The following is a 51258-nucleotide window of genomic DNA, read 5'->3' on the forward strand; positions in this document are numbered from 1 at the left end:
TACTCCGGGGGGAGGCCTCCGGCCGGGGGGCTGGCCCCCCTTTGCGCCATCGCCTTCACCGGCCCATCCGCCGCATCAGGATGTCGCCGATCTCGCCCTGCGGGCGCGCGCGGGTCATCGCCAGCAGCATGCCGACCGCGATGCCACCGGCGATCAGGCTCGACCCGCCGTAGCTGACGAAGGGCAGCGTCATGCCCTTGGCCGGCAGCAGGCGCACGGCCACGCCCATGTTGATCATCGCCTGAATGCCGAACGCACAGGCCAGACCCGTGCCGGCAAGACGGATGAAGGGATCGCGTTCCTTCAGCAGCCGCAGCAGGCTGCGCACCACGATCACGGTATAGAGCGCGATGATCGCCAGCACGCAGACCAGCCCGTATTCCTCGGCGGCGACCGCGATGATGAAATCGGTGTGCGCGTCGGGCAGCGACCATTTCACCTGCCCCTCGCCCACGCCCACGCCAAAGAAGCCACCCTCGCGGATCGCGTTCGTCGCATAGCCCAGCTGCGTGCGCGGATCGAGGTCGGGGCTGAGGAACCCATCGATGCGCCGCGCGAAGTGTTCGGACGCCTCGTAGGCGAACAGCCCCGTGGCAAAGACCGCGCCCGCCAGTCCCAGCAGCAGCACCATCGGCGCACCGGCCACGAAATACATCACACCCCATGCGAACAGCACGAGACAGGCCTGACCGAAGTCGGGCTGAAGTGCCAGGAAGCCCACTATCACAAGCGTCAGCACGAACGAATACATCCGCCCCGGCGGTCCGCCCACACTCAGGCCTGCGGCCATCAGCCATGCGGTGAAGACGACGAAACCGGGTTTCAGGAACTCCGACGGCTGCACGGACGCGAAGCCGAAGGAATACCACCGCACCGCGCCCTTGCCGAAGTCGGTGCCGAACACCGGCAGCAGCATCAGCGCGACAAGCGCAAAGCCGAAGCCGATCACCGCCATGCGGCGCACCATGACCGGCGACATCATCGACACGCCGACCATGGCGATCATCGCCATGACGCCGAAGAACCCCTGACGGGTCACGTAGTAAAAGGGATCGAGGCCGTTCTTGGCCGCCAGCGGCGGCGAGGAGGCCAGCCCCAGCAACAGTCCGATGCCGAACAGGCCCAGGATGCAGCACATGCTCCACTTGTCGATCGTCCGCCACCAGCGCGGCAGGACAGGATCGCCTGTCACGACGCGCGGCGCGCCATACACCATTTCGGTCATCGTCTATCCGCCCGGAATTGCCTGTCGCCCGCGTTGCGCGCGGGTCTATGATTTCACACTAGCCACCTTGCAGCCGTAATTCCACTTCAATTCGCATCCGCCGCTTGCGACCCGGCGCACCCTTGCAATCGGCCCATGTCGCGGGCACGAGGGCGCCATGAATGTGAACACGCTGATCCTTGGCGCCGGGGCTGCCGGCATGATGGCCGCCGCCCATGCGGGCACCGAGGTGCTGGTCGTGGACCACGCCCGTGCTGCGGGCGAAAAGATCCGCATTTCCGGCGGCGGGCGCTGCAATTTCACCAACCTGCACACGGACCCCGCCCGTTTCCTGTCCCGTAACCCGCATTTCGCCAAATCCGCCCTGTCGCGCTACACGCCGCGCGATTTCGTGGCCCTCGTGGACGCCCACGGCATCGCGCACCACGAAAAGACGCTGGGGCAGCTCTTCTGCGATGGCTCCGCCAAGCAGATCGTCGCGATGCTGCGCACCGAGATGGACCGCGCCGGCGCCCGCCTGTGGCTGCAGACCGAAGTCGGTGATATCGCCCACGACGGCGCGGCGTTCCGCGTGGACTTGGTCCGCGAGGGACGTCCCGTCACCGTCACGGCCCGCCACCTGATCCTCGCCACCGGGGGCAAGTCGATCCCCAAGATGGGGGCGACCGACCTCTCCTACCGGATCGCCGCCCAGTTCGGCCTGCCCCTCGTGGCCCCCCGCCCCGGCCTGGTGCCGCTGACCTTCACCGACGACCGCTTCGCAGCCCTTGCGGGCACGGCGCTGCCCACCCGCGCGAGTGCCAATGGCACCGCCTTCGCGGAAGCCACGCTCTTCACCCACCGCGGCCTGTCCGGCCCCGCGATCCTGCAGGCTTCCTCCTACTGGACGGAAGGCGGTACCCTCACGCTGGACCTCGCCCCCGGGACCGCCCTCGGCGATGCGCTAGTCACGGCGAAACGCGATGCGGCCCGCAAGACCCTGACCACGGTCCTGTCCTATCACCTGCCGACGAAACTGGTGCAGTATCTGGCCACCCACGCCTCGGACGACTGGCCGAGTGGATGGCAGACCGCCCCCCTCGCGACACTGCCCGACGCGGCCCTGCGGGATCTGGGCGCGGCCCTGCACCACTGGCACCTGATCCCGTCAGGCACCGAAGGTTACCGCACCGCCGAGGTGACGCTGGGCGGCATCGACACCGCGGGCCTCAATTCCCGCACCATGGCGGCGAAACACCTGCCCACGCTCTACGCCATCGGCGAGGCGGTGGATGTGACCGGCTGGCTCGGCGGCTACAACTTCCAATGGGCATGGGCCTCGGGATGGGCCGCGGGACAGGCCATCGCCGCCGCGCACTGACCCTGCGGCACTGGGGACATGTTCAGCTGACCCGGTAAACGCCCGCGCGGCGCTGACCAGCGGTCATCTCTGGCCACACCAAGCACGAGAGCGGCACCGCCCCTCCCTCGCTTTTTTCGAAATACTCCCGCGCGGCGCGCTTGCCCCGCCTTGGCGGGGCAACCAGATCGTCAGCCTACAGCGCCGCCAGCACCCGTGCGGTGAAATCGTCGCCCCGTGCGGCAAAGCTGTCGTATTGATCGAAGGACGCGCAGGCGGGCGCCAGCAGCACAACCTCGCCCGGATGCGCGTCGCGCATGGCGGCCGCGACCGCGACCTCCATCGTGCCGCAGACCTGCGCCTCGACCCCCGGCAACTGCCGGGCAAAGCTCTCGGCCTCGCGCCCGATGACATAGGCCTGCACGACCGACCCCAGATGCGGGATCAGCGGGCCAAGGCCGCCTTCCTTCTGCAAACCGCCGCAGATCCAGCGGATCTTCGGAAACGCCTGCAGCGCCTTCGCGGCCGCATCGACGTTGGTGGCCTTGCTGTCGTTCACGAATTTCACGCCGCGGCGCTCCGCGATCAGCTGGCTGCGGTGCGGCAGGCCGGGATAGCTGTGCAGCGCCGCCTCGATCCCCTTTGGCCCGATCCCCAGCGTACGCGCGGCGGCATAGGCGGCGCAGGCGTTCTGGTGGTTGTGCGCCCCCGGCAGCCCCGCCACGCCGCGCAGATCGATGGAGCCTGTCTGCTGCCCGCGCCGGTACTCGCTCAGGAACCCCTTGCGCGCGAAGACGCACCAACCGCTGGTCAGCTTGCGCGTCACGCTGATGCGGATCAGGCGGTCGTCGGATAGGTCGTCGACAAGCTGGTTCGCCAGATAGCGCCCCTCGTCCTCGTCCACGCCGATCACGGCGCGGTCGGGACCGCCTTCGGCGAACAGCCGCCGCTTGGCTGCGAAATAGCCGCCCAGCCCTGCGTGCCGGTCAAGGTGATCCGGGCTGATGTTGGTCAGCACCGCCACATCCGGCGTCAGGTGCCGCGCAAGGTCGGTCTGATAGCTCGACAACTCCAGCACCACGACCTCGCCGTCATGCGCAGGGTCGAGGTCGAGCACACCGCGCCCGATGTTGCCCGCCATCTGCGCGGGCCGCCCGTTCTGGACCAGGATGTGGTGGATCAGCGCCGTCGTGGTCGACTTGCCGTTCGACCCCGTGACCGCGATCACGCGGGGCGCGCTGTCGAAGCCGTCCCAGTCGTCCGTCGCCCACGACCGAAAGAACAGCCCGATGTCGTTGTCCACCGGCACACCCGCGTCCCACGCGGCGGCGATTACCGGGTTCGGTGTCGGATAGAGGTGCGGGATGCCCGGACTGACGATCAGCGCGGCGATCCCGTCAAAGCCCCCCGCCGCCGTCAGGTCGCGCAGCGCCCAGCCGTTCGCCTCTGCCGCCGCACGTCCCGTCGGGCTGTCGTCCCAGACTATGGGAATCGCCCCACCTGCCTCCAATGCCTTGGCCGTGGCGACGCCGGACCGCCCCATCCCCAGCACCGCCACGTGGCGTCCGTCATAGCCTTGCACGGGGATCATCGGATCATCCTGTCGGTGTGGGGTTTCAGCGGACCTTCAGCGTCGCAAGGCCGATCATCGCGAGGATCAGCGAGATGATCCAGAAGCGGATGACGATCTGCGGCTCGGCCCAGCCCTTCTTCTCATAATGGTGGTGGATCGGGGCCATCAGGAACACCCGCTTGCCGGTCCGCTTGAAGTAGAGGACCTGGATGATCACGCTCAACGCCTCGACCACGAACAGCCCGCCGACGATGGCCAGCACGATCTCGTGCTTGGTGGCGACCGCGATCGCGCCCAATGCGCCACCCAAAGCCAGCGATCCGGTATCGCCCATGAACACGGCGGCGGGGGGCGCGTTATACCACAGGAACCCAAGGCCGCCGCCGATCAGCCCCGCGCAGAACACGAGGATCTCGCCTGAATCCGGCACGTAATGCAGCCCAAGGCTTTCGGAAAAGTCCACGCGGCCCACGAAATAGGCGATGATCCCGAAGGTGCCCGCCGCGATCATCACCGGCATGATCGCCAGCCCGTCCAGACCGTCGGTCAGGTTCACCGCGTTGGCCGCCCCCACGATCACGAGGATCGAGAACGGCACGAACAGGAACCCCATGTTGATCAGCACATCCTTGAACACCGGCACGGCAAGCTGGTTGGTCAGCCCCTCCGGGTGATACTGCGCCGCCCAAAATCCGGCCACGGCGGCGATGCTCAGGCCCAGCAGGATGCGGACCTTGCCCGACACGCCGTTGCTGGTCTGCTTGCTGACCTTGGCGTAATCGTCGGCGAACCCGATGGCCGCAAAGGCCAATGTGACGAACAGCACCATCCAGACGTAAGGATTGTCCAGCCGCGCCCACAGCAGGGTCGAGGTCGTCAGCGCCCCCACGATCAACAGACCGCCCATCGTGGGCGTCCCCGCCTTGGCCAGATGGCCCGCCGGACCATCGGCGCGGATCGGCTGACCCTTGCCCTGCGTGCGGCGCAGAACGTTGATCAGCGGCAGGCCGAAGATGAACCCAAAGATCAGCGCCGTCAGGAACGCCCCACCCGCACGAAACGTGATGTAGCGGAAAAGGTTGAAGAAATCCCCGCCGTCGGACAGTTCTGTCAGCCAATACAACATGGGATCGTTCCTTACGCTATCGGACCGGGTCGATGCCCGAGTTTGCGGATCGCGTCAACAACGCGGCTGACCTTGCTGCCTTTGGACCCCTTGACCAGCACGACATCGCCGGCATCCACCAGTCGCGACGCCTGTGCGGCGAGGTCCGCCGCCTCCGGCGCCCATTGCCCGCGGATGTCCTGCGGCAGCGCATCGAACAGCGCCCGCATCCGCGGCCCCGCGCAATGCACCACATGCACGGTCGCAAGGTGCGGATCGTCGGCCACGGCGGCGTGCAGGGCCATCTCGTCGGGGCCAAGCTCCAGCATGTCGCCGAGGATCGCCACGCGCCGTCCCCTGACGATGCGGCCCAGACCGTCGCGGGGTTTCGCCGCCGCCAGCACCTCCAGCGCCGCGGCCATGGACGCGGGGTTGGCGTTGAACGCGTCGTCGATCAGGTCGAGCGTATCCTCGTTGATGCCCTGATCCAGCACGATGACCTCTCGCGTGCCGCGTCCCACGGGGGGTTCCCATTGGCCGATGTCCTGCGCCGCCTGCACCGGGTCGGCGCCCAGTGCGTCGCAGGCGGCCAGCACGGCGACCGCGTTCATGGCGAAATGCCGCCCCGGCACCGCCAGCTTGAACAGGTAATCCGTGCCGTCGTGATGCGCCTCGATCACCGTGGTGATGTCGGTGATGCGCACCTGTCCCAGCGTCCAGTCCGCATCCGCGCCAAAGAACACGGCCCGGTGCCCGCCCTGTGCCGCATGGTCGCGCAGGATGACGCTGGTGGGCAGGTCGGCGTTCAGCACCGCGATCCCGCCTGGTTCCAGCCCATCCATGATGCTGGCCTTCTCGTGCGCGATCCCGTCCAGGTCGGCGAACGCCTCCAGATGCGCCGCCGCCACGGTGGTGATCAGCGCCACGTGCGGCCGCGCCATGCGTGCGAGCGGCGCAATCTCTCCGGGGTGGTTCATCCCGATCTCGATCACCGCATAATCCGCATCGCGCGGCATCCGGGCCAGCGTCAGCGGCACGCCCCAGTGATTGTTGTAGGACGCCTGTGCCGCATGCGTCCGCCCCTGCCGCGACAGGACGGCGTGCAACATGTCCTTGGTGGACGTCTTGCCCACCGACCCGGTTACACCGACGATGCGGGCTGTGGTCCGCGCACGGGCAGCGACCCCGAGGGCGACCAGCCCCGCCAGCACGTCGTCAACCACCAACAGCGGCGCGTCTTCCGCCACACCGTCCGGCCTGCGGCTGACCAGCGCCGCCGCTGCCCCCGCCGCCAGCGCCTGTGCCACGAAATCGTGCCCGTCGCGGTCGGCCTGCAGGGCCACGAACAGATCGCCGGGTTGCAGGGTGCGGGTGTCGATCGACACGCCGGTCGCCTGCCAGTCGCCTGCCGTCGCACCATGCGTCACCGCCGCGGCCTCTGCCGCCGTCCACAACACGTCGCCCATCAGATCCGCCCCTCGAGTGCGGCCACCGCCACGCTGGCCTGTTCCGCATCGTCGAACGGCAACACCCTGTCGCCGACGATCTGACCTGTCTCGTGGCCCTTGCCCGCGATCAGCAACGCATCGCCCGGCCCCAGCGCGTCGATGCCGCGCAGGATCGCCTCGGCGCGGTCTGCGACCTCGATCACCTCTGCGGGGCCCTTGGCACCCGCCAGCACGGCGGCACGGATCGTGGCGGGCACCTCGGAGCGGGGATTGTCGTCGGTCACGATCACCAGATCGGCGTTTTCAGCCGCCGCCTGCCCCATCAGCGGGCGCTTGCCCGCGTCACGGTCGCCGCCGGCGCCCACGATGACGATGATCCGGCCCATCACATGGGGCCGCATGGCGCGCAGCGCCGTCTGCACCGCGTCCGGCGTATGCGCATAATCGACGAATACCGTGGCGCCATTGGTGCGCCGCGCCACAAGCTGCATCCGGCCCCGCACGGTCGCAAGCGTGTCCAGCGTGGCGAACACGTCGCCGGGGATCGCCCCCGCCGCGATGGCAAGGCCGCAGGCCACCGCCACGTTGTCCGCCTGAAACGCACCGATCAGATTGAGCCGTGCGGTATGCGGCCGGTCCTGCCACAGAAAACGCAGGTCCTGCCCGGTGTCGTCGCAGCGCTGCCCGGTGATGCGCAACCGCGCGTCCGCATGGCGGCCCACGCCGATGACCTCGACCCCGCGGGTGGTGCACAGGCTTGCCACCTCCTGCCCGCGGGGATCGTCAAGGTTCACGACCGCCACGCCGTCCTCGCTCAGGATGCGGGTGAAAAGACCCATCTTCGCGTCGAAATACGCGTCGAACGTCTTGTGATAATCCAGATGGTCCTGGGTAAAGTTCGTGAACCCCGCCGCGTGCAGGACGACGCCGTCCAGCCTGCGCTGGTCCAGACCGTGGGAGGATGCCTCCATCGCCGCATGGGTGACGCCAGCGGCCTCTGCCTGAGCCAGCAGACGGTGCAGGGTCACGGGGTCGGGCGTGGTGTGGTGCAGCGGTGCGGACCACGCGCCCTCAACCCCGGTGGTGCCGAGGTTCACGGCGGCATAGCCCAGCGCCTCCCAGATCTGGCGGGTGAAGGTGGACACGCTGGTCTTGCCGTTGGTCCCCGTCACGGCGACCATCACCTCGGGGTGGGGGCCGAACCACAGGGACGCGGTCTGCGCGAGGGCCGCACGCGGGTCCTCTGCGATCACCACGGCGGCCGGCGACCCGGCCAAGGCTTCGGCAGCCAGCCGCGCGCCAACCGCGTCGGTCAGGATCACCCCGGCCCCGTTCGCCAGCGCCATGGGGATGAAATCCGCACCGTGGGTCGTGGTGCCGGGCAGCGCCGCGAACAACTGCCCCGGTCGCACGGTCCGGCTGTCGGTCGTCACGCCGGTCACGTCGGCGCGTCGGCCGCCCTGCGCCGTCAGGCCCAGTTCGGCCAGTGTCTTGGTCCGTGCCATTCCGGCCACTCCCCACTCAGTTCGAGGTGAGTGTTACACTGGCAAGCGTCTCGGGTTCAATCTGCGGCCGCAAACCCAGCAAGGGGGCGACGCGGCGGATCATCTCGGCCGCCACCGGCACGGCGGTCCAGCCCGCGGTGCGGCGCGGCTCGCTGCCGGAATTCTCGCTCGGTTCGTCCAGCGTCACGATCAGCACGTATTTCGGATCGTTGGCCGGGAACACCGTGGCAAAGGTCGAGATCACCTTGTCATCGTAATAGCCGCCGCCGCGTTCCATCGGCTTGTCGGCGGTGCCGGTCTTGCCCGCCACCAGATAGCCTTCCACGTCGCCCATCGACGCGGTGCCGCGCGTCACCACCTGCCGCAGCATGGACAGGGACCGTGCGCTGACCTCTGGCCGGACAACGTGGGGGCCGTTCTGCGGCCCGGCCGCGCGCAGCAGCGTGGGCTCGATCCGCGTGCCGCCGTTCAGCAAGGACGCATAGGCCGCCGCCAGATGCAGCGGGCTGTCCGAGATGCCGTGACCGAAGCTGATGGTCATGGTGGACACCTCTGACCATTTCGGCGGCAACAAGGGGCGGCCGGAGGGTGCCTCGCTCAACTCGATCCGCGTGGGCTCGGTCAGGCCGAGGGAGGCGAGGAAATCGCGCTGCCGGTCGCCGCCGATCTGCAGCGCGATGCGCCCGGTGCCAACGTTCGAGGATTCCACGATGATGTCGGTGGCCGACATGACCGGGGGCATCGAATGGCTGTCGCGGATGCGGAACCGGCCCCACGTCAGCGGGCCCTTGGTGTCGATCATCGAGTCCGGGTTGATCAGGCCCAGTTCCATCGCCTGCGCGATCGCAAAGATCTTGTAGGTCGAGCCAAGCTCGTAGACGCCCTGCACCGCGCGGTTGAACAACGGGCTGTCGGACTGGTCGCCGGTCAGCAGGACCTGCGGGCGGGTGTTGGGGTCGAAATCCGGCAGCGAGGCCATCGCGATGACTTCACCGGTGTGAATGTCCATCAGCACGGACGCGGCACCCTTGGCGTTCAGCAGCTTCATGCCGCCGTCCAGCACCTCTTCCGTCGCGGCCTGCACCGTCAGGTCGAGCGACAGTTCCAGCGGCTGCCCCTCGTTCGCGGGATCGCGCAGCAGCGTGTCGAACTGACGTTCGATCCCCGCCGTGCCGATCACCTCGGCGGACGCCACATCCTCTCGGCCATAGCTGGCACCGCCGAGGATATGGGCGGCGATGGGGCCGTTGGGATAAAGCCGCATGTCGCGGGGGCCGAAGAGCAGTCCGGGGCTGCCGATGTCGTGCACCTGCTGCATCTGTTCCGGGCTCAGCTGGCGGCGGATCCAGACGAATTTGCGCGCGCCGGTGAAATCCTTGATCAGACGCTCTTGGTCCAGTTCGGGAAAGATCGCCTTGAGTTGTGCCGCAGCCCCCAGCGGGTCGATCAGATGCTGTGGCTGCGCATAGAGCGAATGGGTCGCAAGGTTCGTGGCAAGGATGCGCCCGTTGCGGTCCACGATGTCGGCGCGCTGGCCGATGATCGGATTGCCGGCGGCGGCGCTGCGCGGCTCCTCCGGCATGGTGGCGGCGATGGTGCCCATCCGCAGACCCACGGCCATGAAGGCCACGGCGAAGAAACCGCCAAGGATCAGCAGCCGGCTTTCGGCGCGGTTGCGGGCCTTGTCGGCGATCGCCTCGTGGCGCAGGCGCAGGTTCTCGGCGGCGATGGCGCCGGGATCCTCGCCGCGTTCGCGCGCCTTGAGGATACGGGCCAGCGGGCGCAGGGGCGTGCGGATCATAGCGGGTCCTCTCCTCCACCGGGTGCGACCGAGCGCACGTCGATGGGGTCTGAAATCGGCAGAATGTCGGGCAGCGGATAGATGATGGTGGCGATGTCGCCGAACGCCTCAGGCGCAAGGGGCAGCAGGCCAAGACGGTCGAAGTTCAGTTCCGCCAGATCGATCAGACGGTCCGGGCGGTTGAGATAGGCCCATTCCGCGCGCAGCATCCGCAGCCGTTCATGGGCGTCGCCGATCTGCGCATGCAGGGTGCGCACGCCCCGGATCTCCTGCTGGGTGCGGTAGTTTTCCTGATACGCCCAGAAGGCCAGCCCCATGACGGTCAGCGCCGCCACGACATACATCAACGGTCGCATCATGTGCCTGCACCTTTCAACATCGGCATCCCCATGTCGGCGGGGTCCATCGCCTGCGCAGGGGCGTCGGTACGGATCGCGACCCGCAACTTGGCCGACCGCGACCGGGGGTTCAGGGCGACCTCGGCCTTGTCGGCCACGATGGCCTTGCGCGTCTTCTGCATAAAGGCTGCAACGACCGTGTCCAGCACCGGCGCATAGCGGTTGGCGTTGGGCGTCGTGGCGCTGCGGGTCTGGATGAAGCGTTTGGCCATCCGGTCCTCGACCGAATGGAAGGTCACCACGGCCAGCTGCCCGCCCGGTGCCAGCGCGCGTTCGGCTGCGGCCATGCCTGCGGCCAGTTCGCCGTATTCGTCGTTCACCGCGATGCGCAGCGCCTGAAAGGTGCGCGTGGCAGGATGGCTCTGGTTCGGTTTGGGGCGCGGCAGACAGGATGCCACGATGGTCGCAAGCTGCCCCGTGGTTGTCACCGGACGCGCGGCCACAATGGCCTTGGCGATCCGGCGGCTGGCGCGCTCTTCGCCGTAAAGGTAAATGATGTCAGCCAGTTCGGCCTCGTCCTTCGTGTTCACCAGATCGGCGGCGGACGGCCCGTCCTGCGACATCCGCATGTCGAGCGGCCCGTCGCGCATGAACGAAAATCCCCGCTCTGCCAGATCGAGCTGCATCGACGACACGCCCAGATCCAGCACCACACCGTCGAGGGCCGTGCCGTATTCATCCAGCTTTGAGAAGGTGCCCGCGACCGGCACGATCCGGTCGCCGTAATCGCCGATCCAACCGGCGGCCATCTGGAACGCCAGCGGATCGCGGTCCACCGCGATCACCCGCTCGGCCCCCGCGTCCAGCAGGCGACGGGTATAGCCACCGGCCCCGAAGGTGCCGTCCAGCCACGTGCCACGGATCGGCTGACAGGCGTCGATGATGGCGTCGATCAGGACGGGGACATGTGGGGTGTCGGATGCGGTTTCGGTCATGATGACAGCCGGTTACACCGCGAGGCTCATGGGATCGAAATCCGCTGGCTGGTCCTGCAGCCAGGCATCGAGCGGCGCGTCCACGTCATCGGCAAAGCTCTCGGCCTGCCAGATCTGAAAGAACTCACCCAGACCCATGAAGGCCAGATCGCCCTCGACCACGCCCAGCTTTTCGCGAAAGCGCAAAGGCATGACGACGCGGCCATCCTTGTCGATGGCCAGATCCTCGGAAAAGCCCATGAACAGCTTGCGCAGCATCGGCTTGTTGGGGTTGTTGTCGGGCATGGCGAGGATGCGGGCGATCTTGTCCTCGAAGGCCGCAACGGTCATGACCTGCAGCGTCGCCTTGAGGTGCGGTCCGAACAGGATCTTGGCGGTCATGGGCTGGTCGACGGACCATGCGGGATCACCGGCCTCGATCACGCGGCGGAACTTGGCCGGGATCGACATGCGACCCTTGGCATCCACCTTCGACTGATACTGGCTCGTGAACGAAAGGTTCAACCTGTGGCCTGCCCGCTGTTTGTCCCCTGCCGCATCCGTGTCGCAGGGGTCTGTCGTAGACGTGAAAACGGCGGGTCGAGATAGCTGCCACTACTCGACCCGCCGCCTTGGTGCCCTTTTCAGGGCTGGACCGACTGCGCGCGCCACCTGGGGGGATGTCTGCTCGCTCGCGCGCCGGATCGCTTTTATCGGTAGAAACGAGGCCTGTATGAAACCTGACATTGTGCCGGTGGGGTTCTTTGTGTGCCCCTTGTTTGTCTGCCCGCTCTTTCCGTGCACTCTTTTTGTCAGACCGGATTGCCCGTCGCAACACCTGTTTTGGGATTGCTGTGAACTTCGCGGAACTCACATCCGATTCACGGCGCCGTGAGTCAAAAGTTGTCCACAGGCTTACTTGGTCATATGGTGCGCCTGTGGACAAATTTCCCTACATCTTGTAATAATCTGGCCTCACGGGCCCGGTTCACGGCAGCCCCGAAAAACTTTTTTAGCCCCTCCGAGTCGCGGCTTGGGCGTGTCACAGCCGCCGCAGTCAAGTCCCTTTTGTGATTAAACTGGCGCAAATTTCAGGCTTGAAAAAGAGAATCGGGCCACCCCTGTGGGCGGCCCGTTTCCGGTTCACAATGATTCACGCCAAAACCGCAGCCGTGCGATTCTCCGCGTCAGGCCATGCCACCGTCGATGAACCGCTGCGCAAGCGCGGCATAGGCCAGACCAACCGGCCCGTCCGTCAGCGCCACGGGCGTCCCCGCATCCCCCGCAAGCCGGGTGTCGATGTCGATGGGCAGCGCACCCAACAGCGGCAACTCCAGTCGGGCCGCCTCGGCCGCGACACCGCCGTGGCCGAAGATCTGCGTCTCTTCTCCACAATGGGGACAATGAAAGGTGGACATGTTCTCGATCAGGCCGAGGATCGGTGTCTTGAGCGTGCGGAACATGTCGATGGCCTTTCGCGCGTCCAGCAGGGCCACGTCCTGCGGCGTGCTGACGATGACGGCGCCGGTGACGTTGGTGCGCTGGCACAGCGTCAACTGCACGTCGCCCGTCCCCGGCGGCAGGTCGATGATCAGGACGTCGAGCTGTCCCCAAGCCACCTGGTTCAGCATCTGCTGCAACGCCCCCATCAGCATCGGGCCGCGCCAGACCACCGCCTTGTCCGCGTCCACCATCAGGCCGATGGACATGATGGTGACGCCGTGGGCGTGCAGCGGCATGATGGTCTGCCCGTCGGGGCTGGCGGGGCGCCCGCTGACCCCCATCATGCGCGGCTGGCTCGGTCCATATATATCGGCGTCCAGCAGACCGACCCGCCGCCCCTTGCGCGCCAGTGCCACCGCCAGGTTCGAGGCGACGGTCGATTTGCCGACACCACCCTTGCCGGACCCGACCGCGAGGATGCGGTCCACGCCCGCCACCGGCGCGGGACCCGCCTGCGGCGTCGGATGGCGCCCCACCTTCAGACTGGGCGGCGCACCGGCGGGGGCTGCGGCGCCTGCGCCGACGGGCCCGGCCTGATGCGCTGTCAGGACCGCACCCACATCCAGTCCGGGCGCCAGATGATGCACCGCAGCAATCGCGGCCTGCCGCACCGGTTCGAGTGTGGTTGCGACGGCGGCGGTCGGCGCCTCGATCACGAAGCGGATTCGCGCGCCTTCGATCGTGACGGCGCGCAGCATGTCGCGGGCGCCCAACGTGGTGCCATCCGGCAGGGTCAGACCCGCAACAGCCCGCAGAATGTCGTCTCTGGTCAGTGTCATCTACATATTTCCTTCACATCCGGGGCGCGTCGCGGGCCGTCGGGGGCACCCTGATCCGCCGTCCGGCACGGCGCAACCCCTCAATTTTCATGGCGCAAATGCCGCTTTGCCCAAGGCGTGGGCGGTTTAGTAACTGTCCCTGAGTAACCTTGCACCCGCTGCATAGCAGCAATGCCGAATGGTTCGTTGTGCAGGTGCAGCATCTTCCTACATAACGGTCACAAGCAGCGACACACATTGCAACGGGTTACAAGAAAGACGAGATGGAAATGGCATACGCACACACAACGACGACGACCGCACCGCGCAGCACGGGCCTCGTGGCACGCATCACGGACGCACTGGCCGCACGCAAGGTGTACCGCACCACGCTGACCGAACTGCAGGCGCTGGACAACCGCGATCTGGCAGATCTGGGCATCAGCCGCTCGATGATCAAGTCGATCGCGTATGAGGCCGCCTACGGCAAGTAAGAATTCACATCGGGACCGGTCAACCTCCTCCCTGACCCGGTTCTGACCCGCGCCGCCGCAACCTCCTCCCTGCGGCGGGCGCGCAAGACAGGGCGGCGACCCGACCTCCTCCCCGGATCGCCGTCTTGAAACCAGTTTAAGAATTATGGGAACCTGCACCTCCTCCCGCAGTTGCCCGTAAGACGCAGGGACCGCTGACCTCCTCCCGGGTTGGTTCCTGCAAAGACCGGACAGCGCGCAACCTCCTCCCTGCGTGCGGTCCACCCCAGATCGGTGGTGGTCACCTCCTCCCGGCCACCACCGGCACTGAATTCAGATCGGGACGCTGCACCTCCTCCCGCAGCGGCCCTGACAGGCCCGGTGACCGCCAACCTCCTCCCTGGTTGGTTACTGCGGCTTACGACCCGGACGGCCCGCAACCTCCTCCCTGCGGCACCGTCCATCCAGATCGGTGGTGGCGACCTCCTCCCCGCCACCACCGACTGCCACTTACGGGCGCCGCACCTCCTCCCGCGGCCAACCCGGATCGTCCGTGCCGCAACCTCCTCCCTGCGGTATGGACACCCCGATGCGGACCCCGACCTCCTCCCCGAGGGTCCACATCAGAACCGAAGGCGATGCGCTCCTCCCGCGCATCGCCTTTTTTCATGTCCGCCCCTCTGCCTCATCGCGTCTCCAGCGCGATTTTTCGAATGCGCAGGGCCTCGTCCAGCGCTACCAGACGGCATGGAACCCCTCGCCCTCTATCTGCTGTTACAGTTCGCCTTTGCCGGGTCGGTCACGCCCGGTCCCAACAACATCATGCTGATGGCGTCGGGGGCGAACTACGGCCTGCGTCGAACGGTGCCGCACATGCTGGGCGTCAGCTTTGGCCACAGCTTCATGGTGCTGATGGTCGGGCTGGCGCTGCTGCAACTGTTCACCGCCTATCCGGTGCTGAACACGGTGCTCAAGGTGATCGCCGTCGTCTACATGACGTGGCTCGCCTACAAGATCGCGACCGCCCTGCCGCCAGAGGCGAAGGGCGTCACCGGCAAACCCTTCACCTTCCTACAGGCGGCGGCATTCCAGTGGGTCAACCCCAAGGCCTGGGTCATCGCGATCACGGCGATCACCGCCTATGCGCCCGCCGACTGGCCCACATGGGCCGGGTCGCTGCTGGTCGCCACAGCGTTCCTGACGATGAACCTGCCTGCGATCAGCCTCTGGGCCGTGCTCGGCGTGCAGGTCCGGCGGTTCCTCGGCACGGCGCGCCGGTTGCGCATCTTCAACGTGACGATGGCGGTGCTGCTGCTCGCTTCGCTCTGGCCGATGCTGGTGCGCTAGGGCGTCGCGGCACGGCATTTCGGGACGGCGGGCGGGGCGTCTCAGGCCCCGGCACCGGGGTCGGACAGCAGCGTCCCGCCGTTATCTCAGAAAGGCACCTCGGTCGCCGCATCGGCACTGACGATGAACTTGGCCACGACCTTCTTCGACCCCGCCTTGTCAAAGGCGATGTCCAGCTTGTCACCCTCGATGCCCTCGATCACGCCATAGCCGAACTTCTGGTGGAACACCCGGTCACCCGTGGTGAAGGCGCTGACAGCGTCAAGGTCGATGACCATGTTGCGCGTCTCGATTGGCTGCGACAGCCCGCGCACAGCCCCACGCGCCTGCAGCCGCCGCCAGCCGGGAGAGTTGTAGACATCCGCATCCACCGCCTTTTGGTGCAGGTCGCTCATCGCCTCTTCGCGCAGCTTGGGGCTGGCCGTTGCCGCCATGCCCGCCGCGCCATAGCCGCCGCCATACAGGCCCGGCGGCGTCAGCACGTCCACATGATCCACCGGCAATTCGTCGATGAACCGCGACGGCAGCGCGCTTTGCCATTGGCCATAGACGCGGCGGTTCGCGGCGAAGGAAATGGTGCACAGCGCCTCGGCCCGCGTGATCCCGACATAGGCGAGGCGCCGCTCCTCCTCCAACCCCTTCAGCCCGCTCTCGTCCATGCTGCGCTGGGACGGGAACAGACCATCCTCCCAGCCCGGCAGGAACACGGCGGGAAACTCCAGCCCCTTGGCGGCGTGCAGGGTCATGATGCTGACCTTCTCGCCCTCCTGTTCCGTCTCGTTGTCCATGATGAGGGCGACGTGTTCAAGGAAGCCTTGCAGATTCTCGAAGTTGTCCAGCGCCTTGACCAGTTCCTTGAGGTTCTCGAGCCGTCCGGGCGCCTCCGGCGTCTTGTCGGCCTGCCACATGCCGGTATAGCCGCTCTCGTCCAGGATCATCTCGGCCAGTTCCTGGTGCGTGTCGGCCTCGGCCCGCACCTGACTGTGCCAGCGGTCGATGCCATCGACCAGCAGCGCCAACTCGCGCAGCCCCTTGCCGCCCAGCAACTTCGCCTGCACGACCAGCCGCGCGCCTTCGACAAGGCCGACGCCGTTGGCGCGTGCGACCTTCTGCACGGTCTGGATCGCCTTGTCGCCAAGGCCGCGCTTTGGCGTGTTCACGATCCGCTCGAACGCCAGATCGTCGTCGGGACTGACGGCAAGGCGGAAATACGCCATCGCGTCGCGAATCTCCAACCGCTCATAGAACCGCGGCCCGCCGATCACGCGGTAGGGCAGACCGATGGTCAGGAACCGGTCCTCGAACGCGCGCATCTGGTGCGACGCCCGCACCAGGATCGCCTGCGCGTCCAGCCCCACCCTGTCCAGACCGCGGGTGCCGCGCTGCAGGGCCTCGATCTCCTCGCCGATCCAGCGGGCCTCTTCCTCGCCGTCCCAGTGGCCGATCAGGCGGACCTTCTCGCCACCGCGCGCATCGGTGAACAGCGTCTTGCCCAACCGCCCGGTGTTGGCCGCGATCACGCCCGACGCTGCGGCAAGGATGTGTTCGGTGGAGCGGTAGTTCTGTTCCAGCTTGACCACGGTGGCGCCGGGGAAATCCTGCTCGAACCGCAGGATGTTGCCGACCTCGGCGCCGCGCCAGCCATAGATGCTCTGGTCGTCGTCGCCCACGCAGCAGATGTTCCTGTGCGCTGCCGCCAGCAGGCGCAGCCACAGATACTGTGCGACGTTGGTGTCCTGATACTCGTCCACGAGGATGTAGCGGAACCGCCGCTGATACTGGTTCAGCACGTCCGCATGCGTCTGAAAGATCGTCACCATATGCAGCAGCAGATCGCCGAAATCGCAGGCGTTCAGGTCCAGCAGGCGGCGCTGATAGGCAGCATAGAGGTCGATGCCCTTGTGATCGAACGCCCCCGCATCGGCCAGCGGCACTTTGTCGGGGGTGAAGGCCTTGTTCTTCCATGCGTCGATCAGCCCCGCCAGCATACGCGGCGGCCAGCGTTTTTCGTCGATGCCGTCTGCCACGATCAGCTGCTTCATCAGGCGGATCTGGTCGTCGGTGTCGAGAATCGTGAAGTTCGACTTCAGTCCCACCAGTTCCGCATGGCGCCGCAACAGCTTCACGCAGACCGAATGGAAGGTGCCGAGCCACGGCATCCCTTCCACCGTCTCGCCCATCAGGCGGCCGACGCGGTCCTTCATCTCGCGCGCGGCCTTGTTGGTGAAGGTCACGGCGAGGATTTCCTGCGGGCGTGCGGTGCCGGTCACCAGCAGATGCGCGATCCGCGCGGTCAGGGCGCGGGTCTTGCCGGTCCCGGCGCCGGCCAGCATCAGCACGGGTCCGTCCAATGCCAGCACCGCCGCACGCTGTGCAGGGTTCAACCCCTCCAGATACGGGCCGGCGGGGCGCGTGGGCATTGCCCGCTGGCTCAGCGGGACTGCGGCGGCGGCGAATGCGTCATCTTCGGAATAGCTGTTCATGGGCATCAGAATAGGCGCGACCGTCCCACAAATAAACCCCTTGTTCATGGTTCGTTCGACAGCAATGCCACGGATTGTGCGAAACCTGTCCACGGCAGCCCCTCTGCGGCGCGCACCGCAGGCCCTGCCCGCCCCCTTCGTGCTGAAAATCGTGGCACCGTCACCCGGTGGCTCGATCACCGCCCTTGCGGCCACTGGACTCTGTCAGGTCCGCGCATAAGAATGCTGCAACTGCAAAGGGAATGAGCATGGCCGACTTCAAGAAGATCCTGATTGCGAACCGCGGCGAAATCGCCATCCGCGTCATGCGCGCCGCCAACGAGATGGGCAAGAAGACGGTCGCCGTCTATGCGGAAGAGGACAAGCTTTCGCTGCACCGCTTCAAGGCGGACGAAGCCTATCGCATCGGCGAGGGGATGGGGCCGGTCGCTGCCTATCTGAGCATCAGCGAGATCATCCGCGTCGCGCGCATGTGCGGGGCCGATGCGATCCATCCGGGCTATGGCCTGCTGTCCGAAAACCCCGATTTCGTCGATGCCTGCACCGCCGCCGGCATTACCTTCATCGGGCCGAAGGCGCAGACGATGCGCGAATTGGGCGACAAGGCCAGTGCGCGTCAGGTCGCCATCGCCGCAGGCGTGCCGGTGATCCCCGCCACCGACGTGCTGGGCGACGACATGAAACTGGTCCGCAAACAGGCGGCAGAGGTCGGCTATCCTCTGATGCTGAAGGCATCATGGGGCGGCGGCGGGCGCGGCATGCGTCCCATCGCCAACGAGGCGGAGCTGGAGGAGAAGGTCCGCGAAGGCCGCCGCGAGGCGGAGGCCGCATTCGGCAACGGCGAGGGGTATCTGGAGAAGATGATCCTGCGCGCCCGCCATGTGGAGGTGCAGATCCTTGGCGACAGCCATGGCAACATCTATCATCTTTGGGAGCGCGACTGTTCCGTGCAGCGCCGCAACCAGAAGGTCGTGGAGCGTGCCCCTGCCCCCTATCTGTCCGCCGCACAGCGTGAACAGATCTGCAATCTGGGCAAGAAGATCTGTAGCCACGTCAACTACGAATGCGCAGGCACCGTCGAGTTCCTGATGGATATGGACAACGGCGAGTTCTATTTCATCGAGGTGAACCCCCGCGTGCAGGTCGAGCATACGGTGACCGAGGAAGTCACCGGCATCGACATCGTCCGCGCCCAGATCCTGATTGCCGAAGGCAAGTCGCTGACTGAGGCCACCGGCTGCGCGTCGCAATACGATGTGAAGCTCGACGGTCACGCCCTGCAATGCCGGGTGACGACCGAGGACCCGCAGAACAACTTCATCCCCGACTATGGTCGCATCCAGATGTATCGCAGCGCCACCGGGCCGGGCATCCGTCTGGACGGCGGCACCGCCTATTCCGGGGCCGTCATCACGCGCTATTACGACAGCCTGCTGACCAAGGTGACGGCGCGTGCGCCGACGCCGGAACAGGCCATCGCCCGCATGGACCGCGCGTTGCGCGAATTCCGCATCCGGGGGGTGTCCACAAACATCGCCTTTGTCGAGAACCTGCTGAAGCATCCAACCTTCCTGAACAACGAATACCACACCAAGTTCATCGATCAGACGCCGGAGCTGTTCGATTTCAAGGCCCGCCGCGACCGCGCGACCCGCATCCTGACCTATGTGGCCGACATCACCGTGAACGGTCACCCTGAAACCGCAGGCCGCCCGCGCCCGAGTGTCGAGGTCAAGCTGCCGAAGGCACCGGTGAAGTCGCTGGAGCAGATCATTCCGGGCACGCGCCAGATTCTCGACACGCAGGGGCCCAGGGCCGTGGCGCAGTGGATGAAGGACCAGCCCCACTTGCTGATCACCGACACCACCATGCGCGACGGGCACCAGTCGCTGCTGGCGACACGGATGCGGTCGATCGACATGGTCACGGCGGCCCCCGCCTATGCCGCGCATATGAGCGGGCTGTTCAGCGTGGAATGTTGGGGCGGTGCAACCTTCGACGTGGCGTACCGGTTCCTGCAGGAATGTCCGTGGCAGCGCCTGCGCGACATCCGCGAAAAGATGCCCAACATCATGACGCAGATGCTGCTGCGCGCCAGCAACGGCGTCGGCTACACCAATTATCCCGACAACGTCGTGCAGGGGTTCGTCGCACAGGCGGCGAAAAGCGGCGTCGACGTGTTCCGTGTGTTCGATTCACTGAACTGGGTCGAGAACATGCGCGTCGCGATGGATGCGGTGATCGCGTCCGACAAGGTCTGCGAAGCGGCGATCTGCTATACCGGCGACATGCTGGACCCGGCGCGGTCCAAGTATGACCTGAAGTACTATGTCGCCATGGCCAAGGAGCTGGAGGCGGCGGGCGCCCATGTGCTGGGGCTGAAGGACATGGCGGGCCTGCTGAAAGCGCCCGCTGCCACGCAGCTCTTCAAGGCATTGAAGGAAGAGGTCGGTCTGCCGATCCATTTCCACACGCACGACACGTCCGGTGCGGCCATCGCCACGGTGCTGGCGGCGTCCGCCGCAGGGGTCGATTGCATCGATGCGGCTATGGACAGCTTTTCCGGCAACACGAGTCAGCCCACGCTGGGATCGGTTGTCGAAGCGCTGAAGGGGACCGACCGGGACACCGGCCTCGACATCGCGGCGATCCGCGAGATTTCGAACTATTGGGAACAGGTGCGCGCGCATTACCTCGCGTTCGAGAGCGGCCTGCAGGCGCCCGCGTCGGAGGTCTATCTGCACGAGATGCCCGGCGGGCAGTTCACCAACCTCAAGGCGCAGGCGCGGTCGCTGGGGCTGGAGGACCGCTGGCACGAGGTGGCGCAGACCTATGCGGACGTGAACCAGATGTTCGGCGATATCGTGAAAGTGACGCCGTCGTCCAAGGTGGTGGGCGACATGGCGCTGATGATGGTCAGCCAGAACCTGTCCCGCGCGCAGGTCGAGGATCCGGGCACCGACGTGTCCTTTCCCGATTCTGTCGTAGACATGATGAAGGGCAGCCTCGGCCAGCCCCCGGGCGGCTGGCCCGTAGCGATCCAGACCAAGGTGCTGAAGGGGGAAAAACCCCTGACCGACCGCCCCGGCAAGCATCTGACACCCGTGGACATGGAAGCGGTCCGCGCCGAGGCGGAAGCCAAGGTCGGTCACGCCATCGACGACGAGGATCTGAACGGCTACCTGATGTATCCGAAGGTCTTCACCGACTATGCTGCCCGCCACGAAACCTATGGCCCGGTGCGCTGTCTGCCGACGCGGACGTTCTTTTACGGCATGGAGCCTGGCGAGGAGATTTCCGCCGAGATCGACCCCGGCAAGACGCTGGAAATCCGCATGCAGGCCGTGTCCGACATGAACGAGGACGGCGAGGTGAAGGTGTTCTTCGAGTTGAACGGCCAGCCCCGCACGATCCGGGTGCTGAACCGTCTGGCCGCCGGCGACCGCGTGAAGAACCGCAAGGCCGAGGCGGGCAATGCGTCCCAGATCGGCGCACCGATGCCAGGCGTCGTGGCGACGGTCGCGGCCGCGGTCGGGGCAAAGGTGAAGGCGGGCGACCTGCTGCTGACCATCGAGGCGATGAAGATGGAAACCGGCATCCACGCCGACCGCGACGCGGTCATCAAGGCGGTGCTGGTCACGGCGGGCAGCCAGATCGACGCCAAGGACCTGCTGATCGAATTCGAATGAGAGTGTCGGCCCCCCCGAGGGGGGCCGCGCGCGCCGCGCGGGAGTATTTGGAAAAAAGCGAGGGGGAGCGGCGGTCTTCCCGTCGATGTCGGGGTTCTGAAAAATCGCGGTGAGTGTACGGATTTTTCCCTTGCAGCCACGCGCCGGTGTTTATAGATCACCCCTACCGGTTGGTGCGCGGGCGTAGCTCAGGGGTAGAGCATAACCTTGCCAAGGTTAGGGTCGAGAGTTCGAATCTCTTCGCCCGCTCCAACGGTAAAACGGATAGGGTCGCCCTAGGGCGGCCCTTTCGCGTCTCAGGGCCTTCGGTTTTCGCGTCGCCGGATTTCGCGGATTGCCTCTTGCGGGCGCGCGCGCGGTTTTGTAGATCGCACACACCGGATGGTACGCGGGCGTAGCTCAGGGGTAGAGCATAACCTTGCCAAGGTTAGGGTCGAGAGTTCGAATCTCTTCGCCCGCTCCACCGGTCAACGGAATGGGTCGCCTTCGGGCGGCCCTTTCGCGTCTATGGGGTCTCAGAACGCCTTGAAGGTCAGGGTCGTCAGCGTGCGTTCGATGCCCACGATGCCCGCCACGCTTTCGTTGATGAAATGGCCGACGTCGGTACCGGCCGGCACGTAGGCCTTCATCAGCAGGTCGAAATCGCCGCTGGTGGAATAGAGTTCGGAGTGGATTTCCCGCAGTGCGATGGCGTCGGCCACCGCATAGGTGGTGCCGGGGCTGCAGCGGATCTGGACGAAGACGCAGGTGGTCATGGCGGGCCTTTGGATTGGGATTGCGGTCAGGGTGCACCAGCGGGCGGGCTTGCGCAATCGGTGCCTTGGCGCGGGTCCGGCCCGCCCCTATAAGCGGGCCGAGCCAGAGGGAGCCAAAGATGCGCACCGCCACGATCACCCGCGCCACCGCAGAGACGCAGATCACCGTGACGCTGGATCTGGACGGAACCGGCGTGGCCCGCAACCGCACGGGCATCGGGTTCTTCGACCACATGCTGGACCAGCTCGCACGGCACGCGCTGATCGATCTGGACGTGCAGGCCAAGGGCGATCTGCACATCGACGACCACCACACGGTCGAGGATACGGGCATCGCCATCGGTCAGGCGCTGGTGGCTGCACTGGGCGACAAGCGCGGCATCCGCCGCTATGCGGACTGCCATCTGGCGATGGACGACGCGCAGGTGCGCTGCGCCCTCGATCTGTCGGGGCGGCCGTACCTGATCTGCAACCTCGACCTGCCGTTCGGCAAGATCGGGCCGAGCTTCGACACCGAGCTGGTGCGCGAGTTCTTTCAGGCGCTGAGCACGCATGGCGGGATCACCCTGCACATCGACCGGCTGCACGGGTTCAACGCGCACCACATCACCGAGGCCGCGTTCAAGGCGGTGGCCCGCGCCCTGCGCGTGGCGGTCGAGGTCGATCCCCGCGTGGCGGATGCGATCCCGTCCACCAAGGGCGTGCTGTGACCACGGTCCTGATCGACTACGACAGCGGCAACCTTCATTCGGCGCAGAAGGCGTTCGAGCTGATGGCCCGCGAGGGCGGCCACGGTCCGGTGATCGTCACCGACGACGCGGACACGGTGGCGCGGGCCGACCGCATCGTGCTGCCGGGCGACGGGGCGTTTCCCCATTGTCGCACGGCGCTGGCCGACCGCGCCGATTTGTCGGAGGCGTTGATCCATGCGGTGACCATGCGGGCGGTGCCGTTCATGGGCATCTGTGTGGGCATGCAGATGCTGGCCAGCACCGGGTACGAGTACGAGACGGTCGCGGGTCTTGGCTGGGTGCCGGGCGAGATCCGACGCATCGCGCCCGACGATCCGGCGCTGAAGATACCGCACATGGGCTGGAACGATCTGGTGATCGACCGGCCGCACCCGGTGCTGGCGGGGATCGCCACGGGCGACCACGCGTATTTCGTCCACTCCTATGCCATGCAGGTGGCTGATCCGGCGCATCTGCTGGCCCATGCGGACTATGGCGGGCCGGTAGCGGCTGTGGTGGGGCGCGACAACGTCGTGGGCTGCCAGTTCCACCCGGAGAAGAGCCAAGCGGCGGGGCTGCGACTGATCGCGAACTTTCTGGGCTGGAAGCCCTGAGGACCGGACCGTAAAGCGGTCCGGTCCATGGGGGCGCTGCCCCCATGCCCCCGGGATATTTCCGACCAGAAGAACGGGGGACCCGGTCGGCGGTACGGGGGCCGTGCTTAGCTGCGCAGAAAGGCCAGCATGTCGTCCAGCAACTCGTCCTTGTGCGTGGCCGTCAGGGCGTGGGGTGCGCCGGGATAGACCTTGTAGGTGGCATCCGGCAGCATCCGGGCGGCCTGTGCACCGGCGGCGTCGATCGGCACGATCTTGTCCGCGTCGCCGTGGATGATCAGCGTCGGCACCGTCACATGCGCCATGTCGGGGCGGAAGTCGGTGGTGCCGAAGGCGGTCACGCAGTCGATCGTGGCCTTGGGGTTCGCCTGCATCGCCATGCCCCACATCCAGTCGAGGCCCGGTTGCGGCACGGGGCTGCTCGGCAGGCCGTGCCCGGTGAAGTCCTTGAAGAAGTTGACGAAGAACGACTGGCGGTCATCGCGCAACCCGTCCTTCATCCCATCGAACACGGACGCGTCAGTGCCGTCGGGATTGTCGTCGGTCTTGGCCATGTAGGGCGCGACCGAGGCGATCAGCATGGCCTTGGACACGCCCTTGCCCCCGTGGCGGGACAAGTAGCGGACGACCTCGCCACCGCCCATGGAGAAGCCCGCGATGACTGCGTCCTGCAGATCGAGCGCCGCCATGACATCGGCCAGATCGTCGGCCAACGTGTCATAGTCGTAGCCGGTGAACGGCTGATCTGACCGGCCAAAGCCGCGGCGATCGTACGCGATGACGCGGTAACCTGCCTCGGCCAGCCGGACCGACTGGTATTCCCAGCTGTCGGCGTTCAGCGGCCAGCCATGGATCAGTACCACGGGCTGGCCCTGCCCCCAGTCGTTGACATAAAGGCGTGTCCCGTCGCGTGTGTCGATCATCGGCATGGTGCAATCCTGTTCATCGTGATGTTACGAAGGGGCAACGACCCGGCGGTGTCCGGGTTCCATGATGGGGTAGCCAGCGATGACATTGGACCTGACGGCGATCCTGGACGAGATCGGCGCCGAGATGGCCGCCGCCACCGACCGCGGCAAAGTCGCCTCCTATATTCCGGAGCTGGCCTGCATCGATCCGGCGCGGTTCGGCATGGCCGTCTGCCTGCCAGACGGACAGGTGTTCACCACGGGCGACGCCCAAGAGCCGTTCTCGATCCAGAGCATCTCGAAGGTATTCACCCTCGCCATGGCACTGGGGCGGATGGGCGACCAGTTCTGGGACCGCGTGTCGCGCGAGCCGTCCGGGCAAGCCTTCAACTCCATCCTCCAGCTGGAGCATCACAAGGGCATCCCGCGCAATCCGTTCGTCAACGCGGGCGCCATCGCCACGACCGATGCGGCCCTTGCGGGGCATGCGCCCTCAGAGTTTCTGGGAGAGCTGCTGCAGTTCATCCGCACCGCGGCGGGCGACGATTCGATCTTCATCAACGAAAAGGTGGCGAAGTCCGAAGAAGCCACGGGCGACCTCAATCGTGCGCTTGCCTATTTCATGGCCGCCCATGGTAACATGGCGAACCCGGTGCCGCTGGCGCTGGGGGCCTATTTCCACCAATGCGCGGTCGAGATGAGCTGCGCGCAACTGGCCCGCGCCGCGCTGTTCCTGACCGAGCTGCCGGATGGTCCGCGCCTCGTGTCGGCGGCGCGCCGGCGGCGGATCAACGCGATGATGATGCTGTGCGGGCATTACGACGCCTCCGGCGATTTCGCCTACCGCGTTGGTCTGCCGGGCAAAAGCGGCGTGGGTGGCGGCATCATGGTGGTCGCACCGCAGCACGCGGGGATTGCGGTCTGGTCGCCCGGTCTGAACGGTCAGGGCAATTCAAAACTCGGCACCGCGGCGGTCGAGATGCTGGTGCGCGCGACCGGATGGTCGGTGTTCGACTGAAAACGCCGGTTCCGACCGATTCCACTGGACGGCGACAATCTGCCGACGAAATTCAGCAGTGTTTACGCCTGACGCAGCGACAGGTTAGTCCGTTTGCAGGATTAATTTTGACAGGCGACAAAAATGCGGCAACTGCTTCGCGGAACGTGTGTGATGATTTCGCTGGTGGGCCTGTCGGCCTGCATGAACGCAACCTCCACCGGACCGGATGCACTGGCCTTTGCCGCCGCACAGGCGCCACTGACCACCCCCCTGCACGCGAACGAGACGCGCGAGCTGCGGACGCTGATCCAGAAATACGCCGCAGAGTACGACATTCCCGAAAGCCTGCTGCACCGTGTCATCATCCGCGAAAGCCGCCACAACCCCGCCGCCCGCAACGGGCCATACTATGGTCTGATGCAGATCCTGCCAGCCACCGCAGGCACAATGGGCTTCCGCGGCGCACCCACCGACCTGCTGGATGCGGAAACCAACCTGAAATATGCGGGAAAGTACCTGCGCGGCGCGTGGCTGCTGTCCAACGGGTCGGAAGACACCGCCGTAAAATGGTACTCTCAAGGCTATTACTACGAGGCGAAGGCCCGTGGCATGCTGGTCGAGACGGGTCTGCGCACCTGACGCGCGACCTCGGCGATCGGCATTGCTGAAGACGCCCGCACCCAGACCGGTGCGGGCGTTTCGCGTTCCTACTGGACGCGCGCCCAGTTCTGGCTGGCGCACAGCAGACCGCCCGCGACGCAGCCCTGCAGGCGCAGCGCGTTGCCCTCGACCTGCATCTTGCCGTTGTAGGTCTTGCCGTTCGACGGGCGGTAGACCTGCCCCGCATAGGTGCCGTCACCGGCGGGGGCCATGTTGATGACGATCTGGCGCCCGATGTTCTCTGACGCCAGCGGCGTACCGTCGGCGTTGTAGGTCTGCTGGATGGTGCCGCAGACCGCCGCGCCGCATTGCGTCATGGCGACATAGCCGAATGCGCCGTCGTCCACCTCGGTCTGCCAGGTGCCGATGGCGGCGTCCTGCGCGCTGGCGGTCGTGGCTGCGACACTCACCAGCAGGGCTGCGCACAGGCGTTTCAGTGTGGTCATGTTGGGTCTCCTCCCCCTTGATCCTGCGGTCACATTGACGCGGGGCCGCGAGCCCGATCAAGTCTGACGTCAGGTCCGACGGATGGCGACACGTGCGATTGCCAACGGTCGCCGTGTTGGTCAAAAGAGCGCCAGATCGAACAGGAGTGTGCCGCCATGATCCTCTATCCCGCCATCGACCTCAAGGACGGGGCCGCCGTCCGCCTGATCCACGGCGAGATGGACAGCGCCACGGTGTTCAATGGCGATCCGGCGGCGCAGGCGCAAAGTTTCGTCGATGCCGGGTGCCAGTGGCTGCATCTGGTGGATCTGAACGGCGCCTTTGCCGGGACGCCGGTGAATGCCGCCCCGGTCGAGGCGATCCTGAAGCAGTGCAAGGTGCCCACGCAACTCGGCGGCGGCATCCGCGACATGGCGACCATCGCCCGCTGGCTGGACCTCGGCCTGAGCCGCGTGATCCTCGGCACCGTGGCGGTGGAGGACCCGGATCTGGTGCGCGAGGCTGCCCGCGCCTTTCCCGGTCAAGTCGCGGTGGGTCTGGATGCCCGGAACGGGCGCGTCGCCACGCGCGGCTGGGCGCAGGAAACGGACGTGATGGTGACGGATCTGGCCCGGTCCTTCGAGGATGCGGGCATCGCGGCCATCATCTATACCGACATCCTGCGCGACGGCGCGATGAAGGGGCCAAACGTCGCCGCGACCGCCGCGCTGGCAAAGGCGGTGTCGATTCCAGTCATCGCATCCGGTGGCGTCGCATCATTGGACGATCTGATCGCCCTGCGCGACACCGGCGTCATCGCCGGTGCGATTTCGGGGCGTGCACTTTATGATGGGGCACTCGACCTCGCTGCGGCCCTGCGCACGCTCGCGGCATGACGGCTAGTGGCGGCGCTTGAACCAGCGCAGGATGACGGGGATCAGCAAGGGCAACAGTCGGCGCAGCATCGGGGCACTCCAGTAAGGGCGACCGCCTGTCCGGGGTCGCAGAACCGTTGTAACGCCGCCTGCGTCCCATGTGTTCCCTCACAGCCACGCGTGGCGCACTATCCCCCCTTTCGCCGCCCCGCCGATCGCCCTATCACCACCCCATGCTGAAGACACGGATCATCCCCTGCCTCGATGTCGCCAATGGCCGCGTGGTCAAGGGCGTGAACTTCGTCAACCTGCGCGATGCCGGCGACCCGGTGGATGCCGCTGTCGCCTACAACGCCGCCGGTGCCGACGAGCTGTGCTTCCTCGACATCATGGCGACCGAGGAAAACCGCGGCACCCTGTTCGATCTGGCCACCCGCACCGCCGAGGCGTGCTTCATGCCGCTGACCATCGGCGGCGGCGTGCGGACCCACCGTGACGTGCGCGCGCTGCTGCTGGCAGGGGCGGACAAGGTCAGCTTCAACTCTGCCGCCGTCGCCAACCCCGACGTCATCACCGAGGCCGCGTTGCGATTCGGATCGCAGTGCATCGTCGCGGCCATCGACGCGCGCACCGTGGCACCGGGCCGGTGGGAGATCTTCACCCACGGCGGCAGGCGCGCCACCGGCATCGACGCGGTGGAATTCGCCATCCTCATGGCAAAGAAAGGCGCGGGAGAGATCCTGCTGACCGCCATGGACAACGACGGCGTGCAGACTGGCTACAACATCCCCCTGACCCGCGCCGTCAGCGATGAGGTGAACATTCCCGTCATCGCGTCGGGCGGGGCTGGCACGCTGGATCATCTGGTCGAGGGCGTGCGCGACGGCGGGGCCAGCGCCGTGCTGGCCGCGTCGATCTTCCACTTCGGCACCTTCACCATTCCGCAGGCCAAGCAGCACATGGCCGATGCGGGCATCCCGATGAGGCTCGCATGACCCTGGACGATCTGTCGGCCACGATCCTGGCCCGCAAGGGCGCCGATCCCGACACCAGCTGGACCGCCAAGCTGCTGTCCAAGGGTCCCGCCAAATGCGCCGAAAAGTTCGGCGAAGAAGCGATCGAGGCGATCATAGAGGCGGTGCGCGGCGACCGCGCGGCCCTGACCAGCGAGGCGGCGGATACGCTCTACCACCTGCTCGTCATGCTCGCCGCCTGCGACGTGCCGCTGTCCGATGTCATGGCCGAACTCGCCCGCCGTCAGGGCATCTCAGGCATCACCGAGAAAGCCGCCCGCCCGCGCTGAGGCGCAGGGTCCCCCGTTCTTCTGGTCAAAAATATCCCGGGGTCCGGGGCTGGCCCCGGCTGTCGTCAGACCAGCCCCAGCCGTGCGTATTCGATCTTGGGGCACCGGTCCTGCACCACCGTGACACCCTGCGCCCGCGCCGCCGCCGCCGCCGCATCGTGGCGCACGCCCAGTTGCAGCCAGATCACGTCGAGCGTGGGCCAGCGGGCCAGCGCCTCCTCCACGATGCCGGGCACCGCGTCGGACTGGCGGAACACGTCGACCATGTCCACGGTACCGGGCACGTCGGCCAGCGTGGCATGGACCACCTCGCCCAGATGCACCTGCCCCGCCAGACCGGGGTTCACCGGCACGATGACGTGCCCCCGCCCCTGCAGGAAGCGCGCCACCCCGTGGCTGGTCCGCGCGGGGTTGGCCGAAAAGCCCACCACCGCGATTCGCCGCACGCGGTGCAGCAGATCCGTCATCGCCCCATCGTCCAAATCGCTCACCCCTGCGCCTTGCTGGCATAGAGGGCGACCGCCGCCGCGTTCGACACGTTCAGCGACCCGAAGCCGCCCGCGGCGCCGATCCGCACCACGGCGTCGCAGGTCTCCATGCTCTTGTCGCGCAGGCCCGGCCCTTCGGCGCCCAGCACCAGCGCCACCGGGCGGTCCTGCTTGCCCACCAGCGCCTCGGCCACGGTCATCTCCGCCTCGCCGTCCAGACCCAGCACGATGTAGCCCATGTCCTTCAACTCGGTCATGGCGTCGGCCAGATTGCGCACCCGTAGATAGGGCTGGCGTTCCAGCGCGCCCGATGCGGTCTTGGCCAGCGCGCCCGTTTCGGGGGCCGCGTGGCGCTGCACGGCGACGACCGCGCGGGCGCCGAACACCTCGGCCGACCGCAGGATGGCACCCACGTTGTGCGGGTCCGTGACGCGGTCCAGCAGCACGATTCGTGCCGGTGTCGGCCCGTCGCCCAGCGCGATGTCCGCAAGGCTGCCCCAGTCCAGCGGCTTGACCTCCAATGCGACTCCCTGATGCACGGACTGCGGATCGATCGGGGCCGCGAACTTGCGCGGATCGCTGATCTCGGGTTCGATCCCGGCGGCGGCCACCGCGTCCTCGAGCTTGTCCAGCGCGTTCCGGGTGATGACCAGACGCAGCTTTTCGCGCTTTGGATTCAGCAGCGCGTCGCGCACCGCGTGCAGGCCGAACAGCCAGATCGTCTCCGACGCGGCCAGCCGCTTGGCCTGTTCCTTTTCGATCACCCACTTCGGTTTCTGCATGGCGGTTCCCCTTTGTTGCCCCGCGATACAGGCTTTTGCGGCCCCTGTGAAGCAACCGCCCGCGCACGGCTTTTTCCGGTTGACGCCCCCATGGGCCACGGCTATTTCCGCCCTCAGTGGGCGACAGGCCGCAAGGTGTGGCAGGAGACTGTAACTCTCTCGCGGAGACGCACGCCTGGTTCGATTCCAGGGTCGCCCACCACTCCCGCAGCGTCAGATGATCACCGCAGCACGCTGCGGTCGTCGTGCTGTATCGAGCGACGCAGCGGGTCAGCATCGTGGCTGCAGACAGCACCCCGATCCACGAACAGAATACCTGCATCTCAGCCGTGTGCGGGACCGCCGAAGGGCGGCCCCGATCACCCCGTCATTCGGCGGGCTGGTTCAGCGGGCGGTTGACCTTCAGCCCCCGCAGCAGCACGCGCACGCTGCGCCCGCGCCCACCTTCGATCACGGAAAACAGCGACGGGATGAAGATCAGCGACAGCAGCGTGGACAGCAGCAGGCCACCGATCACCGCCACCGCCATCGGCGAACGGAACTCGCCCCCCGCACCAAAGGCCAGCGCCGACGGCACCATGCCCGCGGCCATGGCGATGGTCGTCATCACGATGGGCCGCGCCCGCTTGTGGCCCGCATCCAGCATCGCCTCGGTCCGGCTGTCACCGCGCTTCATCGCCTCCAGCGCGAATTCCACCAGCATGATCGCGTTCTTTGTGACGATCCCCATCAGCATCAGGAACCCGATCACCACCGACAGGCCGATGGCCGATCCGGTCAGATAGAGCGCCAGGATCGCCCCGCCGATGGCCAGCGGGAGCGACATCAGGATGGTGAAGGGGGTGACGAAGCTGCCGAACAGCAGCACCAGCACCACATAGACCAGCAGGATCCCCGCCCCCATGGCAGACCCGAAGGCCGTGAACACCTCGGCCTGCACCTCGGCGTCGCCGGTGGGCTGCACCCGGACGCCCGGCGGCAGTTCGGGCCCTGCACCGGGCAGGGCAAAGATCGCACCAGTCGCCTGCCCCAGCACCACGCCATCGGACAGGTCGGCCTGCAGGGTGATGCGGGTTTCCCGGTCATACCGTTCGATGGACGACGGCCCATTCGCCAGCGTGACATCCGCCACCACCGACAGCGGCACGGCCGTGCCGGACGCCGTGGGAATGCGCTGGCTGGCCAGCAGGTCGAGGTTGCGGCGGTTGTCCTCGGCGATGCGGACCACGATGGGGATCTGACGCCCGTCGATGCTGAACTTCGCAAGGTTCACGTCGTCGTCGCCGATGGTCAGCACCCGGATGGTCGACGCCAGATCGCTGGCCGTGATGCCAAGCTCTGCCGCGATCTGCGGATAGGGCGTGATCCGCAGCTCTGGCCGCGCAAGACTGGCCGCGTTGGTCACGTTGCGGATTTCGGGCACGCCGCTCATCTGCGTGGTCAGTTGCTGCGCCGCCGCCGTCACCGTGTCCAGATCGTCGCCCAGCACCGCCACGTTCACCGCGCGCTGACCGTTGGCGGCCAGCATGTTGACCCGCGCATCGGGCAGGTCGGCCAGCAGTGCCGTCAATTCGTCCTCGACCTCGAACTGGCTGCGCGCGCGGTCGCCCTTGTCGCCCAGCGTGACGTTCACCGTGGCCTTGGCGACATTGCCCCCCGTGCCGCCCTGCACCAGCACGTTCACGACCTCCGGGATGTCCTGTGCGCGGGCGGTGATGAGGTTCGTCAGCGCCCGCGTCTCGTCCAGCGTGGCACCCGGCGGCAGCTCCACCGCCACCCGCAGACGGCCTTCGTCGGCCTCGGGAATGAACTCGGTCGCCAGCAGCGTCGCGGAATAGATCGAGCCCGCGAAGATCCCCAGCCCCAGCACCATGGTGATCAGACGGTGGCGCAGCGTCCAGCCCAGCACCCGCATGTAGCCGCGCATGACGAAGCCGTCCTTTTCCTCTACATGGTTCGGCGCGTCGCGCAGGATATAGGCCGCCATCAGCGGCGTGATCAGCCGCGCCACCAGCAGCGAGAACAGCACCGCGACCGCGACGGTCAGGCCAAACTGCTTGAAATACTGCCCCGCGATCCCCGGCATGAAGCTGACGGGCGCGAATACCGCGACGATGGTGAAGCTGATCGCGATGACGGTCAGACCGATCTCGCCGGCGGCCTCCTCGGTCGCCTCGTAGGCGGGTTTGCCCATATGGATGTGGCGGACGATGTTCTCGATTTCCACGATCGCGTCGTCGACGAGGATCCCGGTTACCAGCGTGATACCCAGCAACGACACGGTGTTCAGCGAAAAGCCCAGCATGTCCATGACGAAGAAGGTGGGAATGATCGACAGCGGCAGGGCCACGGCGGTGATCAGCGTCGCGCGCCAGTTCTTGAGGAACAGAAACACCACGATGATCGCCAGCGCCGCCCCTTCGTAGAGCGTCTCCATCGCCGAATGGTAGCTGCCTTCGGTGTAGGTCGTGGTGTCGTCGATCAGCGTCACCTCCACGCCCGGATAGGCGGCACGCACCTCCTCCAGCTTTTCGCGCACACCTTCGGCGACGGTCAGGTCGGACGCACCCGTGGCGCGGAACACGCCGAACGCCACGACGGGCTGTCCGTCCAGCGTGGCAAAGGCCCGCGCCTCGGACGGGCCGTCGATGACCTCGCCCACGTCGGACAGGCGGATGGTGCGCCCGTCCGCCAGCGCCAGCGGCGTGGCCGCCAGCTGGTCCAGCGTGGTCGCCCCGCCCAGCGTGCGGATCGACAGCTCCTGCCCGCCCAGATCGCCGCGTCCCGCGCCCTGGTCGATGTTGGTGGCCGACAACTGGCGGCTGACCTGTGCCGCCGAGATGCCGAAGGCCAGCAGGCGCTGACCGTCCAGCTCGACCTTGATCTCGCGGTCGGCCCCGCCGAGGCGTTCGATCTTGCCGAGGCCGTCGACGCCCTGCAATTCGCGGCTCATCACGTCGTCCACGAAATAAGACAGATCCTCGATCGTGCGCGACGGGTCGGACACCGCATAGGTCATGATTGTGGACCCGGTGATGTCCAGCCGCTGCACCAGCGGTTCGGTGATGCTGTCCGGCAGCGACGCGCGTGCGCGGGTCACGGCGTCCTTCACATCGTTCAGCGCCCGGTCGCTGTCGGTGGACAATTCGAACTCGACCGTGGTCTCAGAGCTGCTGTCGGTCGCGACCGACGTGATGTGCTTGACCCCGGTGATCGAGGAGATGCTGTCCTCGATCGGTTGGGTGACCTGCGCGATCAGCTCGGACGGCGCGGCACCGGGCTGACCCACGGTGACGGTGATGATCGGCACGTCGATGTTGGGAAACTGCGTGACCGGCATGCCGCGGAACGCGAACAGACCCACCACGACCAGCACAAGGAACGCGGCCACGGGCGGCACCGGGTTGCGGATCGCCCATGTGGACATGTTCATCCGGGCGTCGTCGCTCATGGCCGCGGATCCTGCGTGGCGACCGCTGCGTTGGCGGTGTCGCCCGGTGCGGGCACGGGGGGCGCGGCGGTGGCGGGCGGCACCGGGTTCACCCGGTCGCCGCTGCGATAGAACGCCCCGGCGCGCAGGATCACGGTGTCGCCCTCGGTCAGACCGGCGGTGATTTCGCGCAACCCGGCTGACACCACGCCCAGCGTGACCGGTGTCTGCTGCACGGTGCCGTCCACGACCCGCTGCACGACACTGTCGTCGTTCGTCGTGGTCACGGCGGACACCGGCACGGTCAGCGCCATCCGCTGCGCGGTCTGGATGTCGGCGCTGGCGAACAGGCCGACGCGCAGGCCGGTCTGGTCCGCGATGGCGACCCGCACCAGGCCGAGGCGGCTGACGGGATCGACCTGCGGGTCGATCCTGCGCACGGTCCCGTCGCGGGCGGCAAGGCCTGCCACGCGCAGGCTGACCGGATCGCCGACGCTGACCTTGACCAGATCCGTCTCGACGATCTCCAGCGCGACTTCGATCTGGCCGTCGCGGATGATCTCGAACATGGCGGTACCCGCGGCCGACAGATCACCCAGACGGACGGTGCGGTCGGCGATGATGCCGCCTACGGGCGCGGTCACGGTGGCCCACGACAGGTTCAGTGCTGCGATGTCGCGCGCCGCCTGCGCCTGCGCCCGTTGCGCGCGTGCGGCGGCGATGGCGGCATCCGCCGTCTGCACCGACGCATTGGCGCTGTCGGACGTGGCTTGCGCCTGATCCAGCGCCGACTGCGACACGGCACCGTCGCCCTGCAGCTGGCGGTTCCGTTCCAGGGTGGTGGCGGCCTGCGTTGCCGTCGCACGCGCCGAGGCGAGTTGCCCCTGCGCCTGTGCGATGGCCGCATCCGCTGCGGCCAGGTTGGCATCCGCCTGCTGCAACTGCGCGGTCAGCGTCTGGTCGTTCAGCCGGGCCAATGTCTGGCCCGCCGTCACGGTGTCGCCCACATCGACGCTGAGCGCCAGGATCTCGGCCCCCGACACGCGGGCCGAGACGACCACATCCTCGCGCGCGAGCAATCCACCCGAGGCGCTGACGACCTGCGTCACCTGCGTCATGGCGGCGGGCACCGCCGTCACGTTGGGCACGGCCACGGCGACGGCATCGGGCGCGGCGGTCTGTGTTTCAGGCTGCGTCTCGGACTGGGTCCCATCTTGCGCCACAACCGGTGCAGCCACGGCCCCGCCCAGTACGATGCCCAGTGCGATGAGCAGTGCCAGCACGGCACCGTGCCGGCCCACCGGCCACGACAGGGGCCGGAAGGGGCCCGTGCTGCGGCGCATCAGTGCAGTCTCGTTCATCTGTCTGTGCCCCTGCTGATCGCCGGTGTCGGCACGGGCCGCCACGGGCGTCATGACAACGGCCCCATCGCCCCACGGGCGGGGGGTCCATTCCATATTGCATCTATACACTTGCACGGGTCTGTCAAAGCACCGTGAAACGGATCGCGGGCCTGCACATTCGCATCCAACGCGGCACCGGCACCACACCGGTGCCTACCGAACGGGCTTGAAACGCAAGGCGACCTGCAAACCGGGCGACGCATCCTGCAGCGTCAGGACGGCATCGTGCAGATCGGCGATGACCGCGACCAGTGCCAGACCCAGCCCGCTGCCGGGCGTCGCACGGCTGCAGTCGAGGCGATAGAGCCGCTGCAACACCTTGTCCCGCTCGTGTTCCGGAATGCCGGGACCCGCATCGGTGACGGTCAGCACGATGGTGCCGTCCACCTCCGACAGGCCGATGGTGATCGGCGTGCCGTCGGGCGTATGCCGCAAGGCGTTCTCGATCAGGTTGGCCAGAATCTGCCCCAGCAGGTCGCGGTCGCCCTGCACCACCGCCGCCTTTGTTGCGACGCAGAGCCGCAGGTCGCGCCCCGCCTCGGCCGCCGCCGGATCGTAGAGTTCGGCGAACGTCGCCACCAGCGGCACCAGATCAACGGGGGCAAAGCGGCTTTTCCGCGTGCCCGCCTCGATCTGCGCGATCTGCAGCAGGGCGTGGAATACCGACACGACGCCATCCACCTCGGCGCGCGCGCGGTCCACGAGGGTCGTGGCATCCGGCGGCAGGGCCATGTCCGACAGCTGGTCCAGATGCACCGAAATGCGTTGGATCGGCGTCTTGAGGTCGTGGGCCACGTCGGACGACACCTGCCGCAGGCTGTCCACACTCGCCTCCTGTGCGGCGGCCATGCGGTCGATGCGGGTGGCGATGCGGTGGAAATCGTCGGACCAGCGGGCGGTCGGATGCACGCGGGCGGCCAGATCGCCGGTCGTCAGCCGGTCCAGCGTCCGCCCCAACGCGGCCACCTGCCGTGCGGACCTGCGTGCCAGCATCAGCGCCGCCCCCAGCGCCACCGCCAGCGTCGGCAGCAGCGACAGCAGGACGATATTGCGGAACACGGTGAAGAGGGCGTCGATCTCGGCCCGGCTGCGCGCGATGGTCAGTTGCCCGCCATAGAGCGGCGTGGTCAGCGCCAGATACTGCCCGTCGATGCGCCGGTCCGGGGCGTCGAGCGTGGTCAGGAAATAGCCGTCGCGGTCCTGCGCCAGCCGCCCGTTGCCGAACCGCTGCCCTGTCGCCGTGACATAGGACAGCACGACACGGGCCGGGTCGGTCACCCGCGCCTCGGCCGCGACCAGCGCCGCCAGCGCCCGCGCGTTCGGGGCCGCGCGAAAGCCTGCGATGTCCTGCGTCAGGTCGCTGCGCATGGTGGCATCCAGCGACGCGCGGCTGGCGGCATAGCTGGCGGCCAGACTGGCAAGGCTGACCAGCGCAAAGAGCGCGACCAGCCCCAGCGCCAGCCGTACCGGGCTGGCGCGCAGCAGCGTGAACAGCCGGCTCACCCCTCGATCCGGTAGCCTGCGCCGCGGACGGTCTTGATGAGCTCGGTGGGAAACGGCTTGTCCACCTTGGCGCGCAGACGGCTGATGTGGGTTTCCACCACGTTCGTTTGCGGATCAAAGCTGATGCCCCAGACATTTTCCAGCAGCATGGTGCGGGTCTGGATGCGGCCCTTGCGGCGCAGAAGATGTTCGAGGATCGCGAATTCGCGCGGCAGCAGGTCGATCCGCTGACCGCCGCGCATCACGTCGCGGGTGACCAGATCCATCGTCAGATCGCCTGCCGTCAGCACCGTATCCTGCGCCAGACTGCGCGGACGCCGGGCCAGCGCATTGATCCGCGCCGACAACTCGCCAAACGCAAAGGGTTTCACCAGATAATCGTCGGCACCCGCATTCAGTCCCGCGATGCGGTCGTCGACCGATCCCATCGCCGTCAGGAACAGGACGGGCGTTCGGTTGCCAGCCCCGCGCAGCGATTTCACCAGCGTCAGGCCGTCGATCTGCGGCAGCATCCAGTCCACAATCAGCACGTCATGCTCGGCCGCCGTCGCCTGCACCAGACCGTCGCGGCCGTTGGCGACCAGATCGACCGTGTGCCCCTCTTCGCGCAGGCCACGGGTGATGTAGGTGCCGGTGGTGGCGTCATCCTCGACGACCAGTATCTTCATCTCGGGCCTATCCGTCATGGCGCGTGTCCCTCGACACATGGGGGGCACCCCCCGGTGATGCAAGACAAGGGCCCCGCCCTCCATAAGGGATGGCGGGGCCTGTGCGCATCCGGCGCGTGCATCGTCACCGGATGCACCCCCCACCTGGCCCGCGCATCGCGGTCTGGACGGGAGGGCTGCAGGCTCAGGCGCCCTGTTCGGCCAGATTGCCGATGGTCACGTCCACCGTCACCTCCTCTCCAGCGCGCCAGATCAGCGCGTCGGATGCGGTGCCCGGGTCCACGTCGGCCACGGCGCGGGTCAGATCGCCGATGTCCGCGATGTCGGTCCCGGCAAAGGTCAGGATGATGTCGCCCGGCTGCAACCCGGCGTCTTCGGCGGGGCTGCCGTCACTGACCGCCTCGACCACGGCACCCTTCGGCTCATCATAGCCCAGCACCGCCGCGATCTCGTCGGTCATCGGCCGGATCTGCACACCCAGCCAGCCGCGCGCGATGCTGCCGTCGTCGCGCAGGTCGGCCACCACGTCCTGCACCAGGTTCGACGGCACCGAGAAGCCGATCCCCACAGACCCGCCACCGGGGCTGAAGATCATCGTGTTAACGCCGATCACCTCGCCCGCCGCGTTGAACAGCGGCCCGCCCGAGTTGCCACGGTTGATCGCGGCGTCGGTCTGGATGAAGTCGTCGTAGGGCCCCGCGTTGATGTCGCGCGACACCGCCGACACGATGCCCGAGGTCACGGTCCCGCCAAGGCCGAACGGGTTGCCGATCGCCAGCGCCTCGTCACCGGCGCGCACGGTGGTGCTGTCACCCCACGGCACGGTCGGCAGGGCCTCGGCGTCGATCTTGATCAGGGCGATGTCGGTCAGCGGGTCGGTGCCGATCACCTCGGCCTCGTATTCCGTCTCGTCCGCCATCTTGACCGTGACGGTGTCCGCATCCGCGACCACGTGGTTGTTCGTCACGATATAGCCGTCGGCCGAGATGACGAAGCCCGATCCAAGCCCCTGCATGACAGGCGCGTCACCGCCCTCGGGAAACATCGGGCCAAAGCGACGCTCCAGCTCTTCGCGCGGGAACCCCGGCGGCAGGGCATCGGCGAGGCTCTCGGCGTCCCGCGCCGCGCCGGTCACTTCGATAAAGACGACGGCGGGCGCCAGCGTCTCGACCAGATCGCCATAGCCACCGGCGGGCACGGCAAGGGCGGTGGTGGGTGCAAGCGTCAGGGCGGTGGTGCCGGTCAGGGCAGCGGCCAGCGTCAGGGCGGTGGCGGCGCGGCGCAGGGGCATGGTCATGGGGCAATCCTCGGGTTGGGGTGTCTCGATGCGTTCCAGATGGACCCCGCCGCTCACCATAACCTGTCGTCTGCTATACTTATTTGTAACCTTCCGGATGTCCCATGCCCGCGATGCCGTCCGTCAGGGTCAGCGCTGCGGTCAGCGCCCGGCCCGTGGCCTGCGCCATCTGCGGCAGGACCAGCCATTCCAGCATCCAGGCCGCCCCGGACCGCTCCTGCTCGTGCACCATCGCCTGCGCCATCACACCTGCCTGCCCGGCGTTGAACCGCGCGAGCGTGACCAAAAGCTCCGCCAGCACCGGGTTGTGCTTGTGCGCCATGACGGACGATCCGCCGCCGCCAGACAACGTCACCTCGTCCACGCCCTGCTGCGCCATCAGGGCGATGTCCTGCCCCATCTTGCCAAGGCTGCCCGCGACCAGCGCGAGCCAGCCCGCAAATCCCACCACGCCGCTGCGGTCGGTGTGCCAGACGGGGCCTGCGTGCAGGCCCAGCGCCTGCGCCATCAGGGGTGCCGTCTCGCCGAAATCGGTGGTGCCGGTGGGACCGGCCAGCGACAGCCGCTCGGTCTGCGGGCGCAGGTGCCGCAGGCGGTCCCGGTGATCAGCCAGCGGGGCCTGCCACTGGCGGATACGGTCCGCGACCGCGACAGGCAGCGCCGCCTGCATCCGGGTGCGGGCCATCAGGGGGTTGCCGCCAAAGCGGTCCGCAAGGGCGTGAAGGCGCAGCGACAGGTCCGCAAGTCGCGCGTCGATCAGGTCCGACGTCGCCCGCAGCGTCAGCGCCAACACGGTATCGAGGACATCCTGCGAGGTCGCCCCCGCATGGATCGCCGCCGCTGCGGGCCCTGCCCCGGCCTTCAACTGTCGGATCAGCGTGGGAACCGGCAGACCGTCGCGCCCCGATCCGGCCGAGAGATCCGCCATGTCGGAAACAAAGCCCGCCACATGCGCCGCCGCCCGCGCTGCCAGTGCGGGATCGACACGCCCCGCCTGCCCCTGCGCGGTGCACAGGGCCGCGATCACCTGCAGCATGTGCGCCGTCTGCGCCCCGGTGTCCCATAGCGCCGCCATCTGCGCATCGGCGAACAGACCGTCGTACAGCTGGTGGGACAGGCTCACAGGGCGGTGTCCCGGTCCATCTCGGCCAGTGTCTCCTTGGCCAGACTGAACGCGTGGTTCGCCGCGGGCACCCCCGCATAGACCGCGACGTGCATCAAGGCCTGCGCGATGTCGGACGGGCTGGCCCCCGTGCGCGCCGTGGCGCGGACATGCATCGGGATCTCGGCGAAATTGCCGGTGGCGGCCAGCAGCGCCAGCGTCAGCATCGAGCGTTCGCGCAAGGAAATCGCGTCGGATGACCAGACGGTCCCCCATGCCCCTTCGGTGATCATGGCCTGAAAGGGGGCGTCGAAGTCGGTGATGGCCGCGCTGGCGCGGTCCACATGGGCATCGCCCAAGACGGTGCGGCGCGTGGCGAGCCCCGTGTCGAAACGCTCCGTGGTCATGATCTGGCCTTTCCCTGCGGGGCGCGGTGGCAGGCTGCGTCCGCGGCATTTTGCGTATTTAGGGCCAGATGATGGGCCCTGTCACGCACCAGGGGCGGCCCCGGCACGGGCGCTCACTTTAGCCGAACCCCGTCCCCCGTTCTTCTGGTCAAAAATATCCCGGGGTGTGGGGCAGCGCCCCCACGATCCTTGCGCAAATCGTGGGAAACAGTGGACCCTATTCCGCGACCGCCACCGCCAGCGCCTCCGCGAAGATCGCCAGCCCCTCGTCGATCAGCGCGTCCGAGGCGGTCAGCGGCACCATGATCCGCACCGCATTGCCGTGCAGGCCACAGGACAGCAGGATCAGTCCGCGCTGCAGGGCGTGCGCCACCAGCCGCTTGGTCAGATCCGCGTCCGGCGCGCCACTGGCCATGTCGGTCGCGAACTCGATGGCGACCATGCCGCCCAGCCCGCGGATGTCCCACACCCGGTCCGGTGCCGCCTCTGCCCCGATCTGCGCCAGACGGTCCTTGAAATGCGCGCCGATCGCGGTGGAGCGGGCCAGCAGCCCCTCTTCCTCGATCGCGTCGATGGCAGCGAGGGCCGCGGCACAGGCCACGGGGTTGCCGCCGTAGGTGCCGCCCAGACCGCCGGGTGCCATGGCGTCCATCACGTCGGCGCGCCCGATGACACCGGCGATGGGATAGCCGCCCGCCATGGACTTCGCCACGGTGATCAGGTCGGGGACCACGCCAGAATGTTCGATCGCGAACCACGCGCCGGTGCGGCCGAAGCCGCTCTGGATCTCGTCAGCGATCAGCAGGATGCCGTGGGTGTCGCAGATCTCGCGCAGGGCCTGCAACATCTCGGTGGGCACAGGGGTATAGCCGCCCTCGCCCAGCACGGGTTCGATGATGATGGCGGCAATCCGTTCCGGCTGTGCATCGGTCAGCATCAGGTTGCGCAGGGCGATCAGCGCATCCTGCACGGTGATGCCGTCGCGCGCGTTCGGGAACGGCGCGCGGAAGATGTCGGACGGGAACGGGCCCACGTCCTTCTTGTAGGGGCTGATCTTGCCGGTCAGGCCCAGCGTCAGCAGCGTGCGGCCGTGATAGCTGCCGGTAAAGGCGATCACGCCGGGGCGACCCGTGAAGGCACGGGCGATCTTGACCGCGTTCTCGACCGCTTCTGCGCCCGTGGTGACCAGCAGCGTCTTCTTCGAGCGGTCGCCGGGAGCCAGCGCATTCAGCCGCTCGGCCAGCGCCACATAGGGTTCGTACTGCACGACCTGGAACGAGGTGTGGGTATAGAGGTCCTCCTGCGCCTTGGCGGCGGCGACGACGCGCGGGTGGCGGTGGCCGGTGTTCAGCACCGCGATGCCGCCGACGAAGTCGATGTAGCGGCGCCCCTCCACGTCCCACAGCTCGGCGTTCTCGGCATAGGCGGCAAAGACCGGTGCGGCAGACCCCACGCCGCGCGGCACGGCGCTCGCACGGCGCGCCAGCAGGGCGGCGTTGCTGCCGTGCCCGGTGCCTGCTGGGGTCGCCGCATGGGACACCACGGACAGGGACGGGCGCGGCGGAGTGGCGGCAGGACGCGGAGTCGGGGTCGTCTCGGGTGTCGGTGTCATGCGCGCAATCCTTTGCGGGCCAGAGGGCGGTTGCGCACGAGTGTCGCCTGTTTAATATAATTGTCAAATGCTGTTTGCAGGTCCACCCTTGAACGCGGTGCCATGCGGGCCGTGGTGACGTATCCACTTGAAATCGGTCGCCGCACGGGCACAACTTCACCCCGAGGCGTCTGGGGGGAAGCAGTCAGTGAACATCGGCGAGAGGTTGCGCAATCTGCGCGAAAGCCACGGCTTGTCCCAGCGCGAGCTGGCGACGCGGGCGGGCCTGACCAACGGCACCATCAGTCTGATCGAAAAGAACAAGACCTCGCCGTCGGTCGCGTCGCTGAAGTCGCTGCTGGACGCGATCCCGATGAGCATGGCCGAATTCTTCACCCCGCCACCAGGGCCAGATCAGCCGACCTATTTCTACACCGCCGACCGCTTCGTCGAGATCGCGCCGCAGGACGGCGACCCGCGCCCGCATGTCTCCTTGCGGCAGCTGGGGCGGGCAGCAGAGCATGCCCTTCAGATGCTGCACGAAACCTATCCGCCCGGCGCCGACACCGGGCCGGAACTGCTGCGCCACGCGGGCGAAGAGGCCGGCATCGTGGTGCGCGGCCGGATCGAGGTGACGGTGGACGGACAGACGGCCCTGCTGGGTCCGGGGGACGGCTACATCTTCGACAGCCGCCTGCCGCACCGGTTCCGCAACCCCGACGACACGCTGTGCGAAATCGTCAGCGCCTGCACGCCGCCCACGTTCTGAGCGCGAGGTTCTGCGCCCCGTGATACAGGGGTGCCGTTCGGCAGGCAGCCGACCTCCCGACGTCGGCCAGATGCGAACCCATCGACCCCGGCGCCCTATTCGCCGCAGATCCTGACCTCCGGGTCCAGCTTCACGTAATCGCGGGCGTCGATCCGGTGGATGTCGGTGGGCGGAATGTTCTGCCAGTCGTCCTCGTAGCGGCGCTTGGCCTCGCCGCGCAGATAGCGTGCCATCTGCTGGTTGCCGATGGGGCCCTGATTGATGTTGGACCCGTGGAAGCCCAGCACCGCATCGGGAGCCACGCAGGCATTGGGCAGGGTGGTGAAGATCACGCAGGCGGACCGGCAGAAGCCGGTGATCTCGACCCGCCCGCCCCACGCCTCCAGATCGGCGCGGTCGGCCTCGGCGCTGACCAGTTGCCCGCCGCCGTCGTCGTCGAGCACATAGGGCTCATCCGTGGGGGGTGGCCTGCGGTCGGTGCACAGGCCCAGTTCACAGGCGATCACGAACCACAGCATCGGCGCGTCCTTTGGTTGCGCGGGGCAGCCCCTGCGGCCCCGTCACGCCTTATCTGCGCTCACCGCGGCCACAGACAAGCAGGCGCGTGCGCCGGCGGCGGCACGTCGCCGCCGCCTGCCGGTCAAACGGCTTGGATCAGGCAGCCATGTCCCATGCGGTCGTGAACTGCGACAGCACGGCGGCCACGGCGGCGCGGTCTGCGGACCCCGACACATGCGCGACCAGACCCAGCTTCTTGTCCTCGGTCACGTCGGTCACGGTGGCGTCCACGCCCGCATCGCGCAGGGCCGTGTCGAAGACCCGGGTGATCGCCCGCTTGCGCAGGTCCGGCTTGAAGATCTTGCCGACCGCCGTCTTGGGAAGCTCGTCCATGATCTCGAGGTACTTGGGGTGTGCGGCACGTTCGTTGATCCGCGATTTGGCGAACTCCAGCAGTTCGGCCTCGGTCACCTTGGCACCCTTGACCAGTTCCACATAGGCGCAGGGCAGCTCGCCCGCGTGGGCATCCGGCTGGCCGATGGCACCGGCGAATGCCACGGCCTCGTGGCCGGCCAGCGCCTCCTCGATCTCGGCGGGGTCGATGTTGTGGCCACCGCGGATGATCAGGTCCTTGGCGCGGCCCGTGATCCAAAGATAGCCGTCCGCATCCACGCGGCCCAGATCGCCCGTGCGCAGGTATTCCGCCGGGTGGTGGTCGCCCGCATAGAACAGGTCGCGGTTCTTGTCCGCCTCGGTATAGGTGTTGCCGTTGTAGATGCCGGGGCTGGCCACGCAGATCTCGCCGATCTCGTCGGGGGCACATTCGACGTGGCTGTCCACGCCCATGATCCGCACACGGGTATGGGGGAACGTAATGCCGATGGATCCGACCTTCTTTTCGCCCTCCGGCGGGTTGATCGACACCAGGCACGTGGCCTCGGTCAGACCGTAGCCTTCGCAGATGGTGACGCCCGCCGCTTCCTCGAACCTGCGATAGAGTTCCAGCGGCAGCGGCGCGGACCCGCAGAACGCGAGCTTCAGGGTGCTGATGTCGGCATTGACGGGCCGCTGCATCAGCGCGGACATGGCGGTGGGCACGGTGATCAGGAACGTCACCTTGTGCCGTTCGATCAGTTTCCAGAAGTTGTCGAACACCCCTGCCCCGCGGTAGCCCTGCGGCGTCGGAAACACAATCTGCGCGCCGGACCCGAGCGACGACCCCAGCGCCACGATAGTCGCAAACACGTGGAACAGCGGCAGCGGGCAGATCAGCACGTCGGTTTCGGTGAACAGCAGGCGCGAGCCGAGCCACGCGTTGTAGATGATGCCGGAATACTGGTGCTGCACGACCTTCGGCATGCCCGTGGTGCCACCGGTGTGGAAATAGGCGGCGACGCGGTCATGCCCCGAATCGGCGAACTGCAGGGTCTTGGGCTGCTTCTTCACCGCCTTTTCGAACTCCATGACGCGTGCCTTGTGTTCGGCCACGTTCTTGGGGCGGATCATCGGCACGATCAGCTTCTTGATGCCGGTCAGGTAGCGGTGCAGGTCGACCTCCACCACGTGGGTGACGCCCGGCGCCAGCGCCACGGCGGCGGCGGCCTTTTGCGCCACGTCGGATTTGGGGAAGGATTTCATCGTCACCAGCACCTTGGCCCCCGTCTCGCGCAGGATGGCGGCGATCTGGGCGGGTTCCAGCAACGGATTGATCGGGTTCACGATGCCCGCGATCTGACCGCCGAGGTAGGTGACGACCGCCTCGATGCAGTTGGGCAGCATGTAGGCCACCACGTCGCCTTCGCGCACGCCGAGGCTGCGGAACAGGTTGGCCGCCTGACAGCTGCGGTCCAGCAATTGTTGCCACGTCAGCGTTTCCGCAGCGGCCTTAGGCCCTGATTCCAGTTGGAACGTCACGGCGGGCCGCTGGGGAAAGCGGCTGGCGGTCAGGGCCAGTTGTGCGTGCATCGTCGCAGGCAGGTCACGGTCGGACCAATGGCCCTCTGCTTCGATTGCGTCGCGGTCGGCGAGGCCTGCATATCCCATTGGTGTTCCTCCCAGAACATCTGTGGCCGGTCCGTGGCCGTGTTTTGCCGCGACACTGGACGAAAATGCCGCAGGGTCGCAAGACTGACGCCACGTATTTGCTATTCTGCGGCGACGCCTGCCGTGAACTGCAGCCGCGCCAGCCGCGCATAGAGGCCGTTTTCGGCCACGAGCTGGTCGTGGGTGCCTGTGGCCACGATGCGGCCCGCCTCGAACACGAGGATGCGGTCGGCCTTCTTCACCGTCGCCAGCCGGTGCGCGACGATGAGCGTGGTGCGGCTGCGCGCCAGATCATCGACGGCGGCCTGCACCAGACGTTCGCTTTCGGCGTCGAGCGCGCTCGTCGCCTCGTCCAGCAGCAGGATCGGCGCGTCGCGCAGGATCGCGCGGGCGATGGCGATGCGCTGCTTCTGACCGCCGGACAGCATCACGCCGCGTTCGCCGACGTAGGAATCATACCCCTCGGGCAGGGCGGTCAGGAAATCGTGGGCGGCGGCGGCGCGGGCGGCGGCCTCCACCTCTGCATCCGTGGCGCCGGGCCTGCCGAAGCGGATGTTTTCCCGCGCGGTATCGCCGAAGATCACCGGGTCCTGTGGCACCAGCGCCATGAGGCCGCGGAAATCGGCGCGGGCCATGTGGCGCAGATCGACACCGTCCAGCGTGATCGCGCCCGCGCTGGGGTCGTAGAAGCGTTGCAACAACTGGATGATCGTCGTCTTGCCGGCACCTGACGGGCCGACTAGGGCCACGGTCTCTCCTGCCCTGACGGTCAGGCTGACCTGATCGAGGGCGGCGACGGATGGCCTGCCCGGATATCGGAAGGTCACGTCGTCGAACACGATGGCACCGCGGGCGACATCGGGCACCGCCACGGGGGCCACGGGGTCGCTGACCGCATCCTGCGCGTTCAGCAGTTCCACCAGCCGCTCGGTGGCGCCTGCGGCACGCTGCAATTCGCCCCACACTTCGGTCAACGCACCCACGGCCCCGGCGACCATCACGGAATAGATCACGAACTGCACGAGTTCGCCCACGGTCATCGCACCCGCGCGCACGTCATGCGCCCCAATCCACAGCACGCCGACGATGCCCGCAAAGATCAGGAAGATCACGATGGCCGTCATCCACGCCCTGACCGCGATGCGCGTCCGGGCACTGACATAGCTTTTCTCGGTCACGTCCCAGAACTTGCGACGGCTCAGGGTTTCATGCGTAAAGGCCTGCACCGTCTGCACCGACAAAAGCGCCTCGGACGCGTTGCCGGAGGATTGCGCGATCCAGTCCTGATTCTCGCGGCTCAGCTTGCGCAGGCGGCGGCCCAGCACGACGATGGGCACGATCACGGCGGGGACCAGCAACAGCACGAGACCGGTCAGCTTCACGGACGTGAACATCAGCAGGATCAGCCCGCCTACGAATATCAGCGCGTTGCGCAGCGCGATCGATACGGACGATCCGATCACCGACAGGATCAGTGTGGTGTCGGTGGTGATGCGGCTCAGCACCTCTCCGGTCATGATCCGTTCGAAGAACTGCGGCGACATGCCGATCATGCGGTCGAAGACGGCGGTGCGGATGTCGGCCACCACACGTTCCCCCAGCCGCGTGACGAGGTAGTAGCGCAGCGCCGTCCCCACCGCGAGCAGCGCCGCGATGGCAAGAGCGGCGGCGAAATAGCGGTCCAGCAGCTGGCCTGCGGCGATCTCGAAGTTGTCGACGACGCGGCGCACGGCCAGCGGCAGGACCAGCGACACCATCGCCGTCAGGGTCAGCGCGAAACCTGCCAGCACCATCAGTCGGCGATACGGCGCCAGGAACGGCCAGAGCTGTCGCAGCGCGCCCATGTCCTTGGATTTGGCGCGTTCCGCGTCGAGGGCTGTGGGCGCGTCGGCCATGGGTCATTGTCCTGCAAGTGCGAGGCCGGGCATAAATCCCGGACGCCCGCGACACAAGCACAACACGCAGCGTCACATTGTCGGCAGGGTCATGCGGCTGGGGATCGGGGTGGAGCGGGTGACGGGAATCGAACCCGTGTCATCAGCTTGGAAGACAACAGTCTAAAATCGAAATTTTATCACCAAATAAATCAGTTAAGCGAGCCCGTTGAGCTGCTTTGTAGGTGATCTGTCGGAAAAGAATTTTTGGAGCGGGCGACGGGAATCGAACCCGTGTCATCAGCTTGGAAGGCTGAGGTCTTACCATTACACAACGCCCGCGTCTCCAGTATGAGGACTATTTCACTTAAAGGATGGGGTCAAGCCGCTCCCCCAAGTGCACGCCTGACTTGCATCGATGGCATGAAAACAGAAGTAAGTCGTCTGCAACGGGGCGAGATGTATCACCTCTGGTCTTTTGCGGACGTCTGGTCTCAGGCCGTATTGCTGGCGCCCGGTCAGTGAGTGCGGCCGTTTGCTGCAATAATGACCCCTGGTGGCATCCTGCTGACAGCGCCGCTGCATCACGTCCGTTTTTTTCTGCAAGCACGACAGAACCGAGGCTCCCCCACTTCCGAACGCCATGAGCGGAGGCGGTCGTTCGTCGGGCCAAAACGTCACGAAGGGCGGGAAGCGGTCATTCGCTGCAGGAGCGAAGGCAGCGCGTCCGCCTCCAGAAAGCGGACGTTCAGTCAGAAACCCACGTTCGCACCCTCTGGGCGGCAAGAAGGGCGGACAGCAGATTTTGCCTGAAATACGGAAGGAGAGCTTCAATTGTCTGCACAACGACATGCCTGCGGATGCTGGACCGATGCAATGACCCTTTGCAGCGACAGATGAACGCTTGACACAAGTGTCAAACTAGGTTTACACATTTTATGTCTGACAAACTTGACACCTGACGCCTGGTGCATGATTTTGCCAACCATAGGAGGTTTAAATGCTGGAATTCCTATTATTCACTTTTGCACTGGGTGTTGTCGTATTGCTCACCGCTTTCTTTCGTGTGTATGGCAAAGCACCGTCAAGTTCGCGGAATCTGATACATACCAGTGTCATTGCTCTGGCTGCATTTACGCTGTTCATTTGTGAGGGTACGAATATCACTGCACAGTCAGGGCTTAATGTGCCGCTTTTGACTGAACCGAATGGAAACGGTGTATTGACACTAAGTGACCTCTTGTCGTTGTTGTCCTGCGCAGCGCTTGGCGCGATGAGCCATTCATACCTGTATGCGCTGATCAGAACAGCCAGTACGTCCTCCGACGATGACGCGACAATCACTTCGACACCTGAACAATCAGCTTAGACACTGATGCAAGTAGACGATAACCCACCACTCCACCCTATGATGCACATCGACCTATGGCACCTCAAAAAATCTGCCCTTCAGGAGAGATTAAATAGCGTCGGGCCAGATAATATTGAGGCACTGATCACGAATAGCCTTGGATCAGTACCTAATAGATTTTCAGCTGATTTGCTTGTTGAGCTTGAAAACACAGCGCGCAATGTGTGGCAATTGACCCGTGCTCTGATCGCTGAAGACCCAGCCGATGGTGTAAAATACGTCCAAAACCTCGAATTTCTCGGGACTACTCGTAAAGAAATTTTATCTGTCTACCTCAAAGGGGCCGCCCGTTTGCTGGGCGAGTGGTTGGACCAGTCAAGGATATCATTAGTCGATGTGAATATCGCGACGCTTCGCATCCAAGCGATTAACCGCACGATAGAAGCCACATCACGGCCATCTCTGCATTCTTTCGGAAAAGTTGCGCTCTTCGCGTCCGTCCCTGGTGAAACGCATTTGAAGGGTCTAAAAATAGCCGCGGAGATCTTCCGTAGGGCGGGCTGGAACATCGATCTATGCCTTGGCTTCACGAAGGATGACCTGATCACCAGGATACTGGAGAGGGATCACTGTATCATCGCTCTGTCATGTAGCGGATCACACTTGATCGCATCGCTTCGCCAGCTTGTAGAAGATATTCGAAGCAAAGCCCCGAGAGTGAAAGTCATTCTAAGCGAACAGGTCTTGATCCGGTACCAGAGCGAAGTTGCAAATCTGGCAATCGGCGGGAATGCTTGTAGTGTCCCTGAAGCGTTCGGCTTCACGACAAGGCTCGTCGATACCCCTTACACTGCTAAAGCCAGGTCAGGAAATGTCATCTACGGCGCGATAAAACATCGGGCATTTGAGCCGTAGAGCGTGTCTACCTTTAGTGGCCTGCGTCAGATTGACACGTTAAGAGGTACCTATGGTGTCAGACTTGTTTGACAGTTAGCACGAGGTCTATGGTTGACAGGTCTTCTGTAGCCACAAGACGATAAGAGAACCTTGCATTGAGGAGCAATGATGCAGGACCAGGGCCAACAAGAAAACTCGTTGGATTTTGAGTTTTATGCAGATTCGCATAGCAAGCTCCGCAAGCTCAGGTCAAAACTACCTGAGGACTCGGTAGAGACATTGGCCCGAGAAGTGATCCGTAGACTAACCGAACACGATGATTCCAGCTCAGTCGATACGCCAGCTGATGCTCAAATAGAGCTTCTCTGTCATGCTTTGGTGGCTGAGGATAGTAAGGCTGGGGCTGCATACATAAACGAAGTGCGCAGCGCAGGTGTTTCCATCGATGCTGTCTATCTAAGATATCTCGCAAGGGCTGCCCGGATGCTTGGGCACTGGTGGGACATTGATGCATTATCTTTTCCACAAGTAGCGCTGGGGACAGGTCGTATGTACGCGATCATGCGCGCTATGCATCACCAGATGCCAATCAAACGTCAGTCAGATTCTAGGTCAGCGGTTTTTGTTTCTGTTCCCGGAGAAACCCATACGCTCGGTGTGCGCATGGCTGCGGACTTGTTTCGCAAAGACGGGTGGGAAATTGATCTAAGAATTGACGAGAATCACGACAGTCTGGTGGCACATATCGTAGAATCAAGAGCGATGCTTGTCGGAATTTCTGCTGGCGGAAAACAGTCTCTTCAGGCTTTGTCACAGCTTATTGTGGCACTTCGTATCCGAATGCCTACAACCGCACTATTTATCAGTGGGCAGATTACGGAAGAGGCAATCGAGGCTATCAAGTTGATTGGGGTTGATGGGATCGTCAGCGATATTGACGAGGCAAAAAAACTTATGGGAGATCTATGGGTTGCGAAGCATGAGCAGTAATCTGCCATATTCCCGAATGTGCGATCCATTGCACCGCATTGCATTCTTTTGCACTGAACCGTCCCGCAGGGTATAATGTGAAAACCTGTAAAGAAGGCGCTAAAGCAGGGCAACCGCTACTTTAGTTAAGCTGGTATGCCTCTTGTTTATCCAGTCGATCCCGGGAACTGATGAAAAATAATGTGTTGATCATCCAGAAGCCAAACCTGTGAGCGTCAATCGACACACCTGCAGGAGCCATGGTTTTCTTTGAAGAAACGTAAAGAGGTAACGTGGAAGAAGCAGACCTGAAAACGAGCAAGAAACGGTCAAAAACCTTAATGTTGACGGTGATTATTCAGGTCGTCATGCTCGTTATGTTTGTGCTTAAGATTTGGTTCGAGTCGAACGGTTGATAAATCCCATTTTGGGGAACGTGATCGCAATAAAGACACTTCACTTCACGACACTTACTTAGGAGATCGACCGTGACCTACCATGACCAACTTCGTTCAACCTTCCGGTTGGGTTCTTGTGTCTTGCTGGGCAGCGCATTATTATTTGTTGTGATGTATTCGGCCAGATCTACAGGATACACAAGGCTAAGTGATCTCATATTCGTTGCTGCACTTATTGTGCTTGGCATTGCCATTTTGACCTTGGTGGCCGGCCTTATTGGACGCAGCGCTCACCGGTGGGTCTGGTTTAACATCGTATCGCGTTCCACTCTCAAGATACTAGGACGCACCGCGTCTCAGCGGCTCCTAGACAGCCCTGCCAGCCCGGTCCTGCGGCTATGGCTGCATCTTGACGATCATGGGAAAGACAGGGACGGCCTTGTCTGAGCACCGGTCATTTAAGCCCGCGATCACCGCAGCATACGACGGACGTCGAGCGTGCGGCGATCGGCAAAATGGTGCTTTGTCACAGCGCTGAGGTGTGCAGCGATTGTACCGTAGAATAGTGCTGGCAGAATCAGATTGTGAAAAGTGGCAGCATATGCCGCTAATTTCGGGTCGGGTGCTGCCAGGCCGTAAAGTGACCAGCTATAAACCTCCAGCGATTCGCCACTCCAGACAGTCAGCGCAATGCCCGAAATCGGAAAACCAAGCATCAGTCCGTATAAGGCGATATGAGTCACCCGTACCGCTTGACGCTTCCAAGGTGACAGGTCGGCGCGCAGTGGCGGTGCCGGGTTCTGGCGGAGCCACAGGACGCGCACGACGACAAGAAGCAAAACCGTCAGACCAAGCTTCTGGGTATCCGTCCGGTTGCGGCGCGGTTTCAGGCCTTTTCGGGCTGCCAGTTCCACGGCATGAGTTCGTCGATGCGATTAATCTTGTGATCAGGCAG

The 51258-nt window shown here is 65.8% G+C and carries 43 protein-coding genes and 4 tRNA genes; 18 read left to right on the forward strand and 29 right to left on the reverse strand.

From position 1 onward, the window contains the following. Window positions 1-55: 55 nt before the first annotated feature. Window positions 56-1225 (reverse strand): peptidoglycan glycosyltransferase FtsW, encoded by a 1170-nt coding sequence (locus tag BMX16_RS02195; protein ID WP_089898186.1) that lies wholly within the window; start codon window positions 1223-1225, stop codon window positions 56-58. Window positions 1226-1382: 157 nt separating this feature from the next. On the opposite strand from BMX16_RS02195, the gene BMX16_RS02200 reads away from it, so the two are divergent. Then, window positions 1383-2585 carry a BaiN/RdsA family NAD(P)/FAD-dependent oxidoreductase gene (locus BMX16_RS02200; protein ID WP_089898188.1) on the forward strand — a complete coding sequence of 401 codons (1203 nt, stop codon included), beginning with the start codon at window positions 1383-1385 and terminating at the stop codon, window positions 2583-2585. 175 nt (window positions 2586-2760) lie between these two features. On the opposite strand, the gene murD is transcribed toward BMX16_RS02200, so the two are convergent. From murD to BMX16_RS02245, 9 genes are all read right to left on the reverse strand, one after another. Next, window positions 2761-4155, reverse strand: a complete 1395-nt coding sequence (gene murD / locus BMX16_RS02205; protein ID WP_089898190.1) for a UDP-N-acetylmuramoyl-L-alanine--D-glutamate ligase — start codon at window positions 4153-4155, stop codon at window positions 2761-2763. A 25-nt stretch (window positions 4156-4180) separates the two neighbouring features. Further along, window positions 4181-5263, reverse strand: coding sequence for a phospho-N-acetylmuramoyl-pentapeptide-transferase (gene mraY / locus BMX16_RS02210; protein ID WP_089898193.1), 1083 nt, complete (start codon window positions 5261-5263; stop codon window positions 4181-4183). Window positions 5264-5274: 11 nt separating this feature from the next. Continuing rightward, a complete protein-coding gene (locus BMX16_RS02215) occupies window positions 5275-6708 on the reverse strand; it encodes a UDP-N-acetylmuramoyl-tripeptide--D-alanyl-D-alanine ligase (RefSeq protein WP_089898195.1) in 1434 nt (477 codons plus the stop codon). After that, window positions 6708-8195: a UDP-N-acetylmuramoyl-L-alanyl-D-glutamate--2,6-diaminopimelate ligase gene (locus BMX16_RS02220; RefSeq protein WP_089898202.1), complete on the reverse strand. Its 1488-nt coding sequence runs from the start codon at window positions 8193-8195 to the stop codon at window positions 6708-6710. Before BMX16_RS02220 ends, BMX16_RS02215 begins: the two co-directional genes overlap by 1 nt. A gap of 16 nt (window positions 8196-8211) precedes the next feature. After that, window positions 8212-9996 carry a peptidoglycan D,D-transpeptidase FtsI family protein gene (locus BMX16_RS02225; protein ID WP_089898204.1) on the reverse strand — a complete coding sequence of 595 codons (1785 nt, stop codon included), beginning with the start codon at window positions 9994-9996 and terminating at the stop codon, window positions 8212-8214. Continuing rightward, a complete protein-coding gene (gene ftsL / locus BMX16_RS02230; protein ID WP_177174547.1) occupies window positions 9993-10352 on the reverse strand; it encodes a cell division protein FtsL in 360 nt (119 codons plus the stop codon). The genes BMX16_RS02225 and ftsL overlap by 4 nt, the downstream gene beginning before the upstream one ends. Next, window positions 10352-11329 carry a 16S rRNA (cytosine(1402)-N(4))-methyltransferase RsmH gene (gene rsmH / locus BMX16_RS02235; protein ID WP_089898208.1) on the reverse strand — a complete coding sequence of 326 codons (978 nt, stop codon included), beginning with the start codon at window positions 11327-11329 and terminating at the stop codon, window positions 10352-10354. Before rsmH ends, ftsL begins: the two co-directional genes overlap by 1 nt. Before the next feature lie 12 nt (window positions 11330-11341). Further along, the gene (locus tag BMX16_RS02240; protein ID WP_089898209.1) at window positions 11342-11833 is read right to left on the reverse strand and encodes a division/cell wall cluster transcriptional repressor MraZ; all 492 of its coding nucleotides are present in this window, start codon (window positions 11831-11833) and stop codon (window positions 11342-11344) included. Window positions 11834-12495: 662 nt separating this feature from the next. After that, the gene (locus BMX16_RS02245) at window positions 12496-13590 is read right to left on the reverse strand and encodes an Mrp/NBP35 family ATP-binding protein (RefSeq protein ID WP_089898210.1); all 1095 of its coding nucleotides are present in this window, start codon (window positions 13588-13590) and stop codon (window positions 12496-12498) included. Window positions 13591-13859: 269 nt separating this feature from the next. Here BMX16_RS02245 and BMX16_RS02250 point away from each other — a divergent pair, with 269 nt between their 5' ends. After that, window positions 13860-14063, forward strand: coding sequence for a DUF1127 domain-containing protein (locus BMX16_RS02250; RefSeq protein ID WP_089898348.1), 204 nt, complete (start codon window positions 13860-13862; stop codon window positions 14061-14063). Between the two features lie 726 nt (window positions 14064-14789). Beyond that, window positions 14790-15389, forward strand: a complete 600-nt coding sequence (locus BMX16_RS02255) for a LysE family translocator (protein ID WP_089898211.1) — start codon at window positions 14790-14792, stop codon at window positions 15387-15389. A gap of 86 nt (window positions 15390-15475) precedes the next feature. Here BMX16_RS02255 and BMX16_RS02260 read toward each other — a convergent pair whose 3' ends face one another. Then, complete coding sequence (locus BMX16_RS02260; protein WP_089898350.1) at window positions 15476-17872, reverse strand: ATP-dependent helicase; 2397 nt, start codon at window positions 17870-17872, stop codon at window positions 15476-15478. A 248-nt stretch (window positions 17873-18120) separates the two neighbouring features. On the opposite strand from BMX16_RS02260, the gene BMX16_RS02265 reads away from it, so the two are divergent. From BMX16_RS02265 to BMX16_RS02275, 3 genes are all read left to right on the forward strand, one after another. Continuing rightward, the gene (locus BMX16_RS02265) at window positions 18121-21561 is read left to right on the forward strand and encodes a pyruvate carboxylase (RefSeq protein ID WP_089898212.1); all 3441 of its coding nucleotides are present in this window, start codon (window positions 18121-18123) and stop codon (window positions 21559-21561) included. Between the two features lie 177 nt (window positions 21562-21738). Further along, window positions 21739-21813, forward strand: a tRNA-Gly gene (locus tag BMX16_RS02270). 136 nt (window positions 21814-21949) lie between these two features. Then, a tRNA-Gly gene (locus tag BMX16_RS02275) sits at window positions 21950-22024 on the forward strand. A gap of 52 nt (window positions 22025-22076) precedes the next feature. Here BMX16_RS02275 and BMX16_RS02280 read toward each other — a convergent pair. Continuing rightward, window positions 22077-22316 carry an Lrp/AsnC ligand binding domain-containing protein gene (locus BMX16_RS02280; protein ID WP_089898214.1) on the reverse strand — a complete coding sequence of 80 codons (240 nt, stop codon included), beginning with the start codon at window positions 22314-22316 and terminating at the stop codon, window positions 22077-22079. Window positions 22317-22435: 119 nt separating this feature from the next. Here BMX16_RS02280 and hisB point away from each other — a divergent pair, with 119 nt between their 5' ends. Continuing rightward, window positions 22436-23026: an imidazoleglycerol-phosphate dehydratase HisB gene (gene hisB / locus BMX16_RS02285; protein ID WP_089898216.1), complete on the forward strand. Its 591-nt coding sequence runs from the start codon at window positions 22436-22438 to the stop codon at window positions 23024-23026. Beyond that, window positions 23023-23661, forward strand: coding sequence for an imidazole glycerol phosphate synthase subunit HisH (hisH, locus tag BMX16_RS02290; RefSeq protein WP_089898217.1), 639 nt, complete (start codon window positions 23023-23025; stop codon window positions 23659-23661). The genes hisB and hisH overlap by 4 nt, the downstream gene beginning before the upstream one ends. Window positions 23662-23768: 107 nt before the next feature. On the opposite strand, the gene BMX16_RS02295 is transcribed toward hisH, so the two are convergent. Beyond that, the gene (locus tag BMX16_RS02295) at window positions 23769-24590 is read right to left on the reverse strand and encodes an alpha/beta fold hydrolase (RefSeq protein ID WP_089898218.1); all 822 of its coding nucleotides are present in this window, start codon (window positions 24588-24590) and stop codon (window positions 23769-23771) included. Window positions 24591-24669: 79 nt separating this feature from the next. Here BMX16_RS02295 and BMX16_RS02300 point away from each other — a divergent pair, with 79 nt between their 5' ends. Next, a complete protein-coding gene (locus tag BMX16_RS02300) occupies window positions 24670-25587 on the forward strand; it encodes a glutaminase (RefSeq protein WP_218139807.1) in 918 nt (305 codons plus the stop codon). Window positions 25588-25740: 153 nt separating this feature from the next. Then, entirely contained in the window at window positions 25741-26208 is a 468-nt protein-coding gene (locus BMX16_RS02305) for a lytic transglycosylase domain-containing protein (protein WP_245731222.1), read from the forward strand. A 68-nt stretch (window positions 26209-26276) separates the two neighbouring features. Here the strand turns inward: BMX16_RS02305 and BMX16_RS02310 are convergent, their stop codons facing one another. Next, a complete protein-coding gene (locus BMX16_RS02310) occupies window positions 26277-26675 on the reverse strand; it encodes a DUF2147 domain-containing protein (protein WP_089898222.1) in 399 nt (132 codons plus the stop codon). 156 nt (window positions 26676-26831) lie between these two features. Between BMX16_RS02310 and hisA the strand changes: the two genes are divergently transcribed. The 3 genes from hisA (at window position 26832) to BMX16_RS02325 (ending at window position 28833) form a co-directional block, all read left to right on the forward strand. Further along, the gene (gene hisA / locus BMX16_RS02315) at window positions 26832-27551 is read left to right on the forward strand and encodes a 1-(5-phosphoribosyl)-5-[(5-phosphoribosylamino)methylideneamino]imidazole-4-carboxamide isomerase (protein WP_089898224.1); all 720 of its coding nucleotides are present in this window, start codon (window positions 26832-26834) and stop codon (window positions 27549-27551) included. A gap of 212 nt (window positions 27552-27763) precedes the next feature. Next, complete coding sequence (hisF, locus tag BMX16_RS02320) at window positions 27764-28525, forward strand: imidazole glycerol phosphate synthase subunit HisF (protein ID WP_089898225.1); 762 nt, start codon at window positions 27764-27766, stop codon at window positions 28523-28525. Further along, window positions 28522-28833: a phosphoribosyl-ATP diphosphatase gene (locus tag BMX16_RS02325; RefSeq protein ID WP_089898227.1), complete on the forward strand. Its 312-nt coding sequence runs from the start codon at window positions 28522-28524 to the stop codon at window positions 28831-28833. Before hisF ends, BMX16_RS02325 begins: the two co-directional genes overlap by 4 nt. Window positions 28834-28898: 65 nt before the next feature. Here BMX16_RS02325 and BMX16_RS02330 read toward each other — a convergent pair whose 3' ends face one another. Both BMX16_RS02330 and rlmB read right to left on the reverse strand, forming a co-directional pair. Further along, the gene (locus BMX16_RS02330; protein WP_089898354.1) at window positions 28899-29300 is read right to left on the reverse strand and encodes a CoA-binding protein; all 402 of its coding nucleotides are present in this window, start codon (window positions 29298-29300) and stop codon (window positions 28899-28901) included. 20 nt (window positions 29301-29320) lie between these two features. After that, window positions 29321-30103, reverse strand: a complete 783-nt coding sequence (gene rlmB / locus BMX16_RS02335; protein WP_089898228.1) for a 23S rRNA (guanosine(2251)-2'-O)-methyltransferase RlmB — start codon at window positions 30101-30103, stop codon at window positions 29321-29323. Between the two features lie 118 nt (window positions 30104-30221). Here rlmB and BMX16_RS17515 point away from each other — a divergent pair. Further along, a tRNA-Tyr gene (locus BMX16_RS17515) sits at window positions 30222-30305 on the forward strand. 165 nt (window positions 30306-30470) lie between these two features. Here BMX16_RS17515 and BMX16_RS02340 read toward each other — a convergent pair. The 8 genes from BMX16_RS02340 to gabT form a co-directional block, all read right to left on the reverse strand. Beyond that, window positions 30471-33554, reverse strand: a complete 3084-nt coding sequence (locus BMX16_RS02340; protein ID WP_245731217.1) for an efflux RND transporter permease subunit — start codon at window positions 33552-33554, stop codon at window positions 30471-30473. Beyond that, entirely contained in the window at window positions 33551-34894 is a 1344-nt protein-coding gene (locus BMX16_RS02345) for an efflux RND transporter periplasmic adaptor subunit (protein ID WP_218139808.1), read from the reverse strand. The genes BMX16_RS02340 and BMX16_RS02345 overlap by 4 nt, the downstream gene beginning before the upstream one ends. 195 nt (window positions 34895-35089) lie before the next feature. Further along, the gene (locus BMX16_RS02350) at window positions 35090-36439 is read right to left on the reverse strand and encodes a sensor histidine kinase (protein WP_089898231.1); all 1350 of its coding nucleotides are present in this window, start codon (window positions 36437-36439) and stop codon (window positions 35090-35092) included. Then, window positions 36436-37107, reverse strand: a complete 672-nt coding sequence (locus BMX16_RS02355; protein ID WP_089898232.1) for a response regulator — start codon at window positions 37105-37107, stop codon at window positions 36436-36438. Before BMX16_RS02355 ends, BMX16_RS02350 begins: the two co-directional genes overlap by 4 nt. A gap of 184 nt (window positions 37108-37291) precedes the next feature. After that, window positions 37292-38404 (reverse strand): trypsin-like peptidase domain-containing protein, encoded by a 1113-nt coding sequence (locus tag BMX16_RS02360; RefSeq protein ID WP_089898358.1) that lies wholly within the window; start codon window positions 38402-38404, stop codon window positions 37292-37294. A 79-nt stretch (window positions 38405-38483) separates the two neighbouring features. Continuing rightward, entirely contained in the window at window positions 38484-39527 is a 1044-nt protein-coding gene (locus BMX16_RS02365) for a 3-carboxy-cis,cis-muconate cycloisomerase (RefSeq protein ID WP_245731218.1), read from the reverse strand. Then, the gene (pcaC, locus tag BMX16_RS02370) at window positions 39524-39913 is read right to left on the reverse strand and encodes a 4-carboxymuconolactone decarboxylase (protein WP_089898233.1); all 390 of its coding nucleotides are present in this window, start codon (window positions 39911-39913) and stop codon (window positions 39524-39526) included. Before pcaC ends, BMX16_RS02365 begins: the two co-directional genes overlap by 4 nt. Window positions 39914-40130: 217 nt before the next feature. Continuing rightward, the gene (gabT, locus tag BMX16_RS02375; protein WP_089898234.1) at window positions 40131-41525 is read right to left on the reverse strand and encodes a 4-aminobutyrate--2-oxoglutarate transaminase; all 1395 of its coding nucleotides are present in this window, start codon (window positions 41523-41525) and stop codon (window positions 40131-40133) included. 187 nt (window positions 41526-41712) lie between these two features. On the opposite strand from gabT, the gene BMX16_RS02380 reads away from it, so the two are divergent. Then, window positions 41713-42273 (forward strand): cupin domain-containing protein, encoded by a 561-nt coding sequence (locus BMX16_RS02380; RefSeq protein WP_089898236.1) that lies wholly within the window; start codon window positions 41713-41715, stop codon window positions 42271-42273. A gap of 95 nt (window positions 42274-42368) precedes the next feature. On the opposite strand, the gene BMX16_RS02385 is transcribed toward BMX16_RS02380, so the two are convergent. From BMX16_RS02385 to BMX16_RS02400, 4 genes are all read right to left on the reverse strand, one after another. After that, complete coding sequence (locus BMX16_RS02385) at window positions 42369-42791, reverse strand: hypothetical protein (protein ID WP_089898239.1); 423 nt, start codon at window positions 42789-42791, stop codon at window positions 42369-42371. Window positions 42792-42927: 136 nt separating this feature from the next. Next, the gene (locus tag BMX16_RS02390; protein WP_089898244.1) at window positions 42928-44814 is read right to left on the reverse strand and encodes an acyl-CoA synthetase; all 1887 of its coding nucleotides are present in this window, start codon (window positions 44812-44814) and stop codon (window positions 42928-42930) included. 101 nt (window positions 44815-44915) lie between these two features. Beyond that, a complete protein-coding gene (locus BMX16_RS02395; protein ID WP_089898249.1) occupies window positions 44916-46709 on the reverse strand; it encodes an ABC transporter transmembrane domain-containing protein in 1794 nt (597 codons plus the stop codon). 247 nt (window positions 46710-46956) lie between these two features. Next, window positions 46957-47030 (reverse strand) — tRNA-Gly (locus BMX16_RS02400). Between the two features lie 658 nt (window positions 47031-47688). On the opposite strand from BMX16_RS02400, the gene BMX16_RS17270 reads away from it, so the two are divergent. The 3 genes from BMX16_RS17270 to BMX16_RS02410 all read left to right on the forward strand — a co-directional run bounded on the left by BMX16_RS17270 (window position 47689) and on the right by BMX16_RS02410 (window position 49926). Beyond that, window positions 47689-48057 (forward strand): hypothetical protein, encoded by a 369-nt coding sequence (locus BMX16_RS17270; protein WP_143057981.1) that lies wholly within the window; start codon window positions 47689-47691, stop codon window positions 48055-48057. 39 nt (window positions 48058-48096) lie between these two features. Further along, window positions 48097-48954 (forward strand): cobalamin B12-binding domain-containing protein, encoded by an 858-nt coding sequence (locus BMX16_RS02405; protein ID WP_177174543.1) that lies wholly within the window; start codon window positions 48097-48099, stop codon window positions 48952-48954. A 150-nt stretch (window positions 48955-49104) separates the two neighbouring features. Next, window positions 49105-49926, forward strand: coding sequence for a cobalamin B12-binding domain-containing protein (locus tag BMX16_RS02410; protein WP_177174544.1), 822 nt, complete (start codon window positions 49105-49107; stop codon window positions 49924-49926). An 847-nt stretch (window positions 49927-50773) separates the two neighbouring features. Here the strand turns inward: BMX16_RS02410 and BMX16_RS02415 are convergent. After that, complete coding sequence (locus BMX16_RS02415) at window positions 50774-51217, reverse strand: cytochrome b (RefSeq protein ID WP_089898255.1); 444 nt, start codon at window positions 51215-51217, stop codon at window positions 50774-50776. Window positions 51218-51258 lie beyond the last annotated feature (41 nt).

The organism is Loktanella fryxellensis (assembly GCF_900110065.1).
Lineage (GTDB): Bacteria > Pseudomonadota > Alphaproteobacteria > Rhodobacterales > Rhodobacteraceae > Loktanella > Loktanella fryxellensis.

Coding starts and splice junctions, on each gene's coding strand:
- BMX16_RS02195 (WP_089898186.1), bottom strand. CDS start 1,225: ATGACCGAAATGGTGTATGGCGCGCCGCGCGTCGTGACAGGCGATCCT.
- BMX16_RS02200 (WP_089898188.1), top strand. CDS start 1,383: ATGAATGTGAACACGCTGATCCTTGGCGCCGGGGCTGCCGGCATGATG.
- murD (WP_089898190.1), bottom strand. CDS start 4,155: ATGATCCCCGTGCAAGGCTATGACGGACGCCACGTGGCGGTGCTGGGG.
- mraY (WP_089898193.1), bottom strand. CDS start 5,263: ATGTTGTATTGGCTGACAGAACTGTCCGACGGCGGGGATTTCTTCAAC.
- BMX16_RS02215 (WP_089898195.1), bottom strand. CDS start 6,708: ATGGGCGACGTGTTGTGGACGGCGGCAGAGGCCGCGGCGGTGACGCAT.
- BMX16_RS02220 (WP_089898202.1), bottom strand. CDS start 8,195: ATGGCACGGACCAAGACACTGGCCGAACTGGGCCTGACGGCGCAGGGC.
- BMX16_RS02225 (WP_089898204.1), bottom strand. CDS start 9,996: ATGATCCGCACGCCCCTGCGCCCGCTGGCCCGTATCCTCAAGGCGCGC.
- ftsL (WP_177174547.1), bottom strand. CDS start 10,352: ATGCGACCGTTGATGTATGTCGTGGCGGCGCTGACCGTCATGGGGCTG.
- rsmH (WP_089898208.1), bottom strand. CDS start 11,329: ATGACCGAAACCGCATCCGACACCCCACATGTCCCCGTCCTGATCGAC.
- BMX16_RS02245 (WP_089898210.1), bottom strand. CDS start 13,590: ATGACACTGACCAGAGACGACATTCTGCGGGCTGTTGCGGGTCTGACC.
- BMX16_RS02250 (WP_089898348.1), top strand. CDS start 13,860: ATGGCATACGCACACACAACGACGACGACCGCACCGCGCAGCACGGGC.
- BMX16_RS02255 (WP_089898211.1), top strand. CDS start 14,790: ATGGAACCCCTCGCCCTCTATCTGCTGTTACAGTTCGCCTTTGCCGGG.
- BMX16_RS02260 (WP_089898350.1), bottom strand. CDS start 17,872: ATGAACAGCTATTCCGAAGATGACGCATTCGCCGCCGCCGCAGTCCCG.
- BMX16_RS02265 (WP_089898212.1), top strand. CDS start 18,121: ATGGCCGACTTCAAGAAGATCCTGATTGCGAACCGCGGCGAAATCGCC.
- BMX16_RS02280 (WP_089898214.1), bottom strand. CDS start 22,316: ATGACCACCTGCGTCTTCGTCCAGATCCGCTGCAGCCCCGGCACCACC.
- hisB (WP_089898216.1), top strand. CDS start 22,436: ATGCGCACCGCCACGATCACCCGCGCCACCGCAGAGACGCAGATCACC.
- BMX16_RS02295 (WP_089898218.1), bottom strand. CDS start 24,590: ATGCCGATGATCGACACACGCGACGGGACACGCCTTTATGTCAACGAC.
- BMX16_RS02300 (WP_218139807.1), top strand. CDS start 24,670: ATGACATTGGACCTGACGGCGATCCTGGACGAGATCGGCGCCGAGATG.
- BMX16_RS02305 (WP_245731222.1), top strand. CDS start 25,741: ATGATTTCGCTGGTGGGCCTGTCGGCCTGCATGAACGCAACCTCCACC.
- BMX16_RS02310 (WP_089898222.1), bottom strand. CDS start 26,675: ATGACCACACTGAAACGCCTGTGCGCAGCCCTGCTGGTGAGTGTCGCA.
- hisA (WP_089898224.1), top strand. CDS start 26,832: ATGATCCTCTATCCCGCCATCGACCTCAAGGACGGGGCCGCCGTCCGC.
- hisF (WP_089898225.1), top strand. CDS start 27,764: ATGCTGAAGACACGGATCATCCCCTGCCTCGATGTCGCCAATGGCCGC.
- BMX16_RS02325 (WP_089898227.1), top strand. CDS start 28,522: ATGACCCTGGACGATCTGTCGGCCACGATCCTGGCCCGCAAGGGCGCC.
- BMX16_RS02330 (WP_089898354.1), bottom strand. CDS start 29,300: ATGACGGATCTGCTGCACCGCGTGCGGCGAATCGCGGTGGTGGGCTTT.
- rlmB (WP_089898228.1), bottom strand. CDS start 30,103: ATGCAGAAACCGAAGTGGGTGATCGAAAAGGAACAGGCCAAGCGGCTG.
- BMX16_RS02340 (WP_245731217.1), bottom strand. CDS start 33,554: ATGAGCGACGACGCCCGGATGAACATGTCCACATGGGCGATCCGCAAC.
- BMX16_RS02345 (WP_218139808.1), bottom strand. CDS start 34,894: ATGAACGAGACTGCACTGATGCGCCGCAGCACGGGCCCCTTCCGGCCC.
- BMX16_RS02355 (WP_089898232.1), bottom strand. CDS start 37,107: ATGAAGATACTGGTCGTCGAGGATGACGCCACCACCGGCACCTACATC.
- BMX16_RS02360 (WP_089898358.1), bottom strand. CDS start 38,404: ATGACCATGCCCCTGCGCCGCGCCGCCACCGCCCTGACGCTGGCCGCT.
- pcaC (WP_089898233.1), bottom strand. CDS start 39,913: ATGACCACGGAGCGTTTCGACACGGGGCTCGCCACGCGCCGCACCGTC.
- gabT (WP_089898234.1), bottom strand. CDS start 41,525: ATGACACCGACACCCGAGACGACCCCGACTCCGCGTCCTGCCGCCACT.
- BMX16_RS02385 (WP_089898239.1), bottom strand. CDS start 42,791: ATGCTGTGGTTCGTGATCGCCTGTGAACTGGGCCTGTGCACCGACCGC.
- BMX16_RS02390 (WP_089898244.1), bottom strand. CDS start 44,814: ATGGGATATGCAGGCCTCGCCGACCGCGACGCAATCGAAGCAGAGGGC.
- BMX16_RS02395 (WP_089898249.1), bottom strand. CDS start 46,709: ATGGCCGACGCGCCCACAGCCCTCGACGCGGAACGCGCCAAATCCAAG.
- BMX16_RS17270 (WP_143057981.1), top strand. CDS start 47,689: ATGCTGGAATTCCTATTATTCACTTTTGCACTGGGTGTTGTCGTATTG.
- BMX16_RS02405 (WP_177174543.1), top strand. CDS start 48,097: ATGATGCACATCGACCTATGGCACCTCAAAAAATCTGCCCTTCAGGAG.
- BMX16_RS02410 (WP_177174544.1), top strand. CDS start 49,105: ATGCAGGACCAGGGCCAACAAGAAAACTCGTTGGATTTTGAGTTTTAT.